Raw genomic sequence first — 57,671 nt, 5'->3', positions numbered from 1 at the left:
TATTAATATAAATGCTTTTAGATCTGGAGATAGTATACCTTCTATAAATAAGTTTAGTAAAGATTATAGTATTTCAAGAGATACTGTTTTTAAGGCATATACTTTACTAAAGAATCAGGGTTATATAAAAGCCACGCCTAATAAAGGTTATTACATATGTGAAAGCAGAAAAAAAATCCTATTGCTAATTAGTACTTTCAAAGCTTACAAAGAAGTTTTTTATCATTCATTTATGAGTTGTTTACCTGAAAATGTGATAGTTGATTTACAATTTCACCATTACAATACAAAAAACTTTAAAATGATGTTAAATACTGATAATGGTATGTATTACAAATATATTATTATGGGTTTTAATCATCCAGAAGCATCAGACATTCTCTCAAGAATTGATAATAATAAATTATTATTAATTGATTCACAAGCACATTTCAAAAACGTAGAAAATTATGTGTTTCAAGATTTTGGAAAGGCTTTTTACTTGTGTTTAGAAAAAGCATTACATTTATTTAAGAAGTATGAAGTTTTGAATTTTGTTTACCCTGAGTTTACTCACCACCCGCCTGAAAGTTTGGAATACTTTAAGAAGTTTTGCCTTAACTATAATTTTAAGTTTGTCATTTCTGATGATTCTAAGCAATTTGTAGTAAAGAAAAACACAGCCTACATTACAGTAAATGATAGGATGTTATATGAGGTTTTAAACCAATGCACTAAAGCTAATTTTGAATTAGGAAAAGATGTGGGTATTTTATCTTATAATGATACACCCTTAAAAAAATATACATACAAAGGTATTTCAGTAATTTCGATTGATTTTAAGGAATTTGGTGCCAAAGTTGCCGAGTTTATTAATTCAAATCAAACATTACAAATGTATCTAGATACCAGACTTATATTAAGGGATTCTCTATAGTGTAATACTCTTCTCTAATCAAAAACCTTTTTTTTAAGTAACATTTTCTTTATTATGAATTATTGACTTTTCTATTTGAATAAAAGTTTATTTTTACAAGTAGTCAGGACAGAACAGCATAAACCTGGTTGTTTTCTATATTTGATTAATAATTTAATTTGATTACACACTTTTATGCCAGTATTGAGAACTAACAGCTAAAACAAGTCTATCAAATAAGTTCTCCCCAAAGTATCTTCTGTTTAATTTATAAACAAACTCATCTAGATAATTTTGCAAGTATTTTCCTTTGATTTTATGGTATATCCACAGTAAAGTACGCTTTGCGTTACTTATAGCGATATGCCCCCATTTTAGGGTGGTAATTTTGGTTTCCCTATTTGATTTTTCGGTAATATGCATTTCAACATAGTCTGAGATATCTACATAAGAGGTGCTCTTATCGCTAAAAACAATCGACATTTCTTCAAAACTATTGGTAATGGTAGTGTTGACATCTTCTGATTTGTGAGTCTCCAGAACTTTCATTTTAAAATAGAGAAAGAATATAAAAAAGTTCATTCAGATCAACTAACATTATTTTGATACCTCGATGGCTCTGCCTCGGGGTAGTTCATTGTAAAAAAAAAACATAGATTTATAAAAGACTAAAAAAAGTAATTTTTTAGTCTTTTATAAATATTGATGTATTAACCTTAGCTGATTTATAAACAGCTTCCTGAACTTTTAATGTTTTTAAATAATTATGCCCACTTGTTTCAAAAGCTTCTCCAGAAAAGAGTTTATCTATAAAATCTCTCTGAAAAATATAACAACAATCTCCAGCAAACCCAATATCATTGTGCGTGTAGTTATGAATTTCTTCTTTTTGACCTAATTTTTGAATGGTAATTTGTCCATCTGAATACAGTCTTAATGAGCCTTTCGAGCCATCAATTAAGTACTCTCCAAAAGTATATCTAGATTTTTTAAAATTATTTTCATTAAATCTATTAGCGTCCCAAACTGCTGTAGATTCGTTTTCAAAATTTAAAATCATTAAACCAGAATCTTCTCCTTTTATAATAGGGTTTAGTTTTTTGAGAATAGCATATACGCTTTTCACTTCACCAGCGTGATAACGAAAGGTGTCAATAAAATGCACCCCGGTTTCATATATAAGTAACTTTTTATAATCTCTAAAATAAGGCTGTCTTGCTAAATAAGCATCATCTCCCCAACCATCACCCATTCGGGATCTGAAGTTAAGATTAAACAAGTCGCCTAATTCATCATTATCAATAATTTTTTTGATTTCTCGATGCCAAGGCTGAAATCTAAAATTTTCGTGTACCACAAAGCGTACACCTTTTGAAGATACATAGTCTACAATTTTCTGAGACTCTTCGATAGTAGGAGCTAAAGGTTTTTGACATATGATGTTAACACCATTATCTGCGGCAAATTTACACATCTCAAAATGTGTTTCTGGTGGTGTAATGATATCTACAAAGTCAGGTTTCTCTTTAAGAATCATTTCTTTATAATCCGTGTAGTGCTTTTTTACACCAAATGAATCCATAACGCCTTTTGCTCTATCTAAATTAGAATTACAAAGGGCTGTAATTTCAATTTCAGGAATACGAGTCCAAGCTTCATATTGAAATCTACTAAAATATCCAGCTCCTATAGCAACACCTTTAAGTTTATTTTTCATTACTAATTGCTTTAGAAGAATCCATAAATAACCAACAGAAAATAGCAACAAAACCTAAAAAAGCAGCGACATAGAAAAATGGCTCGTTTGATCCAGTCCAATCTAACAAATATGGAAAGGCAAGTGCTGTAGAAAAAGCTCCTAGATTTCCTGCCATATTCATCATTCCTGAAACTTTTCCAGAATGTTCTTTCCCAATATCCATGCAAAATGACCATGATGGACTAAGAGTCATATCTGCACCAAATATGGCAACCGATAAGCATAATACAGCCCCAAGAGCTGTTTCCATATATAAACTAGAAAGTATGCCTATAACCACAAACACAAAGCCTATGATAGCAGGTACTTGTCTGGATAATTTCCAGTTCCCTTTTTTATAAATAGCGTCTACTGTATAACCAGAAACCCAGTTTCCAAGTGCCCCTGCTAAAAGCGGCAACATGGCATAGAATCCTGTTGTTACTAGATTCAAACCATATTTAGCTTTTATATAAGGGAATAACCATGTTAATGTAAAAAAGAAAATGAAGTTACTACCTATATATTGAATCATGGCTAGAATCACATTTTTGGACCCAAGAATACGATTGAGTGGTAAATTTGTTTTTGTATCTTCTACTTCTTGTTGACGATTTTTTATAATGTATTGCTTTTCAGCATCAGAAATACCTTTATGTTCTTCAGGCTTATTTCTAAATAGAAAATAAAATGCAATAGAGCATATAATCCCTACGGCTCCAAAAAAGTAGAATATATTCCGCCAGCCCCAAGCATCAATTAAATAGGCCACAAGTGGTAAAGCAAAAGCTGCGCCTAGTCGAGAACCTGAAAAATTAATACCCTGAAAAATGCCGCGTTCTTTTAACGGTACCCATGAAAAGGCAGCTCTAGAAATATTAGGAAAAGCTCCAGCTTCTCCAGCACCAAAAATAAATCTAAAAAATACCATGGATACATAATTCCATGCTAATCCTGTAAATGCTGTAAAAATGGACCATAAAATCATAATTGAAGTCATTACTTTGCGTACACCAAATTTATCACCTAAAGCACCTCCAGGAACTTGAAATAAAGCATACCCTAGAGCAAAAGCACTCAAAACCCAGCCCATTTGAATATCGGTAAGCACCAAATCGTCACTAATTGCATCTTTAGCCGATGATATACAAACACGGTCTATGTATAACAATAATGTAATAAAGAAGGAGCCTACGAAGAAACCATATCTTCTTTTTGGAATGCTAGTGTTCATAATTAATTTAGTTTTTGGATTATTGTTAAAAGTGAATCTTCATTTCCTACATTACCAGGAAATACGATATATGGTAATTCTGGAAATTTGGTTTCTTTGCCCATAGACCAGACAGGGATACCAGATTCTATTTGACCTAAGACTTTTGAACGTTTCATTCCTAAGCCTTTTGTTGCTAAATCATGAGATGTGATGCCTCCTTTCGCCAATACATATTTTGGGCGAACTTGTATGCCTTTTACTAAAGCTACTAAGGTATTTGAAATTTTTGATGCAATGTTGATATTGGATGTGGTATCTTTTCCAGAAATTAATTTTCTACTGGTGTAAACAAGAACATCTTTTCCTTGCGTTAATTGTTCATCTATTTTAGAAATTAAAGATTTTATGTATGCATATGATTGTTCACTTAAAATAATTTCTACGTCTACTTCAATAATACTTTCTTTTTCAAAATGATTTAAAGCTGAATTGAGTTGAATGGAAGACTTTTTAACATAAGATCCTACAATTGTTAAGCCTCCAGACTTATTTGTTTTATTCTGAAGGTCATTAGGATTTAATAGACCTTTTGGTTTTTGACCGATGTAGGAAGGAACAAAAGAGCTAGAGGTTCTAAAAAGCATGGTTTTTCCTAATTTTTCTGCAAGTAAAACGGCGTGGGTGAATTTATCTAAATCATTATAATTTAAAGCGTTTACAATACAGTATTGATTCGGTTTCAATGCTATTATTTCCTTACTTAATGATGCTACATCAAGTAATCTTATAGTATTAATACTAAATGAAAAAACATCAGTAGCTTTAATTTTTCCATTTGTTTTTTCCTCTATATATGATTTTAAATTTGCATTTGAATACCGAAAAGTATGATCTTTTGCAAACGGTGTCTCATTAACAGGGGTAAGTTGCTCGCTATCAGAAATATAGTGAGTATCATTCACTGATACGCGTCCACCTTCAAACATTACAGGAATAAATAGGGTAATGGCTTCTTTTACTGAAATGGCTTGTTTAATAACCTCGATTTCAGAAAAATGACCTCGTAATGTTGAATCACTGCGACTAATAATTGTAAATTTTCTATTTGTAATTTGTGAGGCCTCTACAATATTTTCCGAAATTTTCTTAAATATTTCTGAAGATTTCTTTTCTGATATACTTCTAGAATTTGTTAATATGAAAAACACAGGAGTTTCTTTTTTAAACTCCTCAAGAATGGTTTCTTTATCCCAATTGGTTAATAAAGGAATATCATAAACTGTTTGATTGCCAGTTGGGTCGTCATCAACAACGATACAAGTTCTATTTAATTGTTCAAAGAGGTCATGATTCATTCCTCTATAATTAGAAGAATCTTCTAAAGGCAGTTTATTAATTATGTTTAATAAAGAAGTGTTCATTAATATTTTTCTATGGCTATGACTCTAGCAGGAGCGCCATCTCCACCAGAAATTTTTAGTGGTAAAGCAATAAGTTCCACACAATTTGATTGTAACGCTTCAATATTAGTGAGTCCTTCAATAATAACGACGCCTTTTAGCAATATTTGATGAATTTTTGTAACTTCTTTTAAATCATTTACATCGGCTACAGATGGCGGTTCAACACCAATCATTTTTACTTTTTTTTCAAGACACCAGAGTGCAAGTTCTTCACTTACTCTGGGCAATTCGTCTCTATATTTTGAAGTATTAACAAATTGTGACCAACCCGTCCAAAAAATGAGACTATCTTCTTCAGAAAATTTTTCTAGAATTTTTTCAGGAATATGATTTGAATAAATCAATCCTTTTGAACCAACTTGACGAACATCTATTACCCAAGCCTTACCAACAAAATCAGTAATAGCTATTTTATCTATAGTCTGTTTGCTTACATTAAAATGAATAGGGGCGTCCATATGGGTTCCACAATGTGAGTAGAACGTTAATGTACTAGCATTCCATCCATCTTTTTCAATGATTTTACTGGTTTCTTTAGAAAAACCAGCAAAATCATTAGTATAATTTAGTGTAAGATCTACTATAGTATTCATCTCATATTAAAGGTTTTTAATTACAGCATCAGCTACATCAGAAGTACTAGCACTGCCGCCTAAATCTTTAGTAAGTACACCAGCTGATGTGCTTTTATCTATAGCTTGCATAATATTATCTGCGGCTTCAGTTTCTCCTAAATGCTCCAACATAATGGCTGCAGACCAAATTTGTCCGTATGGGTTAGCTATATTTTGACCAGCAATATCTGGAGCAGATCCATGAATAGGTTCAAACATAGATGGAAATTCCTTTTCAGGATTAATATTTCCACTACCACCAAGACCTAGACTTCCCATAACGGCACCACCTAAATCACTTAAAATATCTCCAAATAGATTGGTCGTTAAAACCACATCGAAAATTTCTGGTTTCAGTATAAAACTAGCAGTTGAATTATCAATATACATTTGGTCGTGAACAACATCAGGATATTGTGAAGCCACTTCTTTAATAACACGATCCCAGTATGTTAGGCTATTAATTAAGGTGTTTGATTTTGTGATATGAGTTACTTTATTTCTTCTTTTTCTAGCTAATTTAAAAGCATAATGTGCTACGCGCTCAATACCTTTTCTAGTAAAAATACTTGTGTCTAAACCCATACCATTTGCGGCATCTGGTAAATATTGACCTCCCATTTGAACAAATTCACCTTCTGTATTCTCTCTAACAATTACAAAGTCGATATGTTTTTCCGTTCTTAATGGTCTAGTTACCCCTGGATAAGTTCTAACAGGTCTGTAATTAACATACTGATTAAAACTTGTACGAACCTTAAATGTGTAATCTTTGGCAGGAAGCGTGTCATCTACAGCTGGTAATCCAACTGAGCCAAAATACACGGCGTCAAATTCTTTTAAGGTATCTAGTCCATCATCAGGTAAAAACTTGTCATTTTTAAGGTAATAACCAGCGCCCCAATCAAAAGTTTTCGATGTTATGTCGAAATTATGCTTTTTGGCAACAGCTTCTAATACTCTATACCCTTCAGGAACTATTTCGTTTCCAATACCATCTCCTGGCACTACTGCAATGTTATAATTTTTCACTTTTTAGTTTTTATTGATTAAATAATAATTCTCGAGATTTTTTTATGTGTAATCTTACTAGTTTTTCTGCTTCATCAGCATCTCCTTTTGAAATGGCTTGAATAATATTGAAATGTTCTTCTAATGTTTCCTCTGGAGTTCTAATAAGTCCATGGCCTGTTACTTTATCATGTATTTTCCCAAAGAAGTATACCTTGTCAAGAGGGGCATTTCCTGTAAGTGTAATTAGCAATGAATGAAATTTTTCATCTGCTTTAGAATAAGCTTCAATATTTATTTTCTTCTTTTTCAAGAAAGGTGTAAAACATCTTTTTAGTTGTTTAACAATTTTATCATCTTGAGCTTCGGCTAATAAGCGTGCTGCCATACCCTCAAGTGCTTCTCTACAAATGTAAATATCTATCATTTCTTTCTTGTCAAAAGATTTGATAAACACGCCTCTCCTTGGAATGCTTTCTACTAAATATTCATTTTCTAAGGCTAATAAAGCTTTCATTAGTGGAGTTCTACTAACACCTAGTGATTCAGCAATTTTTTCTTGAATAATTTTTTCGCCTTGTTTTAATTCGCCATTTAAAATCATTTCCTTTAACTTTAAATAAATAGGCTGGCTTATATTTTTATGTTCAATCATAAACTAATTACTCTTAATTGTATTTTGTATACAAAATACAAAAATATAAATGTTTAATTCAAATCAAATTGATTTTTGTATTTTTAATTAAAAAAATGTTAATCTTTTGGTTTTTAAGGCTTAATCATAGGTTTAGTTGATTGGCTAACTAAGAGTTTTTGTTTTTTTTGTTTTTTTTGTGATTTAACAGTACAGTACAGGATACTTGAGCAATCACTTATTCGTACAATTGTAATGATATTAGTAGTTTCATGACTTTGTTATGTAATCCTACTATGTCAAACTAATAAACTATAATATGTTAAAACTAAAACTCAAAATGAAACAAAAATTAAAAAGACAGTTTCCTTTTTCTGGGTTTGTATTAATGCTTGCTCTGGTCTTATCCAGTTTTACAGCTGTTAACTTACAAGCTCAAGAAAGAATTTCTGGTGTTGTAAATGATGTTGGTGGGATGCCTTTACCTGGTGTAAGTGTAGTCCAAAAAGGAACCACTCGCGGTGCATCAACAGATTTTGACGGGAACTATTCTCTTGAATTAACTTTAGGTGAAAAAACTTTAGTGTTTTCTTACCTAGGTTTTAAAACGGTAGAAATTCCAGTAGATGGAAGAACAACCATCGATGTGTCTTTAGAAGAGGACATAGCAGCCTTAGATGAAGTAGTTATAATAGGATATGGAACTCAGAAAAAAGAGAGTGTAGTAGCAGCTATTACTCAGGTGAAAGGTGAGGATTTGATGGAAAGGACAGCTGGTATAGCCAATGTTGAAGAAGCATTACAAGGAAATTTACCAGGTGTTACCGCTATACAAGGTAGTGGTGTTCCTGGGCAAGATAATATGAGGATTTTTATTCGTGGTCGAAGTTCATGGAATGGTAACGGCGATCCTCTTGTACTTGTGGATGGTGTTAAGAGGTCGATGACCGATTTAGACATGAATGATATTGAAAACATATCGGTGCTTAAAGATGCTTCTGCTACGGCGGTTTTTGGTGTAGAAGGTGCTAATGGCGTAATATTAATTACCTCTAAGAGAGGTCAAGTAGGAAAAGCGCAACTGTCGCTAAGTGTTAATTCAACTATTAAAACAGTTTCTCAATTACCAGAAAAATTAGATTCTTATGATGGTTTAATAGAAGCAAATAGTGCTATTTTAAGAGGGATAGCTCAAGCTCCTAATACTTGGAATAATTATACACCATTGGCTATTGTAGAAAGATACCGTAACCCAGGCAGTTTAGAGGAAAGTTATATTTATCCTAATGTTGATTGGGAAGAGGAATTGTTGAAAGATTTTGCACAAGATTATAGAGTTAACTTGTCTGTACGTGGAGGTAATAAATCAGCTAAATATTTTGGTAGTTTAGCTTACCAAACTGTAAATGATATTTTTGATGGCGGAAAATACGATAATGGAAGAGGCTATTTGGGTGAGTATCGATATGATAGATTTAACTTTAGAAGTAATATTGATTTCAATATTACAAATACTACTGAGTTGTCTGTTAGTTTAGCTGGTTTTTTAGGTGTTAGAGAGAGCCCTGGTAGTTTAGGTAATGTAACTAATGGGCTTTACCTAATAGCGCCAAGTCTTTACCCACCTGTATATCCAGATGGGATATATGGAAACCCCTTTAGTTATTTTAATGTATACGTAAACCCTGTTCAGACTTTACAGGCTCAGGGTTATGACACTTTTAGAACCTTTACAGTTAATTCAGATTTTATACTAAAACAGAAATTAGACTTTATTACTGAAGGCTTATCTTTTCAAGGACGATTTTCTTTAGATAATACTCAGAGAAGTAGGCAAGATTTAAATGATGGAGGTGTGATTTTCAGGGTTTACGATGGTGATCAAGAGAGTCTTCTTATTCCAGATGTTACTACCCGATTTGGTTATGTTCAACCACCTTGGACTTTAGAAACTTCAGAAGTGGAGAATAACCAACGATCGCGTCAAATGGTGTACGACTTTTCATTTAATTACAACAGGTCTTTTGCTGACAAGCATAACTTTACAGCGCTATTCTTAGTTAGAAGACAGGAGGCTGCAACGGGTAGTGCTTTCCCAAGGTACCGTGAAGACTGGGTAGGAAGGGTAACTTATAATTACGATTCAAGATACTTTTTAGATATAAACGGTGCTTACAATGGTTCTGAAAAATTTGGCCCGGGGTTTCGTTTCGATTTATTCCCATCTATTGCAGCAGGTTGGACAGTGTCTAACGAAGCCTTTATGGAAAATGCAGATTGGTTAGATAATCTTAAGTTTAGAGGTTCTTACGGTATTGTTGGTGATGATAATTTTGCTGGTAGATGGAGATATATTACGCAATGGGAGTCTGGTGCATCTGCGTTTTTAGTGCCAAGTACGTATCAAGGTAACAATGGAAGATCTCCTTATAACTTTTATAGAGAAGATGTAGTTGGAAATCCATTCCTTCAGTGGGAATCGGCTACTAAATATAACATAGGTGCTGAGTTCTCTTTATTTAATGGTTTATTAACTGCCGAGTTAGATTATTTTGCAGAAGATCGTGATAATATTGTAGTTGTTGGTAATCAAATTCAAACTTTACCAGATTTCTTTGGAGCAACACCTCCAGATATTAATACAGGTATCGTTGAGATTAGGGGTTATGAGATTGTTCTTGGTTCCAACTATACTTTCGATAATGGTTTAAATTTATTTGGTGATTTTAATTTTACGCAAGCCATAGATAAAGTAATAAGAAGAGATGATCCATTTTTGCAGCCTGATTATCTAAAAGATGCTAGTTTTAATATTGGGCAAAGAAGAACAGCTATTCCTGCAGGTATATTAACAAGTTGGGATGATGTTTACATGTCAACACCACAAAATGCAAACCAACAAAATACACGTGTAGGATATTATGATGTTGTAGATTTTGATGGAGACGGTGTTTACAATAATAATTTTGATAATGCACCTTTTGGTTATCCAAATCAACCGCAAAGAACCTGGGCCGCTACTTTAGGCGCGAAATACAAAGGTTTTAGTATTTCAGCGCAGTTGTATGGTACCCAAAACGCGTCTAGATTGTTTAGCAACAATACTTTTAGTAATTCTACACCTTTAATTTTTACGCAAGATTTAGATTATTGGACCGTAGATACGCCAAATAATACAGATACCCAACCATCATTTGGAGTTCCGGGTGGAACTAATCCTAGAGATAATTGGTTGGATGCATCTTTAACAAGGCTTAGAGCAGTTTCTTTATCTTATGATATTCCAAAAAAGACCTGTGAAAAACTTGGGCTAAAGAAACTTCAAGTTTTTGCAAATGGAAATAACCTGTTCTTATGGTCTAATATGCCAGATGATAGAGAGTTTAACACTTCTGGAGAAACACAGTCAAGAGGGGATTATCCTACCTTAAAAAGATTTAACTTTGGTTTTAATATGAATTTTTAAAAAAAAAGAAAAATGAAAAACTATAAAATAAAAATATTAATAATCTTAGGACTCGTATTCTCGTTTGCATGCGAGGACTATTTAGATGTGGCACCGGATGCAGTCATAGATGAAGAGGTGGTGTTTTCTACCTTTAAAAATTCGCAAGGTTTCGTTGAAGAAATGTATGCCTTAGTAGTGTCTTATGAACAGCAAGCACATACCTTTCAAGATTTTCTTTTGGGAGATGATGGGTTTGTTGATAGACCTACAAAAGCAAGTGGAGATATTGATGCAGGAAGATTCAATTCTGTAATAAGTGATAATTTTGTTTATTTAAATAACCACCGTAATGCTAATTATGGATCAACAGGAGCCAATTCAGCCAACGTTGAAAATACAAATGCTTTTAATAGACAAAGACCGGGGGTATATGATGGTAGCTTGCGTGGTATTCGTAAAGCTAATATTGTAATTAGGAATGTAGAAGAATTAGATTTAATGGTAAATGCAACTCAAGCCGAAAAAGATGTTATTCTTGGACAAGCTTATTTTTTTAGAGCATTTTTCCATAATGAGATTATGAAATTTTGGGGACGCTATCCATATATCGATAAAGTACTAATAGATGATTTTAGAATACCGCGTCCAGAGACTTACAGAGAAGTTGCCTTACAAGCTAACGAAGATTATAAAAGAGCCATTGAATTATTACCTGTAGACTGGGATAATGAGCCTTATGGACAACTAACACGAGGTGAAAATAAGGGTAGGCTTACAAAAGGAACAGCATATGCTTTTCAAGGTAAAAATCTGCTTCTTGCAGCTAGTCCTTTAATGAAAGGTAACAATGTAAGTGTAAATACATATGACTATGATAACGAGTTGTGTGATATGGCAGTTGATGCTTTTGCAGGAGTTCTTAAATTAGCCGACCAAGGACGTTATCGTTTAGCTACTTGGGAAAATTACGATGAAGTGTTTTGGAAATCACCTGCACCTGGTGCGTGGCCAGGAGGTACAGAATTTATGTTTGCTGCAACTGGGGGTAGTAATGTACAGGCTCAAAGATTTATGGCATCAGGAGTAAATAGAGCAATTCACACCAATTCTGGTGGATTTGAAGTTATTAGTCCTACACATAACTTTATCCATAACAATTTTGGTATGGCTAATGGACTTTCTATAGAGGATGATCTTAGTGGTAATTACGGACCAACATTGTACGACCCTACTAAACCTTTTGAAAACCGTGATCCACGTTTTTATAAATGGCATATTATTGATGGACAAATTATAGATGCAGGAGCTGGGGATCCAAATCATGTAGCAGCCCAACTTTGGTTTGAATCTTCTGCTAATAAAGGTTTCCACCGCAGTACTGGTGCTGAAAACATCAAAATAGTAAATAATACAGGGTATATGTGGACTAAATTTTTCCCTAAAGTTGATGGTAAATATCATACGAGATGGAATCCTATTATAAATCAATACGTCGGAGTACGCATGCATATGAGACTTTCAGATGTTTATTTAATGTATGCAGAAGCATTACATGCATCTAAGGGAGCAACCACAGCACCAAGTTCTTATAGCTTAACTGCTGAGGGGGCTATTAATTTATTCCGTGATCGAGCTGGTATTCCTAATGTACATCCTAATATAGTTGGAGATAACAACAAGTTTATGGATGAACTAAGAAGAGAAAGAACTGTTGAGTTAAGTTATGAAGCACATAGATGGGTAGATATTAGACGATGGGGAGTAGCTCATTTAGATAAATACAGAAGGAAATTAGCTTTAGATTTTCCGCAAGACAGAAGTAGTTTCACAGAAACACTTCTTGTAGATAGAATTTGTGAGTTCCCTAAGCATTATTGGTTACCATTTCCAGTTGAGCAAACACAAATTTACGAAGGCTTCCCTCAAAACCCAGGATGGTAGTCTTGTTCAAATTCGTTTTAATTAATATAAAGAAAAAAAATGAAGATAAATAAATTATATAGATTGTTTACTCTAGCTAGCTTAATGTTGTTTTGCTTTTGTAACGTTACAATGGCTCAAACAAATAGTGAAGAGGTAACAGCAACTGTGGTTGATGAACAAGGTAACCCTATAAGCGGTGTTAATGTTTTTAGCTCTAAAGGAGAGAAGGCATCTTCGGATATTAACGGACAGTTTAAAATTAAGTTACTAGATGACGAGTCTGTTGTACTTGAAAAAAGAGGGTATGAATCAGAGATTATTAGTATGTCTGATTTAATAGGTAAAATTACCATGAAGAAATCTCCTTTCCTAGCTTCGGAAGATGACGAAATAAAGATGGGGGTTGCCACTAAAGTTAGGCGTGATATTGTTGGTGCATTATCGTCAATTAACACCCAAGACCGATTAACTTATGACAACACACAGTTTGTTAGAGATTACATTAACGGATTGATGTTAGGTGTAAGAGGCTCTGAAAACATTAGAGGTATAGGCAATGCTATTTTTGTTATTGATGGTGTAATTGGTCGTGATCCTAATATCTTGAATATGGAAGAGGTTGAGCAGATAACAGTGCTAAGAGATGCAAACTCTGTTGCCTTGTATGGTAGCCAAGGAAGAAATGGTGTTATTGTTATTAATACCAAACGTGGAAAAGCTAATAAAAAAGAAGTTAATGTTAATATACAATCTGGTATTAGAACCCCTATGGCTTTACCTAGATATTTAGGCTCGGTACCCTACATGCAACTTTTTAACGAAGCTAGAAATAATGATGGATTAGATGATTTTTATGACGCATCACTTATTCAAGAGTTTAGTACAAGTTCCAATAAATATAAATACCCAGATTTGGATTTATATTCAACGGAATATGTGCAACCTTTTGTTAATTTTACAAACGTTATAACTGAGTTTTCTGGTGGAAATGATAAAAATCAATATTATGTTAATGTAGGTTGGAATCGTAACGAGGCATGGGTTGATATTAATGAGGATATAAATGCAGGAAGTAACCGTTTTAATGTGAGAGGTAACTTAGATTTTAAAATAAACGATTGGATTACAAGTAGTCTAGATGGTATTGCGGTTATAAGTACAAGTAAGTCGTCTAGAGCTAATTTGTTGAGCTCAGGTACTACTTTAAGGCCTAATGCATATTCGCCATTTTTGCCTGTAGATTTACTAGACACTAGTGACCCGACAGTTGCAGGACAATTACAATCTGCAAACACGTTTAATGGGAATCTTTTAGGGTCAACGCAACAGTTTGGGGCAGATGCACCGATAGCTTTAGCTATCGCTGGTGGTTATCGGGACACAGTGTTTCGTTCTACACAGTTTAACAACACAATCAATTTTGATTTAGATAGGATAACAAAAGGCTTATCAGCTAAAACCTATATAAGTTTTGATTTTTATGATTCTTATAATTTAACAATTGAGAATCAATTTAAAACATATGAACCAAATTGGGAGGGTGATAGCATAACAAGTCTTGGTGTTTTTGGTGAAGACCTAAAAGATCAAACTGAAAATATTAGTACCAATGGTTTTACATCTCGATTTGGTTTATATGGATTGATAAATTATGATACTACTTTTGCTAAGGATCATTCCCTAAATACAACTTTATTAGGTTTTTATAATTCACAAAGACAGAATGATGTTATTCAAACTGATGTTGATACACACTTAGGATTTCAAATGTCTTATGACTACAAAAAGAAACTATTTTTTGATTTTACAGGAACCTATGCTAATTCCATAAAACTTCCTGAAGGAAATAGAGGAGGGTTTTCACCAACTTCAGGTATAGCTTACCTTATAAGTGAAGAACCTTTTTTAAAGGATAGTAAATTTATTAACTATCTTAAGTTAAAGGCTTCAGGTGGTGTTATGAAGTCTGATCGTGGTATTACAGCTCTTAATAGTGGAGGTTCTGTTAATAATGGTGCGAGCCCATACTATTTATATGATTTAAACTATTCTAGAGGAAACAATATTAATTGGGGTGATGGAAACTCTAATCGTAGAATAGATGTAACACAAGGAGAGAATCTTGATTTAACATTTGAAGAACGTATTGATTTAAATTTAGGTTTCGAAACCTATTTAATGAATTCACTTTGGATAGAAGCTAATTACTTTAAGACAGAACTTGACAAACAAATAACATTCTTACAAGATCAATACCCGTCTTATTATGATATATTCAGACCGTATAATAATTTCAATAAGAATTTATACACTGGTTTTGAAATAGGTATGAATTTTAATAAAACTTATGAAGATTTTTCAATTAGCTTAGGTGCAAACGTGCTATATAGTCAAACCGAAAGAACTGAAAGATCTGAAGTATTTGCTGAAGACTATCTACAAACACAAGGAAGAGAGATTTCTACAATTTTTGGATTAGTTGATCAAGGTTTTTATTCAGAAGCAGATTTCACTACAGATGTAAACGGTGATAGAGTTTTAAATGCCGGCTTACCTGTGCCTCAATTTGGTAGTGTCCAACCAGGAGATATAAAATATCAGGATCAAAATGGGGACAATATTATTGATAATGATGATAGATCTGCTATTGGGCAATCTAGCAGCCCTTGGACGTATGGGGTAAACCTTAACTTAAAGTATAAAAGGTTTAACTTTTTCGTTTTGGCCACAGGTCAATCAGGAGCTGACGGTAATAAGTTAAATAATAGTTTTAACGAATACTATTCAGTTGACGGTAATGATAAATACTCAGAAGTTGTTTTAGGACGATGGACACCAGCAACTGCAAGTACAGCAACATTCCCAAGGTTATCATCACAAACAAATCAAAATAATTTTAGACAATCTACGTTTTGGTTGTACGACACGAGCTTCTTTAGAATTAACCGTGCTCAGATAACATACGAATTTCAGGATACTTTATGTAATCAATTAGGTATTGAGGATTTTAGCATTAATCTTTCAGGAACTAATTTATTTGAAATAGGTGAAAATAAAGATATTCGTCAATTAAGAATAGGTACAACACCTCTGTCTAGAGCTTATACGCTCGGTTTGAGAATGTCATTTTAATATAATTAGAAAATTAAGATAAATAAAATGAAAAATTTAATAAAATATATATTGATTGTGTTAGTATTTACTGGCATGATAGCCTGTGATACTCTCGAACCTGTCGATGAAAACAGGTTGGGTTTTGATTTTGTAACCACAGATCCAAGTGCAGCAGAAGGTGTATTGTTAAATGGATATGCGGGCTTAGTTAATCAATATTCATTTTCTGAAGCAGCTACCGATGATGCCGTTAATAATATTTTGGATAACAATTATAAGCGAATGGCGCTTGGAGAGTTAAATGCACAATTTAACCCTGCAGCCCGTTGGAGTAGTTATGAACGTGTATTCTGGGTAAACCGATTCCTAGAAATTATTGAAGCAGGAGAAACACAATGGAGCAGAGATACATTAACTAATAAAATGTTTCAGATGCGTATGGAGGGAGAAGCGTTGGCGTTAAGAGGACTACATCATTTTTATGTACTTCAAGCACATGCTGGTGAAACTGCATCTGGAGAATTGCTAGGTATTCCATACTTTACTGAGTTTATTGAAGCCGATGGTAACTTTAATGTACCCCGTTTATCATTTGAAGCTTCTGTTCAGGCTATTATGGCAGATTTTGATGCGGCACTTAATTTGTTACCAACAGATTATGCGTTAAGCGCAGGACAAGTAGACCCATGGTACGCAAATTTAGAAAATTTTGATTATGATAAATATGGAATAGTAAATGATAACTTTTTTGACTTACGTATTTCAGGAAGAATAGTAAAAGCCTTAAAAGCACGTTTAGCACTTTTTGCGGCAAGTCCTTCATTTTTAAATAGTCAGAGTTATTATGATATGGCAGCAACTAATGCAGCTCAAATTTTAAATACTATTGGAGGTGTTGCTGGTTTAGATCCAAATGGTAATGAGTTTTATACATCAGATCCTAATATACAGAGTAGTGAATCGCTTTGGCGTGGTTCTATAGAAGGTAATACTTTTAACTATGAAGAAAGAATGTTTCCACCTTCTGTGAATGGAAATGGGGAGATTAATCCAACACATAACTTTGTAATGGCATTTCCAATGCAAGACGGATTTCCTGCTACTGAGGCTAATGGTTTTGATCCTCAAGATCCTTATGCTAATAGAGATCCTAGGCTAGAAAAATATGTTGTTCTTAATGGCGCTGAATTTGGAGGAGGCACAATTAATACTGGTGTTGGTGGAGGAAATGATAGGTTAGATTCTATCCCTGGGCAGTCTACAACTACTGGGTATTACCTTAAAAAATTATTGCAACCAGAAGTTAGAATTAATAATGATGGAACTGCTCAAGGTAAGAGGCATGCCAATGTGTATTTTAGATATACTGAATTGTTTTTAATATTGGCAGAATCAGCTAATGAAATTGGTGGTCCTGACTTTCAGGTTGATGGTATCACCGCTCGTGATGTGATTGCAGCAATACGTAATAGAGCAGGAATTACACAACCAGATAGTTACTTAGCATCTATTACAACTACCGAGGATATGCGAGAGCTTATCAGAAATGAACGCCGTATAGAACTAAGTTTTGAGGGACATAGGTTCTGGGATATTAGAAGATGGGGATTACCTTTAAATGAATCAGCTAAAGGTTACTTTTATGAGGGAAATAGCTATATTGAGTTACCGTCTGTTGAAATTAGAAATTTCCAACCATTTGCGACTTATATGCCAATTCCTAATGCAGAGATTTTAAAATTTTCTGAGCTCGAGCAAAATAACGGCTGGTAGGGTAATTGTGTAATTTAAAAGAATAAAAAATTTTAAACATGAAAATAAAATATTTAATAATATGCGTAATTGCCTTTAGTTTAATGGCTTGCGAAAATCAGGAAAATGAATTTGACGATTTTGGTTCAACTTCAGTATATTTTCCATTTCAAACACCAGTAAGAACATTAATTCAAGGGAAGTATGATCTAGGTTTTAATGAGAATGATAATAATGGCCGATTTGAAATTGGTGTCACTATGACAGGAGTTTATAATAATGATATAAACCGAAGAGTACATTTTGAGTTGGCTCCTGAATTGATAGATGCTACTGCTTTAGGCTTAGATACTGTAAATGTGAAGGTGTTACCAGCTTCATACTATACAATTGAACAGGAAAGCCCAGTAACAATTCCTTCTGGTTCTATAAAAGGGCGTATCCCGGTGCAACTTTCAGATGCCTTTTTTGATGACCCACAGTCATTTGCAGAATTTGGTGAGGTACATTATGTAATTCCATTAAGAATTACAGATTATGAAGAATTAGATTCGCTTTTAACAGGTGTACCAGCTGAAGGGGTTACAAATCCTATCAAGATTAAAGCAGATGATTGGCAAACACTACCTAAAGACTATACACTTTTTGGTATCAAGTTTATGAATAAATATCAAGGTATCTATTTAAGACGAGGAGAGGATGCAGCTGTAGGATCTAACGAATCGGTTACGGTTTTTGAAAATGGAAATCCAACAGAAACAATTACAGAGAACATTGAAGGCTCTACAGTTTATAGATCTGAGTTTGTTGTAGATGATGAATTAATTCCATTATCAACTTCAGGAAGAAATGAAGCGACCACTACTATTAATGTTAGAAGACCAGGTATTGCTACTAATAGTACATTGTCTTTACAATTGACATTTAACGATAATGAAGATATTACTGTTGCTAATGCTGACCCAGCTAGTACTGTTACTGTAACGGGCTCAGGAAAGTTTGTAGAAGATGGAGATGAATGGGGAGGAGAAAGTCGAGACGTAATTTATTTAGATTATGAATACCGAGAACTAGAAGTTGAAGTCACTGAGAATCGCTTTTTTGGTACATTAGTTTCTACAAAAACATCAACATTTGATTTATTGCATACAGTTAAAGATACTTTAGTAATAAGAGACCGAGATGTTAAGTTCGAGGAGTTTACATTAGACTTAGAAATGCCTTAATTTTAAGACATAATAAATCATATTGTTTAAGTTAAAAATAGCGGGATAAAATTCCCGCTATTTTTTTTACTAGATTAAAAATATTTGACTTCTAAATAAAGTTAGTGCAATAAAGGGACTCGATGCGGTGTATAACAACGAAATTGTAAAATGGAATTCTACCTATTTAAATTTTTTTTGATACAGATAGATTTTAAAATTAGACAGCAAATGTCATTAGTAAATTTACTAGTGGGATTTTTTAATGTCTTCTAAATTTTGCGTTTTGACTAAATTGTTTTTGATGAACATATTTCAGGACAGAACAGGATAGCTTCTGGGTATAAATATTTTAACTTTACAAGCCATATGTTTCAATAAAATTATCCATTAAACTAAGACTATTTTTATGCAAAAGAACAGCTTTTTACTAGCCATTATTACAATGCTGGTATGTTTTAACAAAATTTCTGCACAATCAAAACGGGCCAATAACGAAAAACCTAATATTATTTTCATACTAACTGATGATCAACGATTTGATGCTATTGGTTATGCTGGGAATAAATTTGTGGAAACGCCACAAATGGATGATTTGGCTAAATCGGGAACCTATTTTAATTCCGCAATAGTTACTACTCCAATTTGCGCTGCTAGTAGAGCTAGTCTTTTTACTGGATTGCATGAGCGTGCACATAATTTTAATTTTCAAACAGGTAATGTGCGTGAAGAATATATGCAGAATTCGTATCCAACCGTGTTGAAAAATAATGGGTATTACACCGGTTTTTATGGTAAATATGGTGTGCGTTATAACGATTTAGATAAACAGTTTGATGAGTTTGAAGATTATGATAGAAATCACAGATTTAAAGACAAAAGAGGGTATTATTATAAAACCATTGATAATGATACGGTACACTTAACCCGTTACACAGGGCAACAAGCTATCGATTTTATTGATAGAAATGCATCAAATGAAAAGCCATTTTGTTTATCATTGAGCTTTAGTGCTCCTCATGCACATGATAGTGCACCAGAACAATATTTTTGGCAAGCTGAAACTGATAAATTACTTGCAGACACAACTATTCCAGAACCTAAATTAGGTGACGATAAATATTTCAATGCGCAACCTAAAATTGTAAGAGACGGATTTAACTGGCTCCGTTGGACATGGCGCTATGATACACCAGAAAAATATCAACATAGTTTAAAAGGCTATTACAGAATGATATCTGGAATAGATTTAGAAATCGAAAAAATCCGTAATAAATTAAAAGAAAAGGGCCTCGATAAAAATACGGTAATCATTGTTATGGGTGATAATGGATATTTCCTTGGTGAGCGCAAATTAGCTGGTAAATGGTTAATGTATGATAACTCAATTCGAGTACCACTTATAGTTTTTGACCCTAGAGTAGATAAACATCAAGATGTTAATGATATGGTTTTAAACATTGATGTGCCGCATACCATTGCAGATTTAGCAGGTGTTAAAGCTCCTGAATCATGGCAAGGAAAAAGCTTGATGCCTATTGTTAAACAGGAAACAAACACCATTGCCAGAGATACTATTTTAATTGAACATATCTGGGATTTTGAAAATATTCCACCAAGTGAAGGCGTGCGTACAAAAAAATGGAAATACTTCAGATATGTAAATGATAAATCAATTGAAGAACTTTACGATTTAGAAAAAGACCCTCAAGAGATTAAAAATTTAATTGGTAAGAAAAAATATAAAACTGTAGCCAATAAATTAAGAGCAAAGCTTGATGAATTAATTAAGAAAAATAGTAATGAATATAGAGCAGCTCCAACAGATTTAACTGTTGAACTTATAAGAGAACCAAGTACTGACGTTGTAATATTTGACTTAAAACCAGAGTTTGGATGGACAGTGCCATTGGGTTCTAAATTTCAAGGGGCTTATCAAATATTGGTTGCTTCAAACAAAATGAGTATTGAGGCTAATAATGGCGATGTTTGGGATAGCCGTAGAGTAGCATCTTTAAAATCTACAGATGTTGAGTATAACGGTAAGCCTTTAGAAATTGGAAAAACATACTATTGGAAAGTTAGAATTTGGGATGAAGAAAATAGACTGGTTGATTATTCTGAAGCTCAAAAATTTACTACAGGTAAGAGTGATAGCTACATCATTTCTACCGAAAACAGATTTGAAACATCCAAAATCAAACCACAAAAATTTGAGAAACGAAATGATGTGTATTTCATGGATTTCGGAAAAGCTGCTTTTGCAACTATGGATTTTACATATAATGCAAAAACACCACACACTCTAACAGTAAGGGTAGGAGAAATGATTGATGATCAAGGTAATGTTAATAGAACACCACCTGCAAAAAGTAATATTCGTTATCAAGAAATTAAAGTTGATGTAAAACCAGGTCAAACAATATATCAGATTAATGTTAATGAAGATGAACGCAACACAAGAGCTAATAAAGCTGTGCCATTACCAGATGGATTTCCACCTTTGGTTCCATTTAGATATGCAGAGTTAGAAGGCGCTCAAGAAACACTTTCTGCTGAAGATTTTACCCAATTAGCATTTCATACTTATTGGGATGAGAAAGCCAGTAGTTTTAAAAGCAATAATAATATTTTAAATCAAGTTTGGGATTTATGTAAATACTCTATAAAGGCAACCACATTTAACGGTTTGTATGTTGATGGAGATAGAGAACGTATCCCTTATGAGGCTGATGCTTACTTAAATCAGTTAAGTCATTATGCAACAGATAGGGAATTTGCCATGGCTAGACGTACTATCGAATATTTCATGAAGAACCCTACTTGGCCAACAGAATGGCAACAACATGTGCCTTTATTAATATATGCAGACTACATGTACACTGGTAATACCGAATTAATTGAACGTTATTACGAGCCATTAAAACATAAATCTTTATATGAATTATCTAACGAAGATGGATTGATTACATCAACAAAGGTTGATGCTGCCTTTATGAAAAAATTAGGTTTCCCTGATGGTTATAAAAAACCATTAACTGATATTGTAGATTGGCCAGGACCTAACTTTAATAGAAGCAAGACTAAAGGTGAACGCGACGGTTTTGTATTTAAGCCTTACAGTACCGTGATTAATTCATTCTTTTATGAGAATATGAAAATCATGGCGGAGTTTGCAAAAATTCTTGGTAAAACCCAAGAGGCTCTGGACTTTGAATATAGAGCAGTAAAAGCTAAAAAAGCGGTTAACGAACAAATGTTTGATAAAGAGCGTGGTATTTATGTAGATGGTATTGGTACAGATCATGCTTCTTTACACGCTAACATGATGCCATTAGCATTTGGTTTAGTGCCAGAGGAACATTATGATTCTGTAGTTGAGTTTGTGAAATCTAGAGGAATGGCTTGTAGTGTTTACGGAGCTCAATTCTTAATGGATGGTCTATATAATGCTGGCGAATCAGATTATGCACTAGACTTATTAACAGATACGTCTGATAGAAGTTGGTATAATATGATAAAAATAGGTTCTACTATTACTCTAGAAGCTTGGGATAATAAGTATAAGAATAATTTAGATTGGAATCATGCATGGGGTGCAGTACCAGCAAATGCAATACCAAGAGGATTATGGGGCATTAAACCTAAAACACCAGGATTTGGAGTTGCTACTATTAAACCACAAATGAGTAAATTAAAGTCTAGTGAAATAGAAGTGCCAACAGTAAGAGGTACAATTAAAGCAAGCTATAAACATTATGGTCCGAGACTTCAAACATATGAAATCGAGATACCAGGAAATATGGTTGCAGAGTTTTCTTTAAATGGTTTAGATGGAAAAGATTTACTTCATAATGGAAAAAAGGTGCCTCCCGCTTTTGAGTCTATAAGGCTCGCTCCAGGAAAGCATACCATACAACTTAAAATAAATTCGTTTTAAGTAATTAATGCCAATAATTTAAATTATTGGCATTTTTTTTGAAAAAAGAAAAGATAAAAAGATGAAAAAGGTTTACTTATTCCTAATAATGTTTTGTTTTTCTCAGTTCCATTCGGGGCAAGAAAAACAACTCATAGCTACATTAGAAGAATTGAGTCAGGTATCAGGAGTAGGAGAAGGTGGTCTGTATTTTGCAGGAACTAAGGATATAAACTATAGATTTTCACAGCGAATAACTCCTCATGGCGATTGTGTTGATGTGGTTAATGGCTATGCTTTTGTTACCTGGTACAAAGGAGGTATGGATAATCGAAATTTAATGCTTTCTAGAAAAAATTTAAATGTATCAAACTCCAATTGGGTTACTATCGAATTTCCACATAAACATGTAGGTCAAGGCGGTGAGCTTCTAAACGGTACCGGCATAAGAGGTGATTCTCATAATACGGCAGCTATTGGAATCAGTACAATAGATGATACAATTCATATCATATACGATATGCATGCTTACAGATCTACTTCTTTACCTAATGATTTTTTTAATTATTCAGTGTCTTTAAAGAATAAAGCTTTCGTGCCAGATAATGAATTCACATTGGCTATTTTTAATCCAAAGCAAAACTATTTAAAATCCGGAGGCGATTACGAACGTATGACTTATCCCATGATACACAGAGCTGATGATGGAAGTTTGATTGCTAGATATAGACAAGGCGGCTCTGGTAATGGTGATATACTTTTAGCACATTATGATGGTAATGTATGGAGCAATAATTGGTTATTTCATGAAGGAACTTTAGTATTGCCCAATAGAAACAATATGTATGGAGGTGAACGTTTTTTAAATGGTAAGTTTTATACCGGTTTTTCTATACGGTACTCCACTAATAATGATACTAATACTAGTAACGGCTATATGCTAAATAGTGGATTATATTATGCCTATACAAACGGAATTCCAAAAAATCAATCTAGTCAGTGGTTTGATGTTACCGATAATGCTATTTCTCTCCCAATAAGAAATAATATTAATCCAAACTTAGATCCAGTTCAGGTAGCACAACCAGGAGATGATTATGGGACAGCCTCATTACCTCGATCGTCTTCTGATCCAGCATGGACAGTGACTGAAAATAGTGCGATTCATTTTGTACAACGCGTTGATAATAGAAATGTACACTATTATAAGTTGGCTACCGATATTAATTTTTCTAGTAATGTAGGAGGACTTATCCCTAATCCCCAAACTCGTGGAGAAATTTACAGTTACAAAAACCATGTATTTATGGTGGAGCTTTTAGGAGGAAAAGTGAATATAAAAACAACATTAGAAGGACAAAGTGATTGGGAAATAGTTTATACTGGAACAGAATCTATAAACTTTGATCATTTTGATGCTTTCGTTGAAGGTAATAAACTATATGTTTATTTAATGGAAGACACCACAAATAACACACCGGGAGTTGGTGATAAGCGCCCATTGTATTTTCAAGAATTCACCCTGTCTGAGGTTGATGTGCCAGTTTTAATATCATTAGAGGCAGAAGACTATACTACAGCTTCAAATGATATTAATGTTGGTACTGGTGCTACAGCTTCAGGAGGAGAATATATAGATGCTTTTTCTTCAAATCAGTTTATAGAACATAAGTTTCAAGTTGCTACTGCTGGTACTTATGATTTTATTCTTTTTGCGGCAAATAGAAATAGAGATGATTCCATTATGAATATTGAAATTAATGGAGTGTTGTTTGAAGATGTTTTAATAACAAGAACGTTTGATTGGAATATATATTTAGAGACACGAATCCAAGATATTACATTAAATCAAGGAGAAAACACGGTAAGAATAACACAACGAAGATCATTATCAAGCGAACCTGATAAAATAGAGTTTGATTTAAAATCTGCTTTGAGTATTAATGATTTTGATGCTCAAGATATAGTGGTTTACCCAAACCCTAGTCATGGTGTTTTCAATATAAAATTAAATAGTCAAAACCTACAGTATAGTTTAGTGAATATACAAGGTCAAGTTTTAGAAAAAGGAAGCATTTCTCAAAATAAAGTAGATTTTTCTAACCACGCTCGAGGGATTTATTTTGTAGAACTATCTAACGAAACAGATAGGTTTATTAAAAAAATAGTTATTAAATAAAAAAAGATATAATGCTCAAATATATCTCCTGCTCTCTATTGTTTTTTTTACTCCTAAGCTCTTGTCAACAACAAAAAGAGGTAAAGGTTGATGGTGAGTTAAAAAAATGGCATAGAATTACTTTAAATTTTGAAGGTCCAGATACAAATGAAATGGATGAAAATAATCTATTTTTAAACTATAGGTTGGATGTTACTTTTAAAAAAGGAGAAAAAGAATTTATAATTCCAGGCTTTTATGCTGCCGATGGTAATGCAGCCGAAACAAGTGGTGATTCAGGAAATGTTTGGCAAGTGCGTTTTACCCCCGACGAAATAGGAGAATGGACATGTTCTGTATCATTTAGAAAAGGTAAAAACATAGCTATTGCTGTTACTACAAATGATGCGACAAGTGCAGGTTTTATGGATGGACAAACGGGAACATTTACCATTTCTAGTTCCGATAAAACGGGTATTGATAACAGAGCCAAAGGGCGTTTAGAATATGTTGGCGAATCCTATTTGAAATATGTCGAAAGTCAAGATTATTTCATAAAACTAGGTGTTGACGCGCCAGAAAATTTATTAGCATATACAGATTTTGATGTGTCTACAAATGCTCTAGGTTTTCAAAAAACTTGGGTACCTCACGCCAAAGATTTTGATGATAGTGCTACACCCTTTGTGTGGCAAGAGAATAAAGGAAAAAATCTTTTGGGAGCTATAAATTATTTAGCCAGCGAAGAACTCAATGTTTTCTCATTTTTAACTTTTAATGTAGATGGTGATGATAGAAATATATTTCCTCATTTATTAAAAGTTCCATTAGAAGAATATGAAGCTTATGCAAGTGTTAAAAAGAATAAAGAAGCTTGGGAAACCATGTTTCATAAAACACGATTTGACGTTTCAAAATTAGACCAATGGGAACGCATTTTTGAATATGCCGAAACAAAAGGTATGTTTCTTCATTTTAAAACTCATGAAACCGAAACAGACCATTTAATGGATAAAGGTGTTTTTGGTACTGAAGGTAAGTTGTATTATAGAGAGCTTATCGCAAGATTTGGACACCATTTATCAATGAACTGGAATTTAGGTGAAGAAAACAATCAGCCCATCGCAGAAGTAAAAAAAGCAGCAAATTATGTATCAAATTTAGATGCTTATAAAAATCATTTAGTAATTCATACCTTTCCAAATAAGGATGATAGGTTTACAGAATTTATTGGTAATCAATCACCCTTAACAGGAGCTTCTCTTCAATTAAGTCACCCGGAGTTTAATGATGTACATCCAAGAGTTTTAAAATGGAGAAACAAATCAAATGCTACTGGTAGAAAATGGGCTTTAGCCGTTGATGAGCCTGGTAAGGCCAACATTGCTTTATTACCAGATGATGAAGATCCAGAGCATAATTTCGCAAGAAGTAGGGCCTTGTGGGGAACACTTATGGCAGGAGGCTACGGTGTAGAATGGTATTTTGGATATGCTAGCCCTAATTCAGATTTAACTTGTCAAGATTTTAGAAGCCGCGATTTATTTTGGGATCAAAACAGGCATGCACTGCACTTTTTTAAAAACCATATCCCGTTTTGGGAGATGGAACCAAATGATAATTTGACAACCGATGATATATCTTATTGTTTTGCAAAGGAGGGTGAAGTGTATGTTGTTTATTCTGAAGCTAACGCAGATAAACTAAAACTCAATCTAGGAAAATCAAACAAATCTTTTAAAGTCCAATGGTTTGACCCTAGAAATGGAGGAGATTTAAAAGAGGGTTCTATTACTTCAATTGCAGCTACTGGAATTGTTGAGTTAGGTACTCCGCCGTCAGATTCAGATAAAGATTGGGTCATTTTATTGAAACTAAAAAGATAATCCTAATTAGGTTCCACATTATAAATCATTTAAGATGATGTAATGTCTTTTCTTCATAATAATTAAGAGAGAATTCTAAAACATACTCAAAAATTCAGACAAATATGCAGTACAGTGCAGGACAGGTCTGAGGCTATCATATTTTATCTTTAGCATTTGTAAATGAATTCTTTTTGAAAAGGCATGCCTTTTGTTGATTTAGGTTTTATTTAAAACAGATAAATCACTATCTCAAGCAACATCGGCAGTTTTGAGTGAAATAATTTGTAAATAATTTAACTACAGCAAGAATATAAATATGTGTAAAAGGATTGTAAATATTATCATATTGTTTAATGTAATGGTATTGGTGTATGCACAAAATCCAATTGTTCCCAACAAGGGTTTAAACGACCCGCATATTCATATATTTAATGATACGGCTTATGTGTATGCTTCACATGATAAATCCATTAAAAACGACAAGTTTATTATGGAAGATTGGTGGGTTTGGTCGTCGCCTGATTTAGTAAATTGGACACAACGAAGTGTACTTAATCCTAAAGAAACCTATATTGGAAAAGATTTTTCACGTTGTTGGGCAACAGATGCGGCTCATAAAAATGGAAAGTATTATTTTTATTTTTCTGAAGGTAACGAGCAAACAGGTGTTGTGGTTGGAGATACACCAGTTGGTCCATGGAAAGATATTCTTGGGAAACCACTATTATCTTCAGAATTAACTCCAACCCACGAATACGACATGGCTATTTTTGAAGAAAACGGTCAGCACTATATCATATTTGGGGTTTGGGATTATTACATAGCTAAGCTAAATGATGACATGATAAGTTTGGCCGAGGCTCCAAAAAATATAGAAATTAAAAACCCTAGAGGGCCTTATAATCCCGATGGAAATAACAATAAAATGCCAACAGATGATAAGCCGTCTGTTCATAAGTACAATGGCAAGTATTATCTGTCTTGGGGCTGTTTTTACGCTATGTCTGATAATCTCTATGGACCTTATGATTATAAGGACACTGTAATAAAAGAAGAAAGTTTTGCCGAAGGATATGATGCGCCTACATGGCCAAATGGCTTTTTACAAGGACGCCATGGTTCTTTTTTTGAGTGGCATAAACAATGGTATTATATTTATTGTGACATCAGTCAAACAGGAAATAGATATTTTAGAGATGCCTTTATAAGCTACGTGCACTATAAGGATAACGGTGAAATGGCAACCATAAGGGTTGATGGGGTTGGCGTAGGTAATTATAATGCCAATGCTAGTATTGAAGCTGAAGATTATTTCAAATCAAATAATTTAATTAAAGTTGAAAATACTAAAGGAGGGTTTTCAATAAAACCAACCCAAAGCTTAAGTTACGTGGTTTATCCTAATGTTAAGAATTTGAGTGATAAATCTACTTTAGAATTAGAAGTCATAGCTAATGAAACTTTACAAATAGAAGTTAGGGAAGATGATGCTAAAGGTATGTTATTATTTACGTGCGAAGTGCCTAAAAATGAAATCTACACATTTCAAAAAAGAAAATTTAAAACTAAAAACTTAAAAGAGAATCAGTCACTTTGCTTTGTGTTTAAAAATGTAAAGAGAGAATCTTTCAAATTAAACCGATTTAAATTTAAAAACTAAAACTAAATAAATATTTAAAAACTAATGAAGAAATTACTTTTTTTAGCAGTACTATTAATTTTAGCGTCATGCAATAATAAGGACTCAAGTTCTAAAGATTATAAAGATGCGTCTTTATCCATTGATGAACGTGTTGAGGCCTTATTACCAAAGTTGTCTCTTGAAGAAAAAGTGGCGCAAATGCGAATTTTTCATGCCAATATTGGAACGAAACCCGATGAGAACGGTAAATTGAAACTTTCTGACAAAGTTATTGAAAAATTAAAATTAGGTATTGCAGGAATCAAAAACCCAGGAGAGCATATTGATGCTGTTGCGGCCGCAAAATTAAACAACGAACTTCAAAAGTATATCATAGAAAATAACCGATGGGGTATTCCAGCTTTGTTTGTTACGGAGTCTTATAACGGTGTAGATGCCGAAGGATGCACTAAGTTTGGTCGCCCGATGACATCGGCTGCATCATTTAATCCAGAACTAGTTAGAAGACAGTGGGATGTTGTTGGTAGAGAAGCAAGATTAAGAGGGATGCATATCTGTCATTCACCTGAAGCAGACGTTGTTCGAGATCCACGTTTTGGTCGTATGAGTGAAGCTTTTGGAGAAGATACATACCTAACAACTCAGATGGTTAAAAATGCAGTAATGGGTGTTCAGGGAAATTACGAAGGTTTAGGAAACGGCACGCACATAGGTGCGGTTGCAAAACACTTTGCGGGTTACGGGCAAGTATTAGGAGGCTCTAATTTTGCTGCTATCGAGATATCTGAAAGAACATTAATTGATGAAATTTATCCACCATTTGAAGCAGCTGTAAAAGAAGCAAAAACTTTAGGTATAATGGCATCACATGGCGATTTAAACGGGGTTGCGAGTCATGGTAATCCAGAATTGCTTACAGGTGTACTTCGTGACCAATGGGGGTTTGAAGGTTATGTGGTTTCAGATTCAAACGATATTGCGCGTTTATTTTATTTTATGAATGTAGCTGAGTCTCCTGAGGCTGCGGCTCAAATGGGTTTAGAAGCCGGTATTGATATTGATTTATATGCTGAAGATTCTTATGCATATCTACCTGAAATGGTGAAGAAAAATCCAGAATTAGAAAAACTAATAGATAGGTCTGTGAGACGTGTTTTGAGAACAAAATTTATTTTAGGACTATTTGATAATCCTTACATTGATATTGAAGCAGTTAAAAAAGGCGTAAGAGCTGAGTCGTCTTTAGAATTGGCTAAAGAATCTGATTTGGAGTCTATCATTTTATTAAAAAATGAAGATAATGCCTTACCACTATCGAAAGATAAGTCATTAAAGGTAGCATTATTAGGCCCTCTATTAAAAGAGAATACAAAGGAGATGTTTGAAGCTGTTGCTGGTAATAATGTTAAATTTATAGCAGAAAAAGGATTTCAATTAACAAACCAAAAAGGTGGTGCTCCTGAACTTTTAGACAGAGATCCAAAAGCTTTAGAAAGTTTGGTTAATAAAGCTAAGTCTGCAGATGTTTCAATCTTGTTTTTAGGAGGTGACGAGCATACTTCAAAAGAAGCTTATTTTAGTAGTAGTACATTAGGAGATCGTGCAACTATTGATCCAGTTGGACCTCAAGATGAGTTAATAGAACGAGTTAAAGCTTTAGGAAAACCAGTAATTGTAGTATTAAAGCATAGAAGAACGTTATCAATTAATGTCATTTCAGAACAAGCCGATGCTATTTTAGATACTTGGGATTTAAGTGAATTTGGTGATGAGTCTGCAGCAAGAATTATATTTGGAGAGGTTTCGCCATCGGGTAAATCTCCAGTTACAATTCCTAGATCTATTGGTCAAATACCATTTCATTATAGTATGAAAGAGATCAATTATAAGAAAGAATACTTATTCTTAGGAAAAGGGCCGCTCTATCCTTTTGGACACGGCTTGAGTTACGGTGATTTTGAATATTCAGATATATCTATTTCAAATGCAGAAATGACAACGGATACAGAGTTGGAAGTTAGCGTAAAAGTAACTAACAATGGCAGTGTAAAGGCCAAAGAGGTGGTACAAATGTATATTAAAGACGAAATAGGTTCAGTTACAAGACCAGATAAAGAATTGAAAGGGTTTGAGAAAATAGAATTAGATGCAGGAGAAAGCAAAACCGTTTCATTTAAGATTACACCTAAAATGCTTGAATTCACAGGCATCAAAATGGAGAAAGTTTTAGAAGCAGGCGATTATACCGTGATGCTAGGAACCTCTTCAAAAGACTATTTAGAAACTACATTTAAACTTAAAAAATAGACATCATGAATAGAACCATTTTAACACTGTTAGCAGTTGTATTGTTATTTAATTGTTCAACAGCTCAAAAAGTAACAGATACTCAAACTATTGATAAAACTAGTGTAAAAGCATCTATGATAAAAGCGCTAGAATGGCAAGAAGCGCATCCTATTTTTGCCATAGCCCCAACAGATTGGACAGCAGGAGCCTATTATACGGGTGTTGCTAGAGCACATAAAACTACGCGAGATATGATGTATATGGCAGCTTTAAAAAACCAAGGTTATTGGAATAATTGGGAAACTTATAAGCGTTTACATCATGCTGATGATGTAGCTATCTCATACAGTTACTTGTATATTGATGCCAATGGAGGTCGTAAGAATTTTGTGGATTTAGAATCTACAAAAAAGTTTTTAGATGCACATTTATACGAAGATGATAATTGGAAAGCAGGAACTGATAAAAGTAAAGAAGGTAAAACCATTTTATGGTGGTGGTGTGATGCTTTATTTATGGCGCCTCCTGTACTTAATTTGTATGCAAAACATACGAATCAGCCTAAATATTTAGATGAGATGCATAAATTTTATATGGAAACATATAACCAGCTTTATGATGAAGAAGAGCAGTTATTTGCCAGAGATATGCGTTTTGTTTGGCAAGGGAACGATAAAGACACCAAAGAGCCAAATGGTAAGAAAGTATTTTGGTCTAGAGGAAATGGTTGGGTTATAGCTGGTTTAGCTTTGATTTTAGATGATATGCCAGAAGATTACGAACACCGTCCGTTTTATGAAAAACTATACAAAGAAATGGCTAAAAAAATGTTAGAAATTCAACCAGAAGATGGATTATGGAGAACAAGTTTACTGTCTCCAGAATCTTATGACCATGGAGAAGTAAGTGGGAGTGGTTTTCACACCTTTGCTTTGGCTTGGGGTATTAATAACGGTCTAGTTGATAAAAAGCATACATCAGCAGTTAAGAAAGCGTGGAATGCTATAGCAAATTGTCAACACGAAGATGGTCGCGTAGGATGGGTTCAAAATATTGGAGCCTTCCCAGAACCAGCATCAGCCGATTCTTGGCAAAACTTTGGTACAGGTGCCTTTTTAATGGCAGGTAGTGAGATTTTAAAATTAAAATAGAAATAAAATTATACAAGAAAGAAGGTTAGGTGATTATGCTCATTTGGTCTTCTTTTTTTATTTAAAAAAGTTAAGTTTATACTTCTAAGAATTAAAGTGTAAACTTAATTTCAATCAATATAAATAGCATGACAAAGGGGTTCAAAGCTTTTTATTATTCGCTGAGTCTTTATCTCTTTGCAATTCCTTTTGTTTATGGTCAAACATTAAGCCATGAGCAGCTTGTTACAAATAACGAAATAATAATTATTGACAGAACAGTTGGCTCAAATGATGCTAATAATCCCATTGCTTTTGGTAAAAATGAGTTTTTTAATGCACTTAAAGCAACAGAAGTAAATATTTCGAAAACCGAAGTATGGTCTGGGTTAAGTAGCAAAGTGTTTTTGGTTTTAGGATCTATACAAGATAGTTTAGTAAAGAGTTTACTGGCTGATAAGTTAAATAGTTTAAATGATAAACCCGAAAGTGTATTTTATCAGTGGGTTGATGTAGATACCAGTAAAGCTCTAGTAATAGGAGGTACAGATTTTAAGGGGACAATGTATGCCTTTAATGAAATATCTGAACAGATAAAAGACAAAGGATTGTCTGCTTTGATTAATTTAAAAAACACTTTGGAATTTCCAGATAATAAAGTGCGAGGTTTAGATCGTTTTATTAAAGATGAAAACGATGACGAATGGTTCTTTTCTGAAGAATTTTGGCAGTATTATATTCAGCAATTAGCAAAAAACCGTTTTAATAGGTTAACACTCATTACAGGTTATAATGATGGAAAAAATGAAGATTTTATGATACCTGTTTATCCTTATTTTTTTCAAGTTCCAGGTTTTGAAAACATAACGCTCAAAAAAAAATTAACAAAAACACCAGAAACATATACAAATCAGCTTAGAAGAATAGGTAAGATAAGTCATAATTATGGACTTGAGTTTGTATTCGGAATTTGGGGTCATGGCAGAAGTGAAAGTCTTATCGACGGGTTGCCAGAAAACGCAAATCAGTATACTGAGTATTGTTCTAAAGGCATGCGAGAATTATTAAAAAGAGTGCCTGAAATTGATGGTATTCAGCTTCGTGTTAATTATGAGTCTGGAGTTGGAGGTTTTGGCAATACAGCAGATGAATTTTGGAAAGAAATAATTTATGCCGTAGCAAAAGCCCATGAAGATAGAAATGGACAACTATTTTTAGATATTAGAGCAAAAGGCTTAACACATAAAATACGTGAATGGGTAACTAAAACCAAAATTAATTATTCTGTAACAAGTAAATATACATGGGAAGGTGTAGGGCTTCCTTATCATCCACTGCAAATGCGGAAAGGAGAATTAGATTTAATAAATAATGTGGATAAACGGCAACGTTATGGGTATGCCGATTTTTTAAACGAATCGCGCAATTTTGATTTTATTTATCGTTTATGGGGCATTGGTACTACAAGAATATTTACTTGGGCAGATCCAGATTATGTAAAACGATTTTCACATTCCACAAGTTTTGGTGATAGTAAAGGCTTTCAAGTTACACCGCCTATGGCTAGAAAGGATAATACATGGCCCCTTTTTTCAGATAAATCAATAGTGTATTATCAATGGGAAGACCAACGTTACTGGGCTTGGTATAGACTATTTGGAAGACTAGGCTATTCCGCAAAAACCAATCCTGAAGTGTGGCAAAGAGCATTCAGAGAACATTACGGTAATGCGTACCAAGTAATGTTAGACGCATATTCGGCAGCAGGCAAAGTATTGCCATTAATAACTTCATCTCATCTTACCAATCATCCAGCCAACTATAATTGGGCAGAAATGGATAGTGGCGGAGCTCTTTTTAATGCTCACAATACAAACCCACTTCATAAAGCAAAAAGTAGAACATATCAATCTGCAGAGCCAGGTGACCCTGGAATGTTTTATATAATTAATGATTATGTAAAGGATGTATTAAGTAATACTGTGCAGCCTAAGATAACGCCAATTCAATTAGCAGATTATTATAAAAAATTAGCTGATGACATATCAGAAAATGTTCTATCAATAAAAGAGGAAGATATTCCAAAGCAATTTCAAAAAGAATACAAAACCAATATTTTAGATTTAAAAATAACATCAGCACTTTCAATGTATCATGCCGAAAAAATCATGGCATCTCTGAATTATGTGTTTTTTAAGGAAACAAGAAATAAGGAATATTTGCGTTTAAGTATTCTGCATTTAGAAAAGGCAAAGTTAAGTTGGGGAGTTATTGTAAATGCCACAAACAAAATTTACTACTCATCTCCACGTTTTCTGCATGACAATGGTACTTGGAAAGATAGGTTAACCGAAATAGAAAAAGACTTAGATAGCCTTAATGAAATAAATGGAAAGTCAAAACAAATTTTGATACCAGGCGAAACGTTTGAATTTGGAAAAACCAGTATATCATTCAGTAATGGTTTTGATGCGGTTGTTCCAAATACAATTAAATTAAAAGATACTTTACAAGTAATTTTTAAGAATGATAAGTTTACTAAAGAATCCCAAACCCCGAGAGTGCATTATAGAATGGCTGATATGACATTGGGTGTATTTAATAAACAAAAAATGACTTGGAATGGGAGTGATTACGTTGCTCAGATACCTATAGAAAACCTTAATCCAGATTTTGATTTACTTCTTTATTTTACTTCTATTAAAAACAACGAAGAGGTGGTTGTATACCCAGGCGTATTTAATAAAAAGTATAATGCGCCTTATTACACTATTGAAATTGAATAATAGATTTTAAAAAAATATTGACACTAAACTAAATAACCTTTTATTGAATGCATAAAAATATGAGAATTTTAAAAATAATTTTACTAGTATGTTTGTTAGTAACAAGCTGCCAAACAAAAAACAAGGACACGAAAATAGACGTAGAAACCGTTTTAGAATTACCAGAACTTCCAAATATTTTATGGCTGGTAACCGAAGATATGGGGGCTTATATTCCGCCGTTTGGAGATTCAACCGTAACAACTCCTAATTTAAGTAAGTTGGCTACTGAAGGTGTTATCTATCCAAATCTATATTCTACATCAGGTGTTTGTGCGCCAAGTAGAGCAGCGATTGCTACAGGAATGTATCCCTCTAGTATTGGCGCTAATCATATGCGTGTCAATTCTTATACCAAAGAAAGAGGCATGCCAGCTTATGAAGCGGTTCCTCCTTTTGAAGTTAAAATGATAAGTGAATGGTTACGTCGTGCAGGGTATTACTGTACCAATAATTATAAAGAAGATTATCAATTTAAAGCACCAGTTACGGCTTGGGATGAAAGCAGCCCATATGCGCATTGGAGAAATAGGGCCGAAAATCAACCCTTCTTTTCAGTAATTAATTTTACCGATACCCATGAATCTGGATTGTTTGAGCCTTACGGATTCCGAGAGATTGAAACTAGGCTTTACCATGCCGGAGACAGAGACTATAACTGGAAGAATAAAGGAGCGTCTCATGCTAATAATAGAATGACCGAAGCAGAAACACCAGTTCATCTTCCAAAGGATACCAAATTTGATATTCCACCATATTTACCTGATACAGATAAAACACGTCGAGACATGTGGAAGTTGTATAATAATATAGGCGAAATGGATCATCAAGTTGGTGCGGTGTTAAAACAGCTTGAAGACGATGGTTTATTAGATAATACTATTATCTTTTTCTATGGAGATCATGGTGGCCCTTTACCAAGAGAAAAAAGATTAATCTACGATTCAGGATTAAATACACCTATGATTATTCGTTTTCCTAAGAAAATGCATTCAGGAACAAAAGACAATCAATTGATAAGTTTTGTTGATTTTGCACCAACCTTATTATCTCTTATTGGTGAAGCACCAAAACCGTATATGCAGGGGCAAGCTTTTTTAGGTAAATATAAAGCTGAAAATCGCACATACATTCATGGAGCAGCAGATAGGTTTGATGGGTTTACCGATGCGATAAGAGCTGTAAGAGATAATCAATACAAGTATATTCGAAACTATAGACCACAACAAGGGTATTATTTGCCTATTGTATACAGGGAAAGAATACCAACCATGCAGGAGTTATTAAGACTGAAAGAAGAAGGTAAATTAAATGATATTCAGATGCAGTGGTTTAGGGAACAAAAACCCAAGGAAGAATTATTTGATTGTAAGGCTGATCCTTTTGAGTTAAATAATTTAGCAGATAAACCAGAATATCAAGAAAAACTAAATGAATTAAGTGGCGAAATGGATAGATGGCTTACAGAGATTGAAGACCAACCAAATCTGGATGAGGCTAAATTAATTGAAAAATTATGGTCTGGTAAAGGCACCCAACCTGTAACATCACAACCCATTATAACTTCTGAAAATGGCCTAGTGAAAGTAACTTGTGAAACTGAAGGAGCTTCCATAGGTTACAAAATTATTGGTACAGATGGAAAAACACCTGAATCGTGGGAGGGTTATCAAGGAGCTATTCAATTACCCGAAGACTCTAAGTTAATTGTAAAAGCACATCGTATAGGATTCGTTCCAAGCGAAGTTGTTCAATTTAATTAATATCATTTAAAAAAAAGTAATTCAAGTAAAATGAAAAAACTACTATCACTAGTCGTGTTACTGGTTACAATATCTAATTATGCCCAACAAATAAGGCATATAGAAACCATAAACGAAGCTTGGTATTTTTACAAAGGTAGTTTGGAGACACCTTTCAATACAGATGAGACTGTTGTTTGGGAAAATGTTACCATTCCGCATTCATGGAATACCGAAGATATATTAGATGATGAAGATGGTTATTATCGTGGAGAAGGTTGGTATAAAAAAACGTTTACTATACCTCAAGTGTACGAAAATCAACAAGTGTTTTTACTATTTGAAGCGGCAAATCAAGTCACATCACTCTTCGTGAACGGAAAGCCAGTGGGTGAAGACCATATTGGAGGTTACACCACATTTGCAAGAGATATTACTTCTGCACTAAAAGCAGGTAAAAATGAAATTACCGTAAAAGTAGATAATGCCCATAACGACGAAATTGTTCCACAAGCAGCAGACTTTTCGTTTTATGGAGGCATTTATCGCGATATTCAGTTAATCATAACGAAACCAGTACATTTTGAAATTGCTAATGTTGGTGCTAACGCTATTTTTATTAGAACGCCTGAGGTTTCTAATGCTTCTGCAAAAGTTTCTGTTCAGGCAAAACTAGTGAGACCAAAAAAAGGAACGTACTATGTAAAGCAATCTTTGTATGACGCCAAAAATAATTTAGTAAAAGAGGTAACATCTAAATCATCTTTTGGGAAAGATGTGTTTAGTGAATTTTCAATAGCCAATCCAAATCTATGGTCGCCAGAAAATCCATATTTATATAAATTGGTTTCAGAAGTGGTGGATAAAAAAGGCAATATTTTAGATAGACTTGAAAATGTTGTAGGTTTTAGATGGTTCAGTTTTGATCCAAAAGAAGGATTTTTTATCAATGGCAAGCAAACCAAATTGATTGGTACATGTAGACACCAAGATTTTTACGGAAAAGCCAATGCAGTTAGTGATGAGGTGCATAGAAACGACATGAAACTGTTAAAAGAAATGGGGTCTAACTTTCTACGTATAGCACATTATCCGCAGGATCCAGCAATATTAGAAATGTGTAATAAAATGGGGTTTGTGGCTACTTTAGAAATTCCTTTTGTAGACAAAGCAGCTGCAAATGAAGCAGGGAAGCAAAACACAATTAATATGCTGAAAGAAGCCATTCGTTTTAATTATAATAACCCTTCTATTGTAGCTTGGAATTTAGGAAATGAAACTACTATGAAAGCTCCTGATAAGTTAGGAGAAGCGTATACAAAACACTTTGTAAGTACGCACGAAGCTTTAGCAAAAACGATCAAAGAAGAAGATGAAACAAGATATTCTTACACAGTTTTTTTTAGAGAACCAGCGTATCAAGATAAATTAGGAATTCGATTTACAGAAATTGTAGGGTACAATAAATACTATGGTTGGTATATTGAAGAGTTAGAAGATATTGACAAGAATTTAAGAAGTTTGGTTGAACGTAGCTTAGCAATTGATCCTGACAAACCATTCATCCTAAGTGAATATGGAGGAGGTGCAGATCCAAGATTAAGAACCTACAATCCTACACGATTTGATTTTAGTGTAGATTACCAATTTCTATTGCACAAAGCTTACATGAAAGCGATTTTGGATATTCCTGAAATTGTAGGAGCAAACGTATGGAACTATGCAGATTTTCAGGTAGAACATCGTAAAGATGCCGTGCCACATATCAATAACAAAGGTTTGGTTACTTCAGATAGAAAGAAGAAAGATGCTTATTATTTATACCAAGCATTATTAAACGATACACCTTTTATAGCGATAGCGTCTAAAGGCTGGAAAAAAAGAGCTGGTATTGCAGATGTTGTAGCTGGAAATTCTGCAACACAACCTATTACTGTTGTAGGTAATGGAGATGAAGTGGAATTATTGGTAAATGGTAACTCTGTTGGAAAACAAAATTTTGATTTTGCAACTGCAACATTCAATGTACCGTTTGAACAAGGACAAAACTTAATTGAAGTGATTTCTGAAAAAGATGGTAAAACTAGTAAAGATTTTGCAAACATCGAATTTACACTTCAGCCTAAAAACTTAAAAAGTGAAACCAATCCTTTTAAAGAGATAGCTATTAATGTGGGATCATTCTGTTATTTTATTGAAACGGATAACGTAGACTACTTATGGATGCCAGATCAAGCCTATGAAAAAGGTGGTTTTGGGTATGTTGGAGGCGATTTTTTAAGATTTAAAAGCAAACGTAGAAATAATATTGGAGTAGATGTTAGTGTAAAAGGCACTGAAAATGACCCAATTTATCAAACACAACGCATTGGCATTGAAGCCTATAAGTTTGATGTCCCTAATGGCACATATGAATTGTCTTTACTCTTAGCAGAGTTAAAAACAAAAGAAGATAACGTAATGGATATTAGTGTTAATGGTAAAACGCTTTGGAGTAATCTAAATCTAAAACAGGAATACGGAAATGACCGTGGTATTTTCAAGCGTTTTTTAATTACAGTTGAAGATGATAAAGGTGTTACCGTAGACTTTAATGCTAGAAAAGGGAAAACCAGGCTTAGTGGTATAAAGTTGAGAAGGGTAAACTAAATAGAAATGAGTAAGAATATTCTAGTTTGTTTATTGTTAATGTTTGGTTTCTTGTGTTTTTCCCAAGTAGAGCCTTACGACCTAAAGTTGGAATATCGTGATAATCCAGAAGGTGTCGATGTTAAAAAGCCAAGGTTTTTTTGGAAGTTAAAATCTGATGAAGACGGCCAATTTCAAAAGGCCTATCAACTTATTGTAGCCACGTCAAAGTACAATATAGAAAACAACATTGGAGATATTTACAATTCAAAAAAAGTAAAAAGTTCTCAAACCACTCAAATAGTGTATAAGGGCAAACCTTTACAGCCAGCAACACATTATTATTGGAAAGTAAAGGTTTGGGATAAAAACAATACACCAAGTTGGAGTAAAACAGCAACATTTTCTACAGGTTTATTCGAAAAAGAAGATTGGAAAGACGCGCAATGGATTGCTTGGAAACCACAAGAGCAATGGTATAAAGAATGGTGGGAAAGAAAAGATATAGAATCTCAGGCTTTACAGTTTCAATTACCAAGTTTATTTGGGGCCAGCATGAGTATGTTTGAACGTTATCACTTTCATCATCAAAACCCATATGATGCTTCGCCATTATTAAGAAAGTCTTTTAAAGTGAGTAAAAAGATAAAACAGGCTAAAGCTTACATTAGTGGGTTGGGGTATTATGAATTATTTATTAATGGAAAACGTATAGGAACTCAGGTTTTAGACCCAGGGTGGACGGATTATAGAAAAACAATTCTATATGCCACACACGATATTACAGAACAAATTCAATATGGAGATAATTTAGCAGGTGTTATGTTGGGTAGAGGGTTTTATGGGCAATTGGCTTACGACCATTGGGGTTTTTATAAAAAAGATGGTTATGTTGGTCAGCCGAAATTGTTATGTTTAATTAAAGTATTGTATGAAGATGGTACTGAAGAAAATGTAATTAGCGATTTATCTTGGAAAGTTACAGGAGGCCCCATTATTTATGACGGTCCTCACATGGGTGAAATTTACGATGCCCGAAAAGAAATTGAAAATTGGAATATAGCCAGTTTTAATGATGCCTCTTGGGATACTGTAAATACTGCACCACATCCTGGTGGAGAAGTTGTATCGCAAATGTGTCAACCCATTCGTGTAACCAAAACACTTCAACCTGTAAATATTAAACGCAAGGGTAGTTATGGCCAATGGATTGATACAGGAACAAACAGTGCTGGATGGATACGTTTACGATTAAAAAATCTAGAAAAAGGACAACAGGTTACCATTTATTACGGCGAACATCTAGACCCAACTTCAAGTGGGCAACCAGGACGGTTACAGCAAATGGCATACATCGCTAAGGGGGAAGCTGAAGAATTTGCTGAATGCCGTTTTTCGTATAAAGGCTACCGTTATGTGCAAGTAAAAGGCTATAACACAAAAATAACCAAAGAGGATGTAGAGGTAAAGTTTGTACATTCAGATGTACCACAGGTGGGTACATTTGAATCTTCAGACAAAACGGTAGATGCTGTGCACCATATTTGTCGAAAATCGCTAATTTTTAATTTGCATAGTATTGTTACAGATTGTCCAAACCGTGAAAAAAACGGTTGGTTAGGCGAAGCTGTAACTGGTGTAGAATTTGGTATGGCTAATTACGATTTGGCTGCATTAATGACCAAATTTACACGAGATATTTTTGATACCCAAACTACGGAAGGCGCTTTAAGTCCTATTGCACCTGCCAATAATTACAGAAAAGGAAAATCGACCTTATGGTCCTCTGCCGGGGTACACATCCCTTGGTATATGTATCAATATTACGGAGATACAAGATTGTTTGAGAATTATTGGGAAAATATGATGCGTTGGGTTAATTACTCTTGGGAAAACAACAATTCTAAAGTAAAAGACGGCATGTTTTCTGAAATATATAACGATTGGGTACCGCCCTATGATGCAACTTATAGAGGTGGAGGAAAGCCAGGAGGAAATGAAGTCATTGGCTCTATGAACTTTTATTTGGTATTAAAGCGTTTGACTTATATGGCAGATAAGCTAGGAAAAAACAAAGACAAAAAACGTTTAGAAAAACAACTCAAACGTATACATCAAGGTATTCAAAAATACGCATTTGATACAGAAAAAGTAGAATATTCAGGGTTAAAACCATTCCCAGAGTTTTTACCTGTTGTAAATATTTTGGCACTTAATTATGATATTGTGCCAGAAAAGTATCGAGCGCAATTGGAGAAAAAGGTTTTAGATAATATAGTTAAAGAAAAAGATTATCACCTATGGGGAGGGATATTTTCTATACATTCCGCCTTTGAATATTTACCTAAAAACGGCTATGCAGATGTGATGCATAAAGTTGTGGTTAACGAAGAATGGCCATCATTTGGTTGGATGATTAAAGAAGGTGCTACCACATTGCCAGAAGGGTACAAATTTACGTCTTCAGACATGCATCATTTTATGGGTGTTGTAGATAATTTCTTTTACCGTCATGTAGCGGGTATTAATGTTGATACTTCTAAACCTGGCTTTCAGAACATCATATTAAAACCTAATTTTATAGAATCAATGGATTATGCGAAAGCAAGCTATAATTCCATACATGGCGAAATAAAAGCGCAGTGGAAAAAAATAAACAACAATACTTATGAGTACTATGGTGTTATTCCTTCTAATTGCAAGGCTAAAGTGATTTTGCCTTTTAAAACAGAAACTATAAAATCAGGAACTTTTAAGTATGTAGTAAATCTTTAACCAAGTGAAATATCATGATTTAGATCCCGGTTCAGAGATTTAAATCAATTAAATACAAATTAAATATCAACTTTAAATAAATTACAATGCGTTATCTAAATATTTTTATTTTTATCATACAAATCACTTTTTTTGCCTGTAATTCTAGTAAAACCAGTGATGAAATTCTTGAAAATTCTTCAATAAATGTTGCAGATTTACAAGAAGGTTTTAAGAATCCAGAAACACAGTATCGTCCAGAAACATGGTTTCATCTTAACGGAAATAATATTAGTAAAGAAGGTTTAACCCTTGATTTAGAAGCTATAAAAGCAGCAGGTCTACAAGGCATCCATTTATTTAATAAATCAGGTAAACTCTATCCAAATGTGGATCCTATTAAAATTTTATCTCCCGAATGGGAGGATATGATTCGCCATGCAGCAGATGAATGCAAACGCTTAGGATTGAAATTTACTATGCAAAATTGCCCAGGCTGGTCTATGACAGGCGGACCATGGGTTCCGGTTGAAGAGGCACAACGTGAAATGGTAGAAACCGTTTATAGAGTGCAGGGTGGAAAAACCTTTGATGAAAGTCTTCCGTTAGACTCATTATACCATACACCAGATTATAATTATAAAGATATTCAGCTTTTGGCTTTTCCTACACCAGAGGGCGATGATATTGAGCCTTTTAATCCATCTGAAGTAGAAACGAATAATCCTTTGGTGCCATGGGAAGACATCTTCAACCCCAATTCAAAAATTATAGTAACTCGTAAAGCCACGCAGTTAGATAAACCCTTAAAAGCATACAGAAACCAAGGTGTTTCAAAAGTAGACGAAGAGAATACTTGGGTTAAAGCAACCTTTAATAAAGCGGTTACCTTACGTTCTATTGTATTTCCGCAAATGCGCCATATGATAATGGGATCAGAATACCCTCAAGTAAATGTCGCTATTAAAATGGAAGCATTTATTAATGATAAATTAACTACAATAACAACTGTAAAATTACCTGATGCTAATTGGAATGATAGGAGAAAACACCTTACTCTTGCTATTCCAGAAACCACTTCAAATACATTTGTATTTACTTTTGAAGGGGAACATACTATTGCTCCAGAATTTATTCGTTTAAGTTCCAATCCTAAGTTTCATAATCATGAGGCTAAAGCGGCTAAAGTACTAAGACGACTTCAAAAGGAGGTACAATATGATTATGCTGAAAACACTTTCATCAAATCCAATACCATTATTGACCTTACAGATAAAATGAATGCTGAGGGTAAGTTAACTTGGGAAACACCAGAAGGTAATTGGACTGTGGTACGTTTTGGACATATAAACATGCGATTAACAAATAAACCTGCAGTTCCAGAAGCTACAGGCTGGGAATCTAGTAAGTTAGATAAAGTTACTATTGAAAATCATTTGCGTAACGGGATGATAGGTAACTTAATTAAAGACGGAGGTCCTATTGGAGACGGTAAACTACACGGATTATTAATTGACAGTTGGGAAAGTCATGTGCCTACATGGACTATGAATTCTGAAGATATGTTTACTGAATTTGAAAGCCGAAGAGGATATAGCATGAAAAACTATTTACCTGCTACCATGGGCTATATTGTTGAAAGCCCTGAGGCAACAACTAAATTCTTAAGAGACTTACGTCATACTATGGATGAAGTACTAATAGATAACTTCTTCAAACATTTTGCAACGGTGGCTCATGATATGGGTGCTGAGGTATATACTGAAGGGGCTGGTGGAGAAGTGTTACCTATTGATCCTATGCGTTATTATGGAGTGAGTGATGTACCAATGACCGAGTTTTGGTATCCCAAAGCACCATCAGCTCAAAACGAATATGCAAAACCAATTTATAATGCAGCATCTGCAGTGCACTTATATAATAAACCAGTTTTGGCAGCAGAAGCTTGTACTCAAGTAGGTGTGAAATGGAACGAGCATCCGTTTTCTGTAAAATACTTAATTGATTATAATTTTGCCAAAGGTATAAATCATTTGGTATTCCATACCTTTTCACATACACCTCAGATCAATGTGTCCCCTGGGTCTAGTTTTGGCGGAAATATTGGGTTTCCGTTGGTGCGCCAGCAAACTTGGTGGCCTTATATGAAAGATTGGACAGATTACTTAGCAAGAAACCAATACGTTTTACAACAAGGCGAATATGTGGCTGATGTACTTAGGTATTATGGAGATCATTTTGATCGTCCACCTTTTGATTTAGATGAGTTTCCAAAAGGGTATCGTTTTGATTATTTAAATGCCGAAATATTACAAGATAAACTCAGTATTCAAAACGGTAAAATTCATGTTGATAATGCAGGAGATTATCGCATTATCACATTGAGAGATTCAAAAGATATGCTATTGTCTACTGCTAAAAAACTAAAAGCATTGGTTTTGGCAGGCGCTGTAATACTTGGTGACAAGCCTCAAGACTCTCCAAGTTTAATGGATGATGAGAATGATTTAAAAGAACTAGCCAAAATAGCTAATGAGTTATGGGGAAAGGAAGCCAGTGGTGTTAAGCAGGTTGGAAAGGGTAAAGTGTATTGGGGTAAAACATTAGATGCTGTTTTGCAAGAAGAGAAAATTGAACAAGATGTTATAGTGCCAGAAGGTTTAGATATTAATTGGATTCACAGAGAAACCGAAGATGCACATATTTATTTTATAGCGTCTAATAATGATAAGCCCATTGATGCTACTTTGAGTTTTAGAATGAAAGATGTGTATCCTCAAATATGGGATGCTTTTAATGGCGAACAACAAGAAGCAAAAGTTTGGAATATATCTAATAATAGAACAAATGTTGTATTATCTTTTGCGCCAAGTGGAAGTACAATTGTAGTGTTTTCCAAGGGAAATAAAACACCTTATGCTTCAAAAGTAACTTATAATGATGCCATTATTTTAAATGCTGAGATAGAATGGTTTAAAATCCATAATAGCAATGATTTTCCAAAAATAGTATGGAAAGGTAATGATTTTATAGCTTCAAATTCAGGAGATTATGTTTTTTATCAAAATGAAAATGATATCAAAAAAACTATAAGCATTGAAGAAAAATCACTCCAAAATAATTGGAAGTTGCAGTTTGAAAAAGGTTGGGATACGCCAAATTTTATTGAGATTCCTGAATTAAAATCGCTAACAGAATTAAATAATAATGCTGTAAAACATTATTCAGGAACAGTTACCTATTCCAAAACAATCAATATAGAAGAAATAGGTAAGTACAGTGTTTTAGATTTAGGAGAAGTAGCCAATATAGCAGAACTTTGGTGCAATGGAACTAGAATAGGAGTAAAGTGGTCACCGCCTTTTGTATTTGATATTTCTAATACTATAAGAAAAGGAGAGAATACCTTTGAAGTAAAGATTACCAATACATGGAGAAATCAATTGATTTTAGATAATACCAGATTAAAAAGCGAAAAGAAAACATGGACTACCAATCCGCCCAAAAAGGACGAAACCGAATTAGAGACTTCTGGTTTGATTGGTCCAATTGTTTTAAAAACAATCAATTAGTTGTTATCATTTATAAGTTTTTAAATGACTTTTGTCTTATGATGTTTTTTGTCGATAAAACTAACGTTCATGCAAAAAAAGTCGATTTTTTGTCAAATTCAGGATAGTTCAGGATGCATCTTTCCTTAAAATTTTAGAATTTTCAAAAAAATTAGTACTTTAAGTTATAGCTATGAAAAAAAATACTCTTAAATCAATATTATTTTTAGGTTTTGCACTCTTTTCACTTTTTTTAATAGCGCAAACAGCACCTGATGAAGATACAGGTGCTTACACGACTTGTAACCCAGATGGCGAAAATGCTACTAGGACGTCAGATGATTTACCAAACCCTGTTAACATAGGAACTATTGATGATCGTAGTTGTTACGCAAATTACAAAGAAAGTAATGTGTATGGAAATACTTGGGGTATATACAATATTACAGACGGCTCTAACAAGTTTGATACAACTTTGCAACCTAGAATAGAGCGTTCATTAAGCCCGTCTAGTGAAACAGGTGTAGGGAGTTATGCAAGATTTATTGGAGCCTTTAGGATTCTTGAAGTCGGTGATGCCGGTGTTTTTAGTCAAGATGGATCCTATATTGCACAGGCCAAAGGAAAGCATACAGGTGGTGGTGGCTCTCCAGATCCAGCTATTTGCTTGTATTTGGCTAAGCCCGTTTATGGCACTGGTGCAGATGCAGATAAGCAAGTGTCGTTCGATATTTATGCCGAGCGTATCTTGATTCGTGGCGGATCAGGCAGTGGAAGGGAAGTCGTTTTCCTAACAAACGTAGATAAAGATCAGGAAACGAGCTTTGAGCTGGAAGTAGGTTTTGCAGAAGATCCAAATGATGCCACGAAGAAAATTCATTATTGTAATGCGAAAATTGGAGGAACAGACTATGATTGGAACATTCCAGAACCAGAAAGAGGCACAGAATCTAAGATTAGATATGGCGCATATCGAGTTAAAGGTGGTAGGGCTCAAATTAGATGGGCAAATACCACGTACCAGAAGGCAGAGGTTGTTGATAATGGTGGTTCAGGTCCGTCTGATGATATTTACAGATTGCGAAATGTAGCTACAGGTAAATTCTTAACAGCTGTAGGAAACAGTGCTACACCGACTACTATGACCGATTCAGGAGAACCGACAAACACACATTGGACTTTTGTAGAAAGTGGCGCTTATTTTAATATAGACAGTGAAACTGTTGGGATACTTCGTGCGGTAGGATCTGATCCTTTTCTTGCGGTAAGTACTGGTAAAGCAGCTCCTGCATCTGATACGGATAAAACTTGGACGTTACATTATAACGATTCCAATGATACTTATAGGTTTGAATCTCGATTTGGCAGATACTTGTACCATGAAACAGATGGGAATGTTTATCACAAGGATAATGTCCTGGAAACTGATGATAGAAGTGTATGGGAAGCTATTCCAACGAGTGAGTCTCTTAGTTTAGATAAAAACGAGCTGTTGTCTTCTGCAGTAAGAGTTTTTCCTAACCCTGCAAATGATAATTTTACCATAGGATTAAAAAAATTAGTTGATGTAAAAGTTAAAATATTTGATGTTTTAGGGAAGACTATTTTTGAAAGTCAATCAACAGGTAAAAATATTCAAATAAATAATAAGGGCCGATTTAAGTCAGGGGTTTATCTCATTAAAGTTATTGATAATACTAATAAAGTATATCATACGAGACTTGTGATGAAATAAGAGACACTTAAACTATTCATAAAAAAGCCAGAACATGTGTTCTGGCTTTTTTTTTGAAATAATACAGGACAAAACAGGACAGTTTTTATATGAAATCTTAATACTTTTCACAGGATACTAATATTAATACATCGCAATAGATGAAAAGACGTGATTTTATTCAACTTTCAACACTAGCAGGACTAGGAATGTCACTTCCACTATCAGGCGTATTTAGCGCTTGTGCTCAGCATCCAGAACACTCTCTGGAATTCAAAAATTTGATTTCTGGACTTTTAAAAGATTGGTGCGATGGGATGATAAAAGTTCAAATTAACAAACCTTCTAATTTGGAAGAACATGGTGCTTTAGATTGTCCGTCGTGTTCTCATATTCACGGGCGGTGTATGGATGCGGTGTATCCATTTTTATACATGGCAGATGTATCGGGCGATAAAAAATATATTGAAGCGGCTAAGTTAGTAATGACTTGGGCAGAAAATAATGTCTCTCAAGAAAATGGAGCGTGGACAGTAATTCCAAATCCAAAATCATGGAAAGGGATTACCATTTTTGGAGCGATAGCTTTGGCAGAAGCCTTGCATTATCATGGTCATGTTTTAGATGAAGCTACCCATGAATCTTGGCTGGAACGTTTGGGTAAAGCGGGGCAATATATTTACGATACATTCACAATTTCTTTTACAAATATCAATTACGGAGCCACCGCCATTTATGGACTCAACTTGATAGGAGATGTTTTAAATAATGATGAATTTAAAGTTAAAAGTAGAGCATTGGCAGATGGAGTGAAGTCTTATTTTACTAAGAATGAGGGTTTTTTGTTTGGAGAATGTAAAAAGAGTTCAAGTAAATTAAGTGCCAAAGGCTTGCATGGTGTTGATTTAGGATATAATGTAGAGGAATCTTTAAATAGCATCGTGATGTATGCCTTAAAAGAGAAAGATGAAGAATTGTTACAGCTTGTAACAAAATCTTTAAACAGTCATTTAGAATTTATGCTTCCAGATGGCGCTTGGGATAATAGTTGGGGTAACCGTATGTATAAATGGAGTTACTGGGGAAGTCGAACTTGTGATGGCAGTCAACCAGCATTTGGAATGATGGCTCATATAAATCCTGCATTTGGAACTGCCGCCGTAATAAATACAGAATTATTACAACGGTGTACAGCAGATGGATTAATTCATGGCGGGCCTCATTATATGTCTGCAGGCATAAAACCTTGTGTACACCATACCTTTGCACATGCCAAACCCTTGGCTGCCATGTTAGACCATTGGGAGCACCTACCAGAGATAAATAAAAATACAGCGCTTCCCAGAGCCGAGGCTGATGGTGTAAAACATTTTAAAGATTTAGATGTATCGTTGTTTGCTAGAGGAGATTGGAGAGGTACTGTAAGTGCATACGATGGAGAATACCATTATAAATATGATTTTAGGCAAGCTACAGGCGGGGCTTTAGGTGTTTTATTTCACAATAAAGTGGGCTTGTTATGTGCAGCAAGTATGGCTGTTTACCATATGGTAGAGGAGTATAATCAACAATCCCAACCCGGAAAAGATATTGCATTAACGCCTCGTATAGAAACGTTTAAAAATGATGAATGGTACACCAATTTATATGATTTAACGGCAAATATAGAATCGACAGATGAAAAAGGTAAGCTTGAGTTGAAATCGAATGTAAAACTTAAAAATGAAGCAAGAGAAGTCGTTTCAGATACAGCTTCAGAGTTTGATGTGAGCTATATCTGTTCCGCGGAAGCGATGGAAATTCAAGTGAAAACTAATCAAAATATTTCAGAAGAAACCGCATTTGTTTTACCAATAATATCTCCAACAGGAGAAACGGTGAATAGGCTAAGTGACAATGAAATAACCATTCAAAAGCCAGAAGGGCTCGTAACTATAAAAGCTAACGTGCCTTTAAAACAAAAAGATATTTCGGGAGCTAGACTGTTTAATATGGTGCCAGGGGTTGAGGCCATACCTTTAGAGGCATATTTTCAAGAGGATATAGATGAGTTGGTGTTAATAATAACCGTAAGTTAATCTAGAGTTGTTTTTTGCTCATGTTTCTAAATTTACCGGGTGCTAAACCTGTTTTGCTTTTAAATAGTCTGTTGAAATAATAGTCTGATTCAAAACCTAGTTCATAAGCAATTTCTTTTTGAGTCTTTTTAGTGTTTAAAAGAAGTTCTTTGGATTTTTCAACTTTGAGCAATAAATAGTATTGCAATGGCGATACACCTGTTTGTGTTTTAAAATCGAGTCTAAATTTTGAATAGCTTATCCCTAAATCTGAAGCTATTTTAATCAAATCAATTGATTTGTCAATGTTCTTATACATGATGCCCTTTGCTCTAGATACCATAGTGTTGAGATGTTCAAGGTTGTTACCTCCATTTTTTATATTATGGAGTTCTGCCATGAGTTGAATACATATGCCTGAAGCTGTTTTTTGAAAACCAAAAGGTTCTTCATCAAATAATTTGAAAAGTGTATTGAAATAATTTAAAACATTAGTTTTGTTGCATTTCGATATTATAGGGTCATTTGGACTAAAAAAACCATTAGAGAGGAACTGTTTGGCAATATCACCCGAGAATCCAATCCAGCGTTCTGTCCAGCCCGTCTTTTTTTTTGGTTTGTACCGGTGCCATTCTCCAGGAAATAGTAGAAAAATATCACCATCTGAAATTTTAACTTTACCCGTTTTTGTGCTTTCAAAAGCCCCTTTTCCTTTAGTGATTAAAACCATGTGGAATTCTTCTAAGACCCGCCCTTTGTCCCATGTAAATACATAGTTGTCTGGATGGTCTTTAGATGGATAGACGGAGTTCTTTTCAATAACAGTTCGTCCAAGGTTATTCACATAGAATCCCCATTTTTTGTCCTGTTCAAAGACCATAAGATATTTTCGGTACTTATTTTTCATATCATTTTATGCAACAAATATATCAAAATGTTAATTTGAATTATGGGTTTAATTGCAGATTTTTACTTCTTAAGTTTATTATTGTAATAAGTTTAATTGAAATGTTGAGTGAGGGATGCAATTTGTTGGACGTGAAAGTGATAAAATAGAATAGTGAAAAAAGGAAGTCATAAAATGCTTATGTTAAATAAAATGATAAAACAACTAGTAAAATATAAAAGTAGAAATGTGATTAAACTGCTTTTAGTAGTATTAATGCTAACAATAGCAAGTTGTGATTCCGTTTCTACAGTTTTGGTCACGGATCTTAAATGTGAATATCGAACAAACCCCTTGGGAATTGATAATATCAAACCAAGATTTAGTTGGAAGCTTATTGAAGAAAACAAAAAAAGAGGTCAGGAACAAAGCGCTTTTCAGGTCTTAGTCGCTAGTAGTTTGTATAATTTGCAGCATGACACTGGAGATGTATGGGATTCTGGTCAACTTGATACAGATAAATCTACGAATAATGTTTATGAAGGAGAAAATTTAGAATCTTCAAAGCAATATTTCTGGAAGGTTAAAGTATGGGATGTTTCAGGAAAAGCTTCAAATTGGAGTAATACAGGAACATTTTCAATGGGACTTCTTAATAAAGAAGATTGGAAGGGGACATGGATTTACAAACAAGACCAAAATAAGAAAGACCATAACTGGTATAGAAAGAATTTCACATTAGATGAAGACCCTAAATCAGGATTTCTACATGTGGCTTCTTTTGGATATCATGAAGTATATGTCAATGGTGAAAAAGTAAGTATAGGCGTAATGAATCCAGTTGCGTCAGCTATGAAAAAACGTTTACCTTATTTAACATATGATATAAAAGACTACCTAACAGAAGGTGATAATGTTATTGGGATATGGCATGCGGCAGGTTGGGCAAGATGGGGTAGGATAAAAGATTACTACGATCCGCCATTTGTATTTAAAGCTCAGGCTCAAATTAAAGTTGGTAATAGTGATCTAGTATTGGAAACCAACGAAACATGGAAATGTAAAAAAAGTTATAGCTCGTATTATGGTGCTTGGGATATTCTGGATTTTGGAGGTGAAGTTATTGACGAACGTTTAAGAGAAGACGATTGGAATACGGCTAAATATGATGATAGTAATTGGGCAAATGCCAAAATATTTGACGATTCTAAAGAAATGGAGGTTGGTATAGCCGATATAAACTTAGGTCCAAAAGGTGCTGTTCGTGTACCAAGTACAGATGCTAATCCACCGAGTGGAAAAATAACAGCAACTTTAAGCGCCCAAATGGTAGAGCCTCAAGTTAAATACAAACAGGTAAACTCTATTGGTGTTAAGAAAAATAAAGATGGTACCTACCTAATTGATATGGGCGAAAACTATACAGGTTATTTTGAAATGAACATGTATAATGGTGTTGAAGGTGATTCCATAGTATTTGAAATTAGCGACCAAGAAGGGCAAACATCCTCTTGGAAACAAAAAAGCAAGTACATTTATAATAAAACAGGCGAAGGTCATTTTACAAATCGTTTTAATTTAGCTGGCGGACGCTGGGTAACGGTTTCTGGGTTGAATTATAAACCAGAATTAAAAGATATAAAAGGCTACGTTATTACAAATAATCGTAAGCAGATTAGTCAATTTGAAAGTTCTAGCGAACTGTTGAATAAAATTTATCAAATAAACCTGAATACCTATTTAGCGAATACTATTGATGGTATTTTAGTGGATTGTCCGCATCGTGAACGCCGTGGTTGGGGCGAAGTTACTGTAGCGGCCATATACGGTGATGCTTTACCTAATTTTGAAAGTGGTGCTTACATGGAGCAATATGCACAGTTTATGCAAGATGCGCAAGCCGATGATGGTAAGGTACGTGCTGTTATAAATGGCGACGATTTTAACTTTTTAATGTGGATGGCAAATAGCCCCATTACCATTTGGGAAACGTATCGCACCTTTGGAGATAAGCGTTTGCTAGAAAACCATTACACTTCCATGAAAAAATGGATGCATTGGTTGTATGAGCATTCAAATTATGAAACGGGAGGTGCTTTAATTATTGGAAAACGCGGAACCTTAGAATTCCCTGGTTTGGGCGATTGGTGTACACCACGAGGAAACTTCTGGTCGGCAAGTAATTCACCAGAATCGGCGCATTTTAACAATTGTGTGTATGCGTTTATGCTCGATTGTGCTAAGAATGTTGCAGAAACACTCGGTAAGAAAGAGGATGTAATAGTATATTCAGGACGTTTAAAAGTGCAACGTGATGCGACGCACAAACAGACTTACGATCCTGAGACAGGAAAGTATGGTGAAGGCCATCAAGTGAATCAAGCTTTTGCCTTAATTTCAGGTATTACACCCGAATCTGAAAAGCAAAAAGTGTATGATAATATGGTAGATCAGGTACTCTATAAATTTCCATATTACGATACAGGAAGCTCTGGGCAAGCATTGTATACGCGCTATTTTACAGAGTATGGAGAGCGCATGGATTTAATTTATGAATTGCTTCAAGATACAAGGCACCCAAGTTATGGCTATTTTATAGAGCAGGGTAGAACCGTTTGGCCAGAGCGATGGTCTGCAATAGGAAGCAGTCAAATTCATACTTGCTATACGGGCATAGGCGGCTATTTTATTAAAGGGTTTGCTGGTATTAGACCAGATTCAGATCATTTAGGTATGCAGCATTTTATTGTAAAACCTGCTCCTGTGGGCGATTTAACTTATGCGAATACAGAATACGAATCCATGTATGGAAACATCGTTGTAAACTGGAAAAAAACAGAGACAGATGCATTGTTTCATATTGAAATTCCTGTAAACACATCAGCTAAAGTATATATCCCTGCTAATAAAAGCAAAGATGTTTTAGAAGGAGAAACCTTTGCTGAAGATGTTGATAGTATTACTTATATAGGTTCAGAAAAAAGTGATGCGGTAGGTAATTATGTTATTTATAAAGTAGGTTCTGGTGTATATGATTTTAAAGTGAATAAGCTTCCAGAAACAAGATATCCTGCACCTTTAAATCAACCTGAAAATTTGGCTTTAATAGGACGAATGAATGCGTCTTCAATGACAATACAATCTGCAAAATTGCCTGTTTTTGAAGCGTTTAGAGCCAATGATGAAAACTTGGAAACCCATTGGAAGGCAAATAGTACTGAAAACGAATGGCTGGAAGTAGAGTGGGTAAATCCTCAAAAGTTTAACCAAGTTGTAATAGATGAGTTCAATACAAATATTTCAAGCTATAAAATTCAATACTTTAATGATGGTAAATGGAATGATGTGGCTAAAGGTGAAAATTGTGGAGTTAATAATAGTCATGATTTTAAAACGGTAACAGCATCAAAATGTAGAATTCTAATCCTTAAATCAAAAAGTAACCCAGCAATTTCAGAGTTCAAGATTTCCCATAAATAAATGGAGTCTATAAAATATAGGTTTACTATTATTTAATAGAAGAGTTAAAAAATAAAAATATAGAAATATGAAAACATTATCTAAATCCTACGGTAGTGTAATCCTGGTTTATCTACTGTTTTTCAGTTCTTTAGTTTATGCTATAGAGGTAAAAGACTTAAAGTGTAATTCAGAGGTAAACCCATTGGGTATAACCAATTCAAGTCCTTATTTTAGTTGGACATATATAGGAGATGAAAAGAGCCCGAAGCAAGGCGGTTATCGTATTATGATGGCTACATCTATTGAGAAGCTTAAATACCCAGATATTTGGGATACTGGACCAACAAGTACATCAGAAACCGGCCCGTTTCAATATTCAGGAGCCCCCTTAAAGTCAGGTCAGCGTGTGTATTGGAAAGTAACGGTTTGGGGAAACAACCGAGGAGCAGCACATAGCGAACTATCTTGGTTTGAAATGGGAGACATAGAAAACCCAGAAACCGCATTTCAACCTTATGTATTTCCTAACAGCAATGGCATTATACAAATTTCATTGAATGGACATGATGATGGGCGCACATTTGAAGGTATTGGTGGAGTAAGTGCGGGTGCTTCTTCGGACTTGTTGTATGATTACGAAGATTCAGTTAGAAGTCAGATACTTGATTATTTGTTTAAACCCAAATTTGGTGCCGGTTTTCAGCATTTAAAAGTAGAAATGGGTGGTGGTGAAAACTCAACCTGTGGTTCAGAACCATCACATGCTATTACACGAGAAGAGTTAAAAAATCCGGTATCACGAGGTTATGAATTTTGGTTAATGAAAGAGGCCTGTAACAGAAATCCTAAGGTTATTCTAGAATATCTTCCGTGGAGTTTTCCTGGGTACTTAAAACCTGATATTTATACATCCGAATCTGCAGAGTATTTTGTTACTTTTTTGGATGTTGCTAAAAAACAGTGGGAATTGGATATAGATTGGGTTGCAGCTGCAGAAAATGAGAATTATACAAATCGTGATTGGCTTGTAAATGAAGTGCGTCCTTTACTAGATTCTCGAGGTTATAATAATGTGAAAATTCAAGGTCCAGATGATAATAGCGGAGATTGGAAGATATTTAACGAATTTGAAAATGATAAAGCATTCGATGAAGTAGTAGAAGCTGTAGGTTACCACTATGTTACAGGGCGTGAGTTTAACGAAAATATGGTGGATGGTCGCGGACGTCCTACAACCGAAAAAGCTAAGAATAGTGGTAAACTATTATGGGCTAGTGAAGATTGGAGTTGGACAGGAAAAGATTGGGGAGGCGCAGGAGCGCTAAATTTGGCTCGCATTTACAACAAGTTTTATATCCGAGACAGAATTACTAAAACATTAATATGGGCTCCTATAGGTTCAATCTATAAATCAGTAACTTGGGATAAAGCTGGGGCTATGAAGGCAAACAGTCCGTGGAGTGGTTATTATGAAGTTTGGCCAACTATTTGGGCCACAGCACACACTACTCAGTTTACTGAGCCTCTCAACTGGCAGTACTTAAACAGTGCATGCGGTCTTTTTGACAGCGCAACTTATAAAGGAAGTTGTGTAACTTTAAAAGAAAAAAATAGCCCAGAGTGGAGTATGATAATTTGCACCGAAAAGCAAGAAGAAATTGAAATTAAAATAGGAGAAGGTCTTTCAACAGGTACAGTTAATGTCTGGAAATCTGATGAAAATGAGCAGTTTGTTCAGCAAGAAAGCGTAATGCCAAAAGATGGAGTGATTCGAATTTCACTAGATCCCCAATCTATATATTCTTTAACTACTACCTCTGGACAGCAAAAAGGGACTTATAAAATTCCTGAAGAACAGCCATTTCCTTTTCCGTATAGGGAAGACTATGAAGATAGAAAAGCGGGAGATCTTCCTAAGTACCATTCAGATCAAACGGGGAGTTTTGAAATTGCTTTAAAAGAAGATGGTTCGCAATGTTTAAAACAAATTATTCCCGAACAAGGTTACGACTGGATGCGGGTTTATCGACATTCAAACATTAAACCCAATACACTAGTGGGTGATGTAAACTGGGAGAATTACACCTGTAGTGTCGACGTATTTATTGAAGGAGGTAATTTAGAATTAGGAGGACGTGTTCAAGGAAGTTACCTAAAAGGCTATCGTTTTCAGGTAGCGAAAAATGGTAATTGGAAATTGATGTTTGATAAGGAGGTGCTAAAAGAAGGCGTTATTCCTAATTTTGATGGTAATCAATGGCATGCCCTTAAGCTCACTTTTCAAAATAAAGAAGTAGAAGCTTTTGTAGATGAGGTTTCTTTGGTAAACGTATCACATCAAAAGACCACGGGGTATGTTATGTTGGCTAGTTCCTACGATGAAAACCTATTTGATAATTTAGAAATCACCCACTAGTAACAAGCATAGTTCTAATGAGGCTTAAAACACTTGAATGCAAATCGAATAAGTTATATAAAAAATGAAAAACAGATTATTAATTCCTTTATGTTTGATATTGACGTTATGCATTCTGAGTTGCCGTGAATCATCAATAAAACTTACAAATTTGCGTTGTGAATACCGTATAAATCCTTTGGGAATAGATAATACAGCTCCAAGATTAAGTTGGAAACTTGTTGAAGTTAATCAGACTAGAGGGCAGAAGCAAACGGCTTATCAAATTTTAGTAGCTAGTAGTTTAGATGTTTTAAGTCATGATAAAGGCGATGTATGGGATTCAGGAAAAATAGAAACCAATCAATCTGTTAACAATACTTATCAAGGCAATACGCTAGAGTCTGCAAAACAATACTTCTGGAAAGTAAAAGTTTGGGATGCTTCGGGCAATGCTTCGCATTGGAGTGAACCGGCTACATTTTCTATGGGATTGCTTAATCAAGAGGATTGGAAAGGCGACTGGATTTTAAAAAGCGATCAAAAAAAGACCGACCACAACTGGTACCGAAAGAATTTTGAACTAAAAGAGGAGGCTACGTCAGCATTTGTTTTTATAGGATCATTTGGCTACCATGAATTGTATGTGAATGGAGAAAAAGTTACTGATAATGTCATGAATCCAGTATCATCATACATGAAAAAAAGGATTCCGTATTTAACTTATGACATTTCAGATAAACTCAAAAAAGGTGATAATGTAATTGCTATTTGGCACGCTGCAGGTTGGGCACGTTGGAGACGAATTAGAGAGTATAGAAACATTCCTTTTGTATTTAAAGCACAAGCTGAAATACAAACCAGTATAAATCAAATGACACTTAGTACCGATGAAACCTGGAAGTGCAAAAAAAGTCACAGCGAGTATTATGGCGATTGGGATATTTTGCGTTTTGGAGGAGAAACTATTGACGATAGAAAACGAGAGGACAATTGGAATACATCAGATTACGATGATAGTAACTGGATGAATGCTATTGTTTACAATCACAACATGCTTAATGAAAATATACCAGAAGGGAACAACATAAGCTTTGCACTAAATAGTATAAAAGATAGAGAAGTTCGTGCATTATATAGTCCAATAACGGCTAAATTAAGTGCACAAATTGTAGAACCTCAAGTAAAATTTAAAGAAGTAAAACCTATAAGTATATCATATAATAAAGATGGTAGTTGTCTTATAGATATGGGAGAAAATTATACAGGCTTCTTCGAAATAGAATTATATAATGGAAAAGAAGGTGGTGCCGTTTATTTTGAAATAAGTGATCAATTAGGTCAAACAACCAGTTGGAATCAAAAGAGTAAATACATTTTCGGTAAATCTGGAAAAGGAAAATTCCAAAATCGATTTAATGTCGCTGGTGGACGATGGGTTACCGTTTATGGTTTAAAATATGAACCCAAAATAGCAGACGCTAAAGGATACGTTGTAACCAATAACCGAAAGCAAATCAGTAAGTTTGAATCTTCTAGTAAACAACTCAATCAAATTTATCAAATTAATTTAAATACCTATTTAGCAAACACAATGGATGGTATCTTGGTAGACTGTCCTCATAGAGAACGTCGTGG

General features: G+C 34.3%; 29 protein-coding genes and 1 pseudogene (2 of these 30 cut by a window edge). 22 read left to right on the top strand and 8 right to left on the bottom strand.

Going from position 1 to position 57,671, the window contains the following annotated elements; all coding sequences use genetic code 11:
• A protein-coding gene (locus tag ABD935_RS12700) for a substrate-binding domain-containing protein (protein ID WP_345192488.1) crosses the window boundary here: on the top strand, positions 1-916 show its 3' portion. 86 nt of this gene lie to the left of the window's left edge; the window shows 916 of its 1,002 coding nt (coding positions 87-1,002); its start codon lies off the left edge, out of view; the stop codon is at positions 914-916.
• Between the two features lie 162 nt (positions 917-1,078).
• Here the strand turns inward: ABD935_RS12700 and ABD935_RS12695 are convergent.
• From ABD935_RS12695 to ABD935_RS12665, 7 genes and pseudogenes are all read right to left on the bottom strand, one after another.
• A pseudogene (locus ABD935_RS12695) lies at positions 1,079-1,453 on the bottom strand (transposase); the annotation flags it as partial.
• A 127-nt stretch (positions 1,454-1,580) separates the two neighbouring features.
• Complete coding sequence (locus ABD935_RS12690; RefSeq protein ID WP_345192487.1) at positions 1,581-2,612, bottom strand: Gfo/Idh/MocA family protein; 1,032 nt, start codon at positions 2,610-2,612, stop codon at positions 1,581-1,583.
• On the bottom strand, positions 2,602-3,867 hold the full coding sequence (locus ABD935_RS12685) for an MFS transporter (protein ID WP_345192486.1): 1,266 nt from the start codon (positions 3,865-3,867) through the stop codon (positions 2,602-2,604). Before ABD935_RS12685 ends, ABD935_RS12690 begins: the two co-directional genes overlap by 11 nt.
• 2 nt (positions 3,868-3,869) lie before the next feature.
• Positions 3,870-5,270: a four-carbon acid sugar kinase family protein gene (locus tag ABD935_RS12680; RefSeq protein ID WP_345192485.1), complete on the bottom strand. Its 1,401-nt coding sequence runs from the start codon at positions 5,268-5,270 to the stop codon at positions 3,870-3,872.
• Positions 5,270-5,905, bottom strand: coding sequence for a cyclase family protein (locus ABD935_RS12675; protein ID WP_345192484.1), 636 nt, complete (start codon positions 5,903-5,905; stop codon positions 5,270-5,272). The genes ABD935_RS12680 and ABD935_RS12675 overlap by 1 nt, the downstream gene beginning before the upstream one ends.
• 6 nt (positions 5,906-5,911) lie before the next feature.
• Positions 5,912-6,958 carry an isocitrate/isopropylmalate dehydrogenase family protein gene (locus ABD935_RS12670; protein ID WP_345192483.1) on the bottom strand — a complete coding sequence of 349 codons (1,047 nt, stop codon included), beginning with the start codon at positions 6,956-6,958 and terminating at the stop codon, positions 5,912-5,914.
• 10 nt (positions 6,959-6,968) lie between these two features.
• Entirely contained in the window at positions 6,969-7,592 is a 624-nt protein-coding gene (locus ABD935_RS12665; RefSeq protein ID WP_345192482.1) for a GntR family transcriptional regulator, read from the bottom strand.
• 319 nt (positions 7,593-7,911) lie between these two features.
• Here ABD935_RS12665 and ABD935_RS12660 point away from each other — a divergent pair, with 319 nt between their 5' ends.
• The 18 genes from ABD935_RS12660 to ABD935_RS12575 all read left to right on the top strand — a co-directional run bounded on the left by ABD935_RS12660 (position 7,912) and on the right by ABD935_RS12575 (position 49,311).
• Positions 7,912-11,037 (top strand): SusC/RagA family TonB-linked outer membrane protein, encoded by a 3,126-nt coding sequence (locus ABD935_RS12660; protein ID WP_345192481.1) that lies wholly within the window; start codon positions 7,912-7,914, stop codon positions 11,035-11,037.
• A gap of 12 nt (positions 11,038-11,049) precedes the next feature.
• The gene (locus ABD935_RS12655; RefSeq protein WP_345192480.1) at positions 11,050-12,960 is read left to right on the top strand and encodes a RagB/SusD family nutrient uptake outer membrane protein; all 1,911 of its coding nucleotides are present in this window, start codon (positions 11,050-11,052) and stop codon (positions 12,958-12,960) included.
• A 39-nt stretch (positions 12,961-12,999) separates the two neighbouring features.
• Positions 13,000-16,074, top strand: a complete 3,075-nt coding sequence (locus ABD935_RS12650; protein WP_345192478.1) for a SusC/RagA family TonB-linked outer membrane protein — start codon at positions 13,000-13,002, stop codon at positions 16,072-16,074.
• A gap of 27 nt (positions 16,075-16,101) precedes the next feature.
• On the top strand, positions 16,102-17,829 hold the full coding sequence (locus tag ABD935_RS12645; RefSeq protein WP_345192477.1) for a RagB/SusD family nutrient uptake outer membrane protein: 1,728 nt from the start codon (positions 16,102-16,104) through the stop codon (positions 17,827-17,829).
• 38 nt (positions 17,830-17,867) lie between these two features.
• Positions 17,868-19,034, top strand: coding sequence for a DUF5627 domain-containing protein (locus tag ABD935_RS12640; protein WP_345192474.1), 1,167 nt, complete (start codon positions 17,868-17,870; stop codon positions 19,032-19,034).
• Positions 19,035-19,422: 388 nt separating this feature from the next.
• Positions 19,423-22,953, top strand: a complete 3,531-nt coding sequence (locus ABD935_RS12635; protein WP_345192473.1) for a sulfatase-like hydrolase/transferase — start codon at positions 19,423-19,425, stop codon at positions 22,951-22,953.
• A 61-nt stretch (positions 22,954-23,014) separates the two neighbouring features.
• Entirely contained in the window at positions 23,015-25,111 is a 2,097-nt protein-coding gene (locus tag ABD935_RS12630; RefSeq protein WP_345192471.1) for a BNR-4 repeat-containing protein, read from the top strand.
• A gap of 11 nt (positions 25,112-25,122) precedes the next feature.
• Positions 25,123-26,976 (top strand): DUF5060 domain-containing protein, encoded by a 1,854-nt coding sequence (locus ABD935_RS12625; protein WP_345192470.1) that lies wholly within the window; start codon positions 25,123-25,125, stop codon positions 26,974-26,976.
• 298 nt (positions 26,977-27,274) lie between these two features.
• Positions 27,275-28,618 (top strand): family 43 glycosylhydrolase, encoded by a 1,344-nt coding sequence (locus tag ABD935_RS12620; protein WP_345192469.1) that lies wholly within the window; start codon positions 27,275-27,277, stop codon positions 28,616-28,618.
• Positions 28,619-28,642: 24 nt separating this feature from the next.
• A complete protein-coding gene (locus ABD935_RS12615) occupies positions 28,643-30,907 on the top strand; it encodes a glycoside hydrolase family 3 N-terminal domain-containing protein (RefSeq protein WP_345192468.1) in 2,265 nt (754 codons plus the stop codon).
• Between the two features lie 5 nt (positions 30,908-30,912).
• Positions 30,913-32,040: a glycoside hydrolase family 88/105 protein gene (locus tag ABD935_RS12610; protein WP_345192467.1), complete on the top strand. Its 1,128-nt coding sequence runs from the start codon at positions 30,913-30,915 to the stop codon at positions 32,038-32,040.
• A 128-nt stretch (positions 32,041-32,168) separates the two neighbouring features.
• Positions 32,169-34,805: a hypothetical protein gene (locus ABD935_RS12605; protein ID WP_345192466.1), complete on the top strand. Its 2,637-nt coding sequence runs from the start codon at positions 32,169-32,171 to the stop codon at positions 34,803-34,805.
• A gap of 59 nt (positions 34,806-34,864) precedes the next feature.
• Positions 34,865-36,607: a sulfatase family protein gene (locus tag ABD935_RS12600; RefSeq protein ID WP_345192465.1), complete on the top strand. Its 1,743-nt coding sequence runs from the start codon at positions 34,865-34,867 to the stop codon at positions 36,605-36,607.
• Positions 36,608-36,637: 30 nt separating this feature from the next.
• Positions 36,638-39,235 (top strand): glycoside hydrolase family 2 TIM barrel-domain containing protein, encoded by a 2,598-nt coding sequence (locus ABD935_RS12595; RefSeq protein ID WP_345192464.1) that lies wholly within the window; start codon positions 36,638-36,640, stop codon positions 39,233-39,235.
• Positions 39,236-39,241: 6 nt separating this feature from the next.
• Positions 39,242-41,989, top strand: coding sequence for a family 78 glycoside hydrolase catalytic domain (locus ABD935_RS12590; protein ID WP_345192463.1), 2,748 nt, complete (start codon positions 39,242-39,244; stop codon positions 41,987-41,989).
• 86 nt (positions 41,990-42,075) lie between these two features.
• Positions 42,076-45,540 carry a glycosyl hydrolase gene (locus ABD935_RS12585; RefSeq protein ID WP_345192462.1) on the top strand — a complete coding sequence of 1,155 codons (3,465 nt, stop codon included), beginning with the start codon at positions 42,076-42,078 and terminating at the stop codon, positions 45,538-45,540.
• Between the two features lie 172 nt (positions 45,541-45,712).
• On the top strand, positions 45,713-47,254 hold the full coding sequence (locus ABD935_RS12580; protein ID WP_345192461.1) for a T9SS type A sorting domain-containing protein: 1,542 nt from the start codon (positions 45,713-45,715) through the stop codon (positions 47,252-47,254).
• A gap of 140 nt (positions 47,255-47,394) precedes the next feature.
• On the top strand, positions 47,395-49,311 hold the full coding sequence (locus ABD935_RS12575) for an ulvan lysase-like protein (RefSeq protein ID WP_345192460.1): 1,917 nt from the start codon (positions 47,395-47,397) through the stop codon (positions 49,309-49,311).
• A 1-nt stretch (position 49,312) separates the two neighbouring features.
• On the opposite strand, the gene ABD935_RS12570 is transcribed toward ABD935_RS12575, so the two are convergent.
• Entirely contained in the window at positions 49,313-50,197 is an 885-nt protein-coding gene (locus tag ABD935_RS12570; protein WP_345192459.1) for an AraC family transcriptional regulator, read from the bottom strand.
• A gap of 192 nt (positions 50,198-50,389) precedes the next feature.
• Between ABD935_RS12570 and ABD935_RS12565 the strand changes: the two genes are divergently transcribed.
• The 3 genes from ABD935_RS12565 to ABD935_RS12555 form a co-directional block, all read left to right on the top strand.
• Positions 50,390-53,656 carry a family 78 glycoside hydrolase catalytic domain gene (locus ABD935_RS12565; protein ID WP_345192458.1) on the top strand — a complete coding sequence of 1,089 codons (3,267 nt, stop codon included), beginning with the start codon at positions 50,390-50,392 and terminating at the stop codon, positions 53,654-53,656.
• Between the two features lie 67 nt (positions 53,657-53,723).
• A complete protein-coding gene (locus ABD935_RS12560) occupies positions 53,724-56,054 on the top strand; it encodes a glycoside hydrolase family 78 protein (RefSeq protein WP_345192457.1) in 2,331 nt (776 codons plus the stop codon).
• Positions 56,055-56,205: 151 nt separating this feature from the next.
• Positions 56,206-57,671: the 5' portion of a family 78 glycoside hydrolase catalytic domain gene (locus ABD935_RS12555; protein WP_345192456.1), read on the top strand. The gene runs 1,687 nt beyond the window's last position; the window shows 1,466 of its 3,153 coding nt (coding positions 1-1,466); its start codon is at positions 56,206-56,208; its stop codon lies beyond the right edge, outside the window.

The sequence above is a fragment of the Algibacter agarivorans genome, from assembly GCF_039543245.1.
Classification (GTDB): Bacteria; Bacteroidota; Bacteroidia; order Flavobacteriales; family Flavobacteriaceae; genus Algibacter_G; species Algibacter_G agarivorans.
The sequence above is the reverse complement of the archived record's forward strand: the minus strand, read 5'-3'. Positions and strand labels throughout refer to the sequence as shown.

Coding starts and splice junctions, on each gene's coding strand:
- ABD935_RS12690 (WP_345192487.1), bottom strand. CDS start 2,612: ATGAAAAATAAACTTAAAGGTGTTGCTATAGGAGCTGGATATTTTAGT.
- ABD935_RS12685 (WP_345192486.1), bottom strand. CDS start 3,867: ATGAACACTAGCATTCCAAAAAGAAGATATGGTTTCTTCGTAGGCTCC.
- ABD935_RS12680 (WP_345192485.1), bottom strand. CDS start 5,270: ATGAACACTTCTTTATTAAACATAATTAATAAACTGCCTTTAGAAGAT.
- ABD935_RS12675 (WP_345192484.1), bottom strand. CDS start 5,905: ATGAATACTATAGTAGATCTTACACTAAATTATACTAATGATTTTGCT.
- ABD935_RS12665 (WP_345192482.1), bottom strand. CDS start 7,592: ATGATTGAACATAAAAATATAAGCCAGCCTATTTATTTAAAGTTAAAG.
- ABD935_RS12660 (WP_345192481.1), top strand. CDS start 7,912: ATGAAACAAAAATTAAAAAGACAGTTTCCTTTTTCTGGGTTTGTATTA.
- ABD935_RS12655 (WP_345192480.1), top strand. CDS start 11,050: ATGAAAAACTATAAAATAAAAATATTAATAATCTTAGGACTCGTATTC.
- ABD935_RS12650 (WP_345192478.1), top strand. CDS start 13,000: ATGAAGATAAATAAATTATATAGATTGTTTACTCTAGCTAGCTTAATG.
- ABD935_RS12645 (WP_345192477.1), top strand. CDS start 16,102: ATGAAAAATTTAATAAAATATATATTGATTGTGTTAGTATTTACTGGC.
- ABD935_RS12640 (WP_345192474.1), top strand. CDS start 17,868: ATGAAAATAAAATATTTAATAATATGCGTAATTGCCTTTAGTTTAATG.
- ABD935_RS12635 (WP_345192473.1), top strand. CDS start 19,423: ATGCAAAAGAACAGCTTTTTACTAGCCATTATTACAATGCTGGTATGT.
- ABD935_RS12630 (WP_345192471.1), top strand. CDS start 23,015: ATGAAAAAGGTTTACTTATTCCTAATAATGTTTTGTTTTTCTCAGTTC.
- ABD935_RS12625 (WP_345192470.1), top strand. CDS start 25,123: ATGCTCAAATATATCTCCTGCTCTCTATTGTTTTTTTTACTCCTAAGC.
- ABD935_RS12620 (WP_345192469.1), top strand. CDS start 27,275: ATGTGTAAAAGGATTGTAAATATTATCATATTGTTTAATGTAATGGTA.
- ABD935_RS12615 (WP_345192468.1), top strand. CDS start 28,643: ATGAAGAAATTACTTTTTTTAGCAGTACTATTAATTTTAGCGTCATGC.
- ABD935_RS12610 (WP_345192467.1), top strand. CDS start 30,913: ATGAATAGAACCATTTTAACACTGTTAGCAGTTGTATTGTTATTTAAT.
- ABD935_RS12605 (WP_345192466.1), top strand. CDS start 32,169: ATGACAAAGGGGTTCAAAGCTTTTTATTATTCGCTGAGTCTTTATCTC.
- ABD935_RS12600 (WP_345192465.1), top strand. CDS start 34,865: ATGAGAATTTTAAAAATAATTTTACTAGTATGTTTGTTAGTAACAAGC.
- ABD935_RS12595 (WP_345192464.1), top strand. CDS start 36,638: ATGAAAAAACTACTATCACTAGTCGTGTTACTGGTTACAATATCTAAT.
- ABD935_RS12590 (WP_345192463.1), top strand. CDS start 39,242: ATGAGTAAGAATATTCTAGTTTGTTTATTGTTAATGTTTGGTTTCTTG.
- ABD935_RS12585 (WP_345192462.1), top strand. CDS start 42,076: ATGCGTTATCTAAATATTTTTATTTTTATCATACAAATCACTTTTTTT.
- ABD935_RS12580 (WP_345192461.1), top strand. CDS start 45,713: ATGAAAAAAAATACTCTTAAATCAATATTATTTTTAGGTTTTGCACTC.
- ABD935_RS12575 (WP_345192460.1), top strand. CDS start 47,395: ATGAAAAGACGTGATTTTATTCAACTTTCAACACTAGCAGGACTAGGA.
- ABD935_RS12570 (WP_345192459.1), bottom strand. CDS start 50,197: ATGAAAAATAAGTACCGAAAATATCTTATGGTCTTTGAACAGGACAAA.
- ABD935_RS12565 (WP_345192458.1), top strand. CDS start 50,390: ATGATAAAACAACTAGTAAAATATAAAAGTAGAAATGTGATTAAACTG.
- ABD935_RS12560 (WP_345192457.1), top strand. CDS start 53,724: ATGAAAACATTATCTAAATCCTACGGTAGTGTAATCCTGGTTTATCTA.